Here is a 57671-nt window from a genome sequence, read left to right on the forward strand (position 1 = left end):
CAGCCCATGCGCTTCGGCCGCGTGGGTAGCGTGGGCATCACCCGCAGCCATCGCGGCCGGGGCATCGGCCCGGCGCTGATGCAGCGCGCGCACGACTGGGTGGCGCGACGCGGCGGTGTCGAAATGCGTCTGAACGTCTGGGCCTTCAACACGCACGCGCTGCACGTGTATGAAGAACTAGGCTACGACGTGCGTTCGCTGACGCTGGTCAAGCCGTTGACCGACGACGTCTGAGCATCCACTGCGGCAACGCGGACAGTGCCGGCGCGTTCATTGATGCCGCGCATTGCGCGCGGCTCGACCGTTCACTGCCGAGACGCCAACCAGGCGATGATCCGCGCCCCGACCGGAACGCGGACCACACCACTCACTTGGACAGCCGCTCCCACAGGAAGCTGTACGCCAACGCCTGCATGTGCGCCGCCTGCGCGTTGTTGGCCGCGCCACCATGACCGCCTTCGATGTTCTCGTAGTAGGTCACGTCCTTGCCGGCGTCGATCATCTTCGCCGCCATCTTCCGCGCATGGCCCGGGTGTACGCGGTCGTCGCGGGTGGAGGTCAGGAAGATCACCGGCGGATAGGTCTTCTTCGGATCAAACAGGTGGTACGGCGAGAAGGTCTGGATGAACTTCCAGTCGTCGGTGTCCGGGTTGCCGTACTCGGCCATCCACGACGCACCGGCCAGCAGGTGGCTGTAGCGCTTCATGTCCAGCAACGGTACCTGCACCACCACCGCGCCGAACAGCTGCGGGTACTGCATCAGCATGTTGCCGGCCATCAGCCCGCCGTTGCTGCCGCCCTGCACGCCCAGGTGCTTGGCCGAGGTGATCTTGCGCGCGACCAGGTCCTGCGCCACCGCCGCCATGTCCTCGTAGGCCTTGTGCCGGTTCTGCTTCAGCGCCGCCTGGTGCCAGCGCGGGCCGTACTCGCCGCCGCCGCGGATGTTGGCCAGCGCGTACACGCCGCCCTGGTCGAGCCAGGCGCGGCCCAGGCTGCCCGAGTAGAACGGGGTCATCGAGATCTCGAAGCCGCCGTAGGCGTACAGCAGGGTCGGCGCGCTGCCGTCGGCCTTGAGCTGCTTGGGCCGGACCAGGAAGTACGGCACCTTGGTGCCGTCCTTGGACACGGCGAAGTGCTGCTCGATCGCATCCTTGGACGCGTCGAAGAAGCTCGGCATCGCCTTCAGGGTCTCGATGCTCTTCGGCCCGCGCTGCACGTCGGCCAGCATCAGCGTGGTCGGGGTCAGGAAGTCGGTGGAGGTCAGCCACACCTGGTCGTTCTCGTCGGCATCGACCGCGTCGACGCTGGTGCTGCCGAAGGCCAGGTCGCCGACCGGGAACGGCGCGCGCGCCCACTCGCCCTCGCCCGGGGTCAGCACCCACAGCCGGCTCTTGACGTCGTCGAGCACGTTCAGCACCAGCCGCGACTTGGTCCAGGCGAAGGACGCCAGCGACGCGGTCTCGGTCGGCGTGAACAGCACCTGGAAGGTGCGCTTGCCGGCCATGAAGTCGTCGAACTTGGTCGCCAGCAGCGCACCGGCCGGGTAGGTCGTGCCGCCCACCGTCCACGGATCGCGCAGTTCCAGGGTCAGCCATTGGCGGTGCACGCCCTTGTTGGCCGAGTTGGGCACGTCGATCTTGGTCAGGCGGCCATCGGCGCCGCGCAGGTACATTTCGTCGTTGTAGAAGGCCAGCGTGCGGCTGACGAAATCGCGCTCGTAGCCGGGCGTGTCGTCGTGCATCGCGGCGATGTACATGTCGTCCGGCTTGCCCTCGTAGACCAGCGTGGCGCTGCTCATCGGGGTGCCGCGCTTCCACTGCTTGACGACGCGCGGGTAGCCGGAGCTGGTCAGCGAGCCGGGGCCGAAGTCGGTGTACAGGTAGACGGTATCGGCATCGATCCAGCTCAGCCCGCCCTTGGCCTCGGGACGGAAGAAGCCGTCCTTGATCCACTGCTTGCTGCTCAGGTCGAACTCGCGGGTGACGTCGGCGTCGGCGCCGCCGCGCGACAGCGCGATCAGGCAGCGGCGGTACTCCGGGCGCAGGCAGTTGGCGCCATGCCACACCCAGTTCTCGCCCTCGGCCTTGTTCAGCGCGTCCAGGTCCAGCACCGTCTCCCACTTCGGCTCGGGCTTGCGGTACTCGTCCAGGGTGGTACGGCGCCACAGGCCGCGTTCGTGCGCGCGGTCCTTCCACAGGTTGTAGTAGTACGGGCCGATCTTCTGCACGGCCGGGATCTTGGCGTCGGAATCCAGCACCTCGCGGATGCCGGCCTCGCGGGCCTTGAAGGCGGGGGTGTCGGCCAGGCGCGCCTCGGTCTTGGCGTTCTGCGCCTTGACCCAGTCCAGCGCCTTGGTGCCGGTGACGTCTTCGAGCCAGGCGTAGGGGTCTTGGGGCATCGCGGTTTCCTTGGCCGCGGCGGTGCCGGCGGCGAGCAGGCCGGCGATCAGGCAGGCGTGTGCGAGTGAGGACATGGTTCGGATCCGGGAAGGACAGCGCCGCACCGTAGCACGCAGCATCGCCGCCCTCCCCTGCCGAAGGTCAGGCCGGGTGCGCGCTCCGCAGCGCCGGCCGGCGCCGCCGCGCCTGCGCCCGCGGCCGGGCCCGCCATTGCCCCCACAGGCGGCGCAGCGGCGGCAACGGGAAGCGATGCAGGGCCCACCAGGCGCTCAGCGGCATGCCCAGCAGCCACAGCGGCCGCCAGCCCAGCCACTCGCTGTGGCCGCGCGCGGCCGGCCACACCAGGACCAGGGCGAGCCCGGCCAGGATCGCCTGGCGCAGCAGGCGGCGCAGGCCGGGGTGCGGGAGGTGGGTGCGCGGGGACGACGGGACGATCGGCATGACGGCAGCTCCTGGAAGTCGAGGCGCGCAGGGTGCCGCCGCCACATCTCAGGGGCTGCGACGCACCATTGACATGGCGCACGCGCATACTTCATCGGCGTTCGCCCTTCGCCCCGGAATTCCCTATGCGCCTGCTTTCCCTGTTCGCTTCCGTGCTGCTGCTGGGCATGGCCGTCCCGTTGCCGACGGCCCGCGCCAAGGCGCCGGACCCGGAACAGGAGCCGGCGCAGCCGCCGATCGACCTGCAGCGCTTCATGGGTCGCTGGTACGTGATCGCGCACATCCCGTACTTCGCCGAGCGCGGCCACGTCGCCAGCAGCGACGAATACACCCTCGAGGAAGACGGCAAGATCGCGGTGCGCTACGAGTACCGCAACGGCTTCGACGAGCCGGTCAAGGAGCTCAAGTCGCGCGCCACGGTCAAGGAAGGCACCGGCAACCGCCGCTGGACCACCTGGTTCTTCAGGATGGTGCCCACCAAATACCGCATCCTGGAAGTGGCGCCGGACTATTCCTGGGCGCTGATCGACTACCCAGGCCGCGACCTGGCCTGGGTGTTCGCGCGCTCGCCGAACATGAGCCACAAGCAGTACCGCGAGCTGGTGGACAAGCTGGACCACCAGTACGGGGTCAATATCGACAAGCTCAAGCGCGTGGCGCAACACCGCGACCAGGTCGGCAAGCTCGGCTTCGAAGTGCCGAACAAGCCCTGAGGCGACTCACGACCAAGGCCGGTCGCGACGCGGGCGGCGGGCTGCGCTGCGGCAAGCCGGCGTGCTTATCCGTCATTCGGGCCGCATCAAGCAGCGGTACTGCCAGCACAAGCGCCATGAACGTCATGGCGCCACGGACGGCCTGCACTGAACCATCGATCATCCGTCGCTCAGCGAAGCGCCCGGCGCGGCCCGTATGATCGGGGCGCCCTCCCCCCCACAGACAGGTGCACCGCTTGGCCAGCGTCCTCTCCGACCCTCTCGACGAAGCACCGCGCGGCTGCGCGGACGCGACCCTGCTGCGCGGCCAGGTGTTCGCGCAGAACTGCCCGTCCCGCGCCGTGCTCAGCCATGTCACCAGCCGCTGGGGCGTGCTGGTGCTGGTGGCGCTGCGCAAGGGCACCCACCGCTTCGGCGACCTGCGCCGCAGCCTGGAAGGGGTCAGCGAAAAGATGCTGTCGCAGACCCTGCAGGCGCTGGAGGCGGACGGCCTGGTGCAGCGCACCGCCTACCCGGTGGTACCGCCGCACGTGGAATACGACCTGACCCCGCTCGGCGAGGAAGCGGCCGCGCACGTGCATGCCTTGGTGGACTGGATCGAACGCAATATCGGCGTGATCCTCGGCGGCGGCGCGCCGCTGGATGCGGCATAGAGCGCCCACATCCCGGCCGCGACGGGCATTGGCGGTAACGCCCCGGTCGCGACTGAAGCCGCTCCTACAACAGACGCTGTGTCATGTGGACCAGGATGCATCCAGCCCACTGCGATGCATACCTCGGCGACGACGCATTCTGGACGCGAGGCGGATCACCCGTAGGAGCGGCTTCAGCCGCGACACGCTGGGCAAGTGACGCCCGTCGCGGCTGAAGCCGCTCCTACAGAAATCGCGTCGCCGGCAACGGCGCCTCAATCGTCGCTGTAGTTGCTCAGCGCCAGCGACAGCAGCGCCTTGGCCTGTTCGCGCAGCGAGCGCGGCTCCACGATCTCCGCATCCGAACCGTAGTGCAGCACGTCCATCAGCAGCTCGCGCGAGACGCTGTAGGGCACCTTCAGTTCGTAGCGGCCATCGGCCAGGAAGCGGCCCTGCTGCTTGGAATGCCAGTGTTCGTCGGCGACCCAGCGCGCCGCCTTGGGGCTGAACACGATGGTGGCCCAGCCCTTGGGCGCGCCGGAGAAGATGCCGTAGCTGGCGGCCAGTTGCGAATCCAGCTCGGCGTCGGCCACGTCCTGCGCCGGCTGGTCGAGCAGGCGCGCATGGTTGATGCGGTCCACCGCGAAGCTGCGCACCGCGTCGCGACCATGGTCCCAGGCGTCCAGGTACCAGTTGTCGCGGTAGTGGGTGATGCGCTGCGGCGACACCGTGCGCTTGGTCGATTCGTCGGTGGAGCGGGCGCGGTAGTCGAAGGACAGGCGCTTGCGCTCCAGCACCGCCGAGGCGACGGTGCGAAAACTGGCTTCGTCGAGCTTGCGGCCGCGGTGCGGGATCACCCGCACCCGCTCCACCGGCCAGTGGGTCGCGCCGGCCTGGGCGGCGAGCAGGCTCTCGATGCGCTGCTGCAGCGGCGCCAGCACCGAGGACAGCACCCCGCCGCCGGTCCGCGCCAACAGTTGCTGCGAGGCCAGCAGCGCGTGCAGTTCCTCCGAACTCAGCCACAGCCCCGGCAACTCGAAGCGGTCGCTCTCGCCGGATTCGTAGCGGAAGCCGGCCTCGCCGTCGCCCTCCACCGGCGCCATCAGCGCGTCGCGCAGGAAGGCCAGATCGCGGTAGACGGTGGCGCGGGAGCAGCCCAGTTCGTCCTGCAGCCGCGCCACCGTGACCGGATAGCGTGCGGACTTGAGCAGGCGGTGCAGTGCGTTGATGCGTTCGTAGCGGTCCATGGCCTCGATTATGTCTGAGTCGCGGGCGGAAAACGCCTGCCCGGCGCGGCTGCCGGCAGGGCGCCCGAACCGGCGATGAAGCCGGGGGCCGGCGCCGGCCAGGGTGTCATGTGGATCCGGTATGATGAAATCGTTTCCATTTCGTTAGCCGAAGGCTGCGTCCCCCACCCCCGGAGAAGCCATGTCCCGCTGTGCCACCCTCGTATCCGCCATCGCTTTGTTGCTGCTGAGCACGTCCCCGGCCTGGGCCGCCGACGTTGCGACCTCACCGACAGCCACAGACCCGGCCAGTTCGCCGTGGAGCGGATCGGGCGAACTGGGCTTCGCCTCCTCGCACGGCAACAGCAGCAACGAAAGCCTCAACGGCCGGCTCAAGGGCCAGTACGTGGACGGCGACTGGATCCACAGCCTGGACCTGCTGGCCCTGCACGCCAGCGCCGAGTACGTCGACACCAATCCCGACGGCACCACCACGCGCAAGCGCCAGACCACCTCCAACCGCTACACCGGCAGCGCCGGCAGCGCGCTGCAGCTCGGCGAGCACCGCCAGCTGACCGCCTCGCTGCGCTACGAGCGCGACGACTTCGCCACCTACGACCGCCTGGCCACGATCGGCATCGGCTACGGCACCCGGATCATGGACGGCGACCGCCGCAGCCTCGACGTGCAGATCGGCCCCGGCGTGCGCCGCGCCCACGATGTGGTCGAGAACCGCAACGAGACCGGCCTGATCGGCCGCGGCCTGGTCGACTTCAAGTACGGCCTGACCAGCAACACCGAACTGGGCAACACCCTGCTGGTCGAATCCGGCGCGTACAACACCTTCGCGCAGAACGACCTGGGCATCTCGGTGAGCATGAACGAGCGCCTGGCGCTGAAGGCCGGCTGGCAGGCGCGCTACAACAGCGACGTCAGCGTCGACAAGAAGAAGACCGACACCCTGGCCACGATGAACCTGGTCTACAAGTTCAAGTGAGCCGGGATTGGGGAGTGGGGCGCAGCGGCGCGACAAGCTGCCACGCTGCAGGGCTGACCCGTTGACCGCTTCTCGTAGGAGCGCTGCAGCCGCGCCCCGCCAGCACAGAATGGCGGTGGCGCGCAGAGACCAAATGTCTCACCTGTAGCAGCGGCTTCAGCCGCGACAGGCCTTCCCGGTAACGCCCGTCGCGGCTGAAGCCGCTCCCGCACTTGCACAACCGGCACTGTCGGGATCTGCACTGTGGGAGGGACTTCAGTCCCGACGACGGAGGGTATCAGTCGGCTTTCGGCTTGGCTTGTTGCGGCTGCATGACAGTTGACTCGTACGGCGGATGGCGCGGGGCGGTGGACACCCTCAGCCCGGCAGGTCCACATCCAGCAATTCGCGCGCGCCGGCGCCGAGCAGGGCCTCGGCCACGGCCTGGCCCAGGGCCTGCGGATCCTGCGCACTGCGCTGCAGGTCGGCGCGCACCAGGCGCCCGTCGGCGACACCGCCGACCAGGCCCTGCAGCAGCAGGTCGTCGCCGCGCCATTGCGCGAAGGCGGCCACCGGCACGTGGCAACTGCCATGCAGGGCACGGTTCATCGCCCGCTCGGCCTCCACGCAGGTACGGGTCGGCGCGTCGTCGAGCGCGGCGAACAGCGCCAGTGCGGCACTGGCGTCCTCGCGGCACTCCACCGCGATCGCGCCCTGCGCCGGCGCCGGCAGCCAGTCCGGCGCCTGCAGGCGCTGGGTGATGCGTCCGTCCAGGCCCAGCCGCTGCAGGCCGGCGCAGGCCAGCACGATGCCGTCGTAGCCGCCGTTGTCGAGCTTGGCCAGGCGCGTGTTGACGTTGCCGCGCAGGTCCAGCAGCTCCAGGTCCGGGCGCCGCGCGCGCAGCTGCGCCTGCCGCCGCAGCGAGGAGGTGCCGACGCGCGCGCCGAGCGGCAGCGCGTCCAGCGAGGCGTAGAGGTTGGAGATCAGCGCATCGGCCGGATCGGCGCGCGGCAGGATCGCCGGCAGCACGAACGGCGGGTCCAGCTCCATCGGCACGTCCTTGAGCGAATGCACCGCGCAATCGGCCTCGCCGCGCAGCATCGCCAGTTCCAGCTCCTTGAGGAACAGGCCCTTGCCGCCGATCGCCGCCAGCGAGCGGTCCAGGACTTCGTCGCCGCGGGTGCTCATCGGCACCAGCACTACGTCCAGATGCGGGTGCGCGCGGCGCAGGCAGGCGGCGACATGCTCGCTCTGCCACAGGGCGAGCGGACTCTTGCGGGTAGCGATGCGCAGGATCTTCATGCGCGCATTATCGCGGAAAGCCACCGCCCGCCGCTGCTGCCGCGCGATCCGGCCGGCCTCAGCGCTGGTGGATCTCCTTGCGCAGCTGCGCCACGCAGCGCCGGCTGACCTCCAGCGGCTGCTTGCCATGGCGCAGCACCGCCTGCACCTGGCCCTCGCCGAGCCGGCGCAGTTCCACCAGCTCGTGGCGCGCGACCAGGCAGTTGCGGTGGATGCGCACGAAGCGCTCGGCGAACTCCTCCTCCAGCGCGCGCAGCGACTCCTCGATCAGGTCCTCTCCGCGGGCGTGGTGCACCACCACGTACTTTTCCTCGGCCTGCAGGTAGTGGATGTCGTCGACCGGGATCAGCCGCAGGCTGCCGCGCAGGCGTGCGCACAGGTGGGTGCGCGCCTGCGGCGCCGGCGTGGCGGCCGCGCCGTTGCCGCGTCCAGCCATGAAGGTGCGGGCGCGCTGCAGGGCCGCGGCCAGGCGCTCGGCGCGCACCGGCTTCATCAGGTAGTCGATCGCCGCCGCTTCGAACGCGGACAGCGCATGCGCATCGTAGGCGGTGCAGAACACCACGGCCGGGCGCGGCTCGAACGTGGCCAGGTGACGGGCGGCCTCCAGGCCGTCGAGGCCGGGCATCGCGATGTCCAGCAGCACCAGGTCCGGCTGGGCGGCAGCGCAGGCGTGCAGCGCATCCATGCCGTTGTCGGCCTCAGCCACCACTTCCACACCGGCATGCGCGGCCAGCAGCGTGCGCAGGCGTTCGCGGGCCAGGGGTTCGTCGTCGGCGATCAATACCTTCACCCAGGTCTCCCCCGATAGGCTGGCGTGCGCTGCGGCCGATACTAGCCCCGGTTCCGGGCGCCCGCCATCGGCAGCGCACCATGCCGCCACGCGGCCGCCGTCCTCAGTTGCCGGTGATGCAGGCATCCATCCAGTCGCCCAGGTCGGCGATTTCCTCGGCGCAGACCTGATGCGCCATCGGATAGCGACGCCACTGCACCGGCATGCCCAGCGCCTGCAGCGTCTGTGCGGTGCGCTCGGCGTAGGTCTGCGGGATCACCGGGTCGCCCTGGCCATGGGCCATGAACAGCGGCTGCTGCAGGGCCGCCGGGGCGTGCCAGCGGGCGACGCTCTCCAGTTCCGGCAGATAGGTGGACAGGCCGATCAGGCCGGCCAGCGGCCGTTCGCGGCGCAGGCCGGCGGCCAGAGTGATCGCGCCGCCCTGGGAAAAGCCGGCCAGCAACAGGCGCTCGGCCGGCACGCCGCGCGCGTCCTCGCGTGCGATCAATTCCTCGACCTGGGCCACCGAGTCGGCGACGCCGGCGCTGTCGGCGCGGTTGGAGAAGTCCATGCTGACGATGTCGTACCAGGCGCGCATGCGCACGCCGTTGTTGATCGTCACCGCCCGCACCGGCGCGTGCGGAAACACGAAGCGCAGCGCCGGCCAGTGCGGCCGCACCAGCTCCGGCACCAGCGGCGCGAAGTCGTTGCCGTCGGCGCCCAGGCCGTGCAGCCACAGGACGGTCCAGCGCGGCGCTGCGCCGGTCTCGTGTTCCACTGTTTCCAGCATGTCGGTTCCCGATGGAGGAGGCCGGATAGTATGCCGGCGTCAGCCCTGGGCCTGCGCCTCGGCCTCGACACGGCGTGCGGCGGCTTCGCGGCGCAGCTCGGCGGCGCGCAGCAGCACTGCCGGCGGTTGCGACTCCTCGGGTATGGCGAGGATGCGCAGCTTGCGCAGCCACAGGCCGGCGGCGCGCGAGGAACTGATCGCCACGACCGGTACCGCCAGCGCCATGCCGATCACCACCGGCGCCATCCATGCCGCCAGCGACGGCGACACGGCATAGGCCATGCCGCCCATCAGCAGACCGAACGCGCTCAGTCCGCCGTAGCTGCGCAACAGCGCCGACCACGAAATGCGGCCGTCGTCGCGCTGCTGCGCGTCCCAGCCCGAGTCCTTGCCGGCCAGCACCTCGGACACGCCGCGCGACTGCACGTACATCACCACCGGCGCCATCAGCGCGGCCAGCAGGGTTTCCAGCAGCATGCTGACGAAGGCGCGCAGTCCGCCGCCGCAGCCGCGACGTTCGCCGGGCTTGAGCAGCATCGCGAAGTAGCCCATCACCTTGGGCGCGAGCAGCACGAACATGGTCACCGCGAACACCCAGAACACCCGCGTGGAGTCCTGCTGGTGCCAGTAGCGCGCCGGCGAGAACGGCGAGATCACCGAGGCGACAAGGTCGAAGCCGCCGTTCTGCAGCGGAATGGCGATGCCGATCAGCATCAACATGCCCCACATCGGCGCAGTGAAGTAATGGCCGATGCCGATCAGCATGTGCATGCGGCTGACCCAGTGCAGGCCGCGCGCGCGCACCACCTTGGAGTGCTGCAGGTTGCCCTGGCACCAGCGGCGGTCGCGCACCAGCAGGTCGGTCAGCGTCGGCGGGCCTTCCTCGTAGCTGCCCTGCAGGTACGGCACCATGTGCATGGCCCAGCCGCCGCGGCGCATCAACGCGGCTTCGACGAAGTCGTGGCTGAGCACGTGGCCGCAGAACGGCTTGCGCCCGGGCAGCGACGGCAGGCCGGCCTGCGCGGCGAAGGCCTCGGTGCGGATCATCGCGTTGTGGCCCCAGTAGTTGCTTTCCGAACCGTGCCACCAGGCCACACCGAACGCGATCACCGGGCCGTAGACGCGGCCGCCGAACTGCTGCATGCGCGCGAACAGGGTATTGCCGTTGACCACTTCCGGCAGGGTCTGGATCAGGCCGACGTCGGGGTTGGCCTCCATGCCGGCGGCCAGGCGCACGATGCTGTCGCCGGTCATCAGGCTGTCGGCGTCGAGGATCAGCATCTGCGGATAGGCGCCACCGAAACGACGCACCCAGTCGGCGATGTTGCCGGCCTTGCGCCCGGCGTTGCTGGCGCGGCGCCGGTAGAACAGCCGGCCTTGCCCGCCGACGCGCTCCACCAGTTCGGCGTACACCTTCTCTTCTTCCGCACCGATCGCCGGACGCGTGGTGTCGCTGAGGATGAAGAAATCGAAGCGCTCGATCTGGCCGGTGGCCTCCACCGACTCGTAGATCGCCTGCAGGCCGGCCATCAGCCGGTGCGGATCCTCGTTGTAGGTGGGCATCAGCAACGCGGTGCGGTTGCGCACCTGCGGCAGCGGCGCGTCCGGATCGATGCCGAGCTTGCGGCCCTTGCCGAACACCAGGGTGAAGAAGCCGGCCAGCGCGCTGACGAAGGACAGCGCGATCCAGGCGAACAGCGGGATGAACAGCACCATCAGGCAGGCTTCGAGCACGCTGACGCCGCCGATCAGCAGCACTTTGCCGATCAGCCAGCTGGCGTAGGCGGTCATCGCCGCAGTGGTGCCGAACACGTAGAACCGCCGCCAGCCGATCCCGACCGGGGTGCTGGGCAGGCGCTTGTTGCGCAGCTTGCCTTCCTGCAGCGACTGCAGCGGCATCGCCAGCGGCGCTTCGGGCGGCAGGACCGCGTGGCCGGCATCCAGCGGAGCGTCGACGTGCATGGCCGATGTGGGGGCGACCGTACTCATGCGACCTGCCGACTGCGTCCGGCGCCGCAGCGCCATCGGGAAGTGCCGCGGGCGGACGGCACGGCGGATGCCGCCGCGGCCACGCGCGCCTCGTTATGTTCGCCAGTTCGTACCACGTGCTCTCCTGTCGACGGGCAAAGACGCCGGTCAATGTAAACCCTAAATAGTAAGCTTTCGCGAAGGCGGCCACCGGCGCGGTGGCGGCGCTGGCCGCCGATCCGTTCAGCCACGTCTTCACTCGCACTCACCTTGGTTTCACCGCGCGCGCCGACGATGAAGCCCTGTCCGGCAATGGAGGATCGGCGCATGCGGCACCCGGCCCGGCGACGTACTGACACCCCTTGCGATCAGCCGCGCCCATCGACGGCCAAGCAGGCACCGACCCAGCCTGGGCAACCGGCGTTGCTGATCGTGGACATGATCAGCCGCTTCGATTTCCCCGGCGGCGCGCATCTGGCCGCCGCCGCGTTGCCGGTGGCCGAGCGCATCGCCCAGGTTCGTGCACGCTTCCATCGCCGCGGCTGGCCGGTGCTGTTCGCCAACGACAACTTCGCCGACTGGCGGACCGACTTCGAAGGCCTGTGGACGCTGTGCGCCGATCCGGCGCAGCGCGGCGCGCAGATCGCCGCGTGCCTGGCGCCGCGCCCGCAGGACTACTACGTGCTCAAGCCCAAGCACTCCGCCTTTCTCGGCTCGGCCCTGGCCCTGCTGCTGGCGCGGCTGCAGACCACCCACCTGCTGGTGACCGGCATCGCCACCGATGCCTGCGTGCTGGCCACTGCGATCGATGCGCGCATGCGCGACTTCCAGGTGCAGGTGCCGCCATCGTGTTGCGCGGCGCTGGATGCCGGGCGCCAGCAACGGGCGCTGCGACTGCTGCGCGAGGCCTTCGCGGTGCGTATCAGCGACCGACTGCCGGCGCGCGCAGGCGGATGACGGCGATTACTCCGCCGCCGGCACCGGGCCTGCGCCCTCGTCGTCGTCGCCGAGCGGCCGGGGCACGAACGGAAACGCCAGGGTGATGGTGGTGCCGCGACTCAGTTCCGATTCGACGTCGACGAAGCCGCCGGCCTGGCGCACCAGACCGTAGACCTGGGCCAACCCCAGCCCGGTGCCCTTGCCCTCGGGCTTGGTGGTGAAATACGCCTCGAACAGGCGCGACTTGACCTCCTCGGACATGCCTTCGCCCTGGTCAGCGACCGCCAGGGTCACGTAGCGGCCGGGCTGGCGCATCGCCGCCGCACGCGAGGGCGGCACCTCCAGCGCGCCGCAGCGGATCGTCACCGTATCGCCAGGGCGACAGGCGTCGCGCGCGTTCAGCGCCAGGTTCATCACCGCCTGCTCGACCGCATTGCGATCGGCGTAGGTCGTCGCCACCTCGTCGCATGCAATCAAGTGCAAGCGCATTTCGCCGCCCAGCGCCTGCGCCAGCAGCGGTTGCATCTGCCTCACCAATGCGTTCAGGTCCAGCCAGACCGGCTTGACCGGGTGCGCGCGGGCGAAACCGAGCAGGCGCCGGGTCATGCCCGCGCCGTGCTGCAGGGCCTCGCCGGCAATGCCGAGCAGGCGGCGCTGGTCCGGCTGCAAGCGCTGCGGATGGTCGGCGACCATGCTTACCGAGGTCATCGCGGTATGCAGCATGTTATTGAAGTCGTGCACCACGCCGGCGAGCATTTGCCCGATCGCCTCACCCTTCTGCGCCTGGGTCATCGCGCGCTCGGCCACGCGCTGCGCGGCCAGGGCGATGTCCAGTTGCCCGCGCAGCTGCGACTGCTCGGTCTGCCAGTGGCGGCCCAGCGCCGCCGCATCGGCCGGCAGCAGCGGCTGCTCTTCCGCATCGATGGGTGCCAGATCGCCCAGCGCGCGCAGCGCCTGCTCGATCTGGTACTGCTGGGTGACGTCGCGGCTGATCACCAGCACGCTCTCGACCCGCGCCGAGGCATTGGCCAGCGGACTGACCATCACGTGCCACCAGCGCCGGCGTCCATCCAGCGACGGGCGCTCGGCCCAGAATTCGCGCTGCTCGTTGCCCAGCGCCGCGGCAAAGGCGCCCTGAGTGAGCGAGCGCATGTCCTCGGGCCACAGCTCGGCCCAAGGGTGGCCGACGATGTCGGCGGGATCGGACACCCCGAGCAGGGCCAACCCGTGGGGATTGATCGAGCGCACGATGCCGTCGCGGCCGACTTCCTTGATGCAGTCGTGTGAAAGTTCGACGATCTGCCGATAGTGGGCGTGAGTGGACAAGCTGCGTCTCGCAGTGAATGTGGACGAGAATATCGGGATTGCCGGGGCGTCACCAGCGCTTCACCGACACATCGTGAAGCTGCAGTGGATTATTTATTAAAGCGATCACTGCATTATGCGCGTCACCTCCGCCTTCACCGCCATTCTTCTGGTGGAGGACGACCAAACGATTCGAGAGCTGGCTGCGGCCATGCTGGCCGCCGACGGGTACCGGGTGCTGTCGGCGGCGACCGCGCAGGAAGCGCTGGAGGTGCTGGAGCGGCACCCGGACGTGGAGTTGATCTTCAGCGACGTGCAGATGCCCCGCTGCGACGGCCTGAGCATGGTGCGCCAGTTGCGCCGCCGTGGCATCGACACCCCGGCCCTGCTGACCTCGGGCATGCATGCGCCGGAGCCGTGGATGCTGCCGGCATACACCGGCTTCCTGCCCAAGCCGTACCGCCGCGCCGACCTGCTGGCGGCATTGGATCGCCTGCAGACCGGAACCTGAGCGAGGCGATTGCCATGGTGCGTCGCCGCAGCGCTCGAACACGACGCGGGAGCGGAGTGCGGCGTCAGGCGAAGACCAGTTTTCCGTACCGTGCCGAACGGATTGCCGCCAGGCGCTCGGCAACGAAATAGGCGCCGGCATGCGCGTCACGGAAATACACCCCGTCGAATGCATGCCGGCCGAGCACCGCGCCATCATTGCCGCTGATGCGGATCTGCGGCTCCAGGACGCCATCGGGGAGTGGGCGCAGCAGCGCGTCGAGGACGAAACCGTCCAGCTCGCGGCGCATCTGCGGTTTCGAGACTGTCATGAGCACACTGCACCATAGACCGCATGAAGCTCGCACAACGGAGGTAGCCGCCACGGTCGCACGGGAAGCGCGACATGCTTGCGGCAACGGAAGCTAAACGATTCATTGGCGCATGCAGGACGGTCCAGGCCTGCGGCGCTTGACGTTCGGCGAATCCACTATGCGCTGTACTCACGATTTCGCCGTAGACAAGCGCGCGCTTCACGCCTCTTTTATCGCGCAATCCGTACTTTGCTCCTGCATTATCGCACTGCAACAATGCCGTCCCCTTTCGGCGCTGCTGTGCCTCTTCTCTGGTTTTACGTCGCGCGTCCGCCAGGACACGTGGCGGCAGTCGCTTTCCGTGTGTTCCCCGTCCTCCCCCCTTTCCAGACGGAACCGCCATGTCGCCCCCCACACCCGCCGACCTGACCGACAGACAACGCGATACCCATCCGGTGCTGCACGCGCCGCGCCGTCGCTACCGCGATGCACGCGGGCGCTTCGTGCGCAACGCCGAGGTGACCGTCAAGCTGCACCCGGCCCCGCGCCGAACCAGCCTGTTCGTCACCTCGGAGATGGCCGACTTCATCAAGGCCGGCGGCCTGGGCGACGTCGCCGCGGCCTTGCCGCGCGCGCTGCGCGGCAGCTGCGACATCCGCGTGCTGATCCCGGGTTACCCGGCGGTGCTGCGCAAGACCGGGCCGCTGGAGATCGTCGGCCGCATCGCCGCCCACGCCGGGCTGCCGGATTGCGCGTTGGGCCGCGCCGAGCGCCCCGACGGCCTGTGCATCTATGTGCTGCTGTGCCCGCAACTGTTCGAGCGGCAGGGTTCGCCCTACGTGTGCAGCGAAGGCCGCGACTGGGAAGACAACGCGCTGCGCTTCGCCACCCTGTCCCACGCCGCGGCGCAGATCGCCGGCGGCCAGGCCGGGCTGGACTGGACCCCGGAGTTGCTGCACCTCAACGACTGGCCGTGCGCCCTGGCCGCCGCCTACGTGCGCTGGTCCGGCGGCCGCACGCCGTGCCTGCTGACCATCCACAACCTCGCCTACCAGGGCCTGTTCCCGTATGCGATGGCCGGTGCCCTGGGCATCCCCGCCGACGGCCTGCAGGACCTGGAGTTCTACGGGCAGATGTCGTTCCTGCGCGCGGGCATCGTCCACGCCGACCACGTCAACACGGTCAGCGTCAGCTACGCCGCGCAGATCACCGGCCCGGCGCAGGGCTGCGGCCTGGACGCGCTGCTGGCGCGGCGCGCCGCCAACGGCCGCCTCAGCGGCATCGTCAACGGCATCGACGCCAGCTGGGATCCGCGCACCGACGCGCATCTGCCGGCCCACTTCGGTGTCGGCCAGATCCAGGGCAAGTACGAGAACGCGGCGCAGGTGCGCCAGGCGTTCGGCTTGCTCGACAGCGACGGCCCGCTGTTCGCGGTGGTCTCGCGGCTGGTGCACCAGAAAGGGCTCGACCTGATCTGCGAGGTGGCGCCGCAGATCGTCGCCGCCGGCGGCCAGATCGTCATCATCGGCGGCGGCGAGCCGCAGATCGAGCAGGCGGTGGCGGCGCTGGCGCGGCGCTATCCCGGCCATGTCGGCGCGCACATCGGCTTCGAAGAGCCGCTGGCGCGGCGCATGTTCGCCGGCTCCGACTTCCTGCTGATGCCCTCGCGCTTCGAACCCTGCGGGCTGAGCCAGATGTACGCGCAGCGCTTCGGCAGCCTGCCGATCGCCCATGCCACCGGCGGCCTGATCGACACGGTGGACGACGGCGTCACCGGCTTCCTGTTCGAGGAAGCCTCGGCCGACGGCCTGCGCCGCTGCCTGCAGCGGGTGTTCCGCACCTTCCGCCTGCCGGGCCTGCTGCAGGCGATGCGCCGCGCGGCGATGCTGCGGCCCAGCGGCTGGGAGCTGGCCGGGCGCAAGTACATGGCGCTGTACGAGCGCGCCACCGCCACGACGGCGGCCGGCAACGTCGCGACTGTGGCCAGCGCCACGGTGCCGACCACTGCGAGTGCCATGGCCGCCGCATGAGCGATCAGGAACACGCCGTGGACCCGGCCGCCGGCCGGGACCCGGCGGCGGACGCGGAGGACGACGGCGACGGCCTTGCGCTGCAGGCGCTGGCGCGTGGCGAGGCGATCGATGCCTTCGCCTGGCTTGGTCCGCATCCACAGGCCGACGGCACGGTCCGGGTACGCGTGCTGGCGCCCGGCGCCGAGGCGCTGGGCCTGCTCGACGCGCAGGGCAAGCTGATCGCGCGGATGCGTGCCCACCCGCAGGCCGACGGCCTGTTCGAGGGCGAGCTGAAGCAGCCCATGCACTACCGCCTGCGCATCGTGTGGCCGGACGCGGTGCAGGAATGCGACGACCCGTATGCCTTCGGGCCGACACTCGATCCGGCCTGGCTGCAGGACCTGGCCGCCGGCGACGGCGCTGCCCTGCGCATTGCGCTGGGCGCGCACCATGCCCGGGTGGGCGAAGTGGAGGGCGTGCGCTTCGCGGTGTGGGCGCCGCAGGCCAGGCGCGTGGCGCTGGTCGGCGACTTCAACAGCTGGGACGCGCGCCGGCATCCGCTGCGCCTGCATGCGGAATCCGGGGTCTGGGAGTTGTTCGTGCCGGGTCTGCATGGCGGCGAGCACTACCAGTACGAACTGCAGGCCGCCGACGGCAGCGTGCTGCCGCGCAAGGCCGATCCGGTGGCGCGCTGCAGCGCCCTGGCGCCGTCCACCGCCTCGGTGGTGCCCTACGCCGACAGCCATGCCTGGGGCGATGCGGCCTGGCTGGCGCAGCGCGAGGTCCAGGCCGGCAGCGCGCAACCGCTGAGCATCTACGAACTGCATGCCGGCTCCTGGCGCCACGACGGCAACGGCCAGCCGCTGCACTGGGATGCGCTGGCCGCCGAGCTGATTCCGTACGTGCGCGGACTCGGCTTCACCCACATCGAGCTGCTGCCGATCGCCGAATATCCCTTCGGCGGCTCCTGGGGCTACCAGCCGCTGGGCCTGTACGCGCCCACTGCGCGCCATGGCGACGCCGACGGCTTCGCGCGCTTCGTCGATGCCTGCCACCAGGCCGGCATCGGCGTGCTGCTGGACTGGGTCGGCGCGCACTTCCCCGACGACCCGCACGGCCTGCAGCGCTTCGACGGCAGCGCCCTGTACGAACACGCCGATCCGCGCGAAGGCGTGCATCGCGAGTGGAATACGCTGGTCTACAACTACGGCCGCCCGGAAGTGGTGGCCTACCTGATCGGCAGCGCGCTGGAGTGGATCGAGCGCTTCCATGTCGATGGCCTGCGCGTGGATGCGGTGGCGGCGATGCTGTACCGCGACTACGGCCGCAACGCCGGCGAGTGGATTCCCAACGCCCACGGCGGCCGCGAGAACCTGGAGGCGATCGCCTTCCTGCGCCGGCTCAACGACGAGATCGCGCAGCGCTTCCCCGGCGTGCGCACCATCGCCGAGGAATCCACCGCGTGGCCGGGCGCCACCGCGCCCACGCAGCAGGGCGGGCTGGGCTTCAGCCACAAATGGAACATGGGCTGGGCGCACGACACCCTGCGCTACCTGCAGCGCGATCCGCTGTACCGGCAGCACCACCACAGCGAGATGACCTTCGGCCTGGTGTACGCGTTCTCCGAGCATTTCGTGCTGCCGCTGTCGCACGACGAGGTGGCGCGCGGCAAGGGCTCGCTGCTGGCGCGCATGCCCGGCGACGCCTGGCAGCGCTTCGCCAACCTGCGCGCCTACCTGGCCTTCATGTGGGCGCATCCCGGGCGCAAGTTGCTGTTCATGGGCTGCGAGTTCGGACAGTGGCAGGACTGGGACCACGACCGGCCGCTGGACTGGGCGCAGGCGCAGCAGCCCGAACACCGCGGCGTTGCCCGGCTCGTCGCCGACCTCAATCGTCAGTTGCGCGCGTTGCCGGCGTTGTACCGCAGCGACCGCAGCAGCGAAGGCTTCGAATGGAGCATCGCCGACGACCACCACAACAGCGTGTTCGCCTTCGTCCGCCACGACCGCGACGGCGGCGCGCCGCCGCTGCTGGCGGTGAGCAATTTCACGCCGACCGTACACCACGACTACCGCGTGGGGGTGCCGCGTAGCGGACGCTGGCGCGAGATTCTCAACAGCGACAGCGGCTATTACGGCGGTTCCAACCAAGGCAACGGCGGCGTGCTGTCGACCCTGCCGCAACCGATGCACGGGCATGCGCAATCGCTGGCGCTGACCCTGCCGCCGCTGTCCACCCTTTGGCTGCAACCGGACTTTTGAACATGGCCACGACCGCTGCATCGATCGACTCCCCTGCCGCACCGCGCGCGGCGCTGCGCCCCGGCGCCTGGCCGAGCGCCAACGGCGAGGTCGCCTTCGCGCTGTGGGCGCCGGATGCCGAGCGCGTGGAGCTAGTGTTCGACGACGATCGGCGGCAGCCGCTGGAGGCGATCGGCGACGGCTACTTCGCCGCCACCCTGGCGTGCGCGCCGGGGACCCGCTACCGCTACGCCATCGACGGCGGCACGCCGGTGCCGGACCCGGCCTCGCGCTGGCAGCCGGACGGCGTGCACGGCGCCAGCGCGGTACTGGCCACCGACGGCTACGCGTGGCGCCACGGCGACTGGCGCGGCCGCCCCTGGGCCGAGACCGTGTTCTACGAACTGCACGTGGGCACCTGCGGCGGCTACGCCGGGTTGCGCGCGCAGTTGCCGACGCTGGCCGCGCTCGGCGTCACCGCGATCGAACTGATGCCGCTGGCCGAATTCCCGGGCCGCCACAACTGGGGCTACGACGGCGTGCTGCCGTACGCGCCGGCCTCGGCCTACGGCCATCCCGACGAGCTCAAGGCGCTGATCGACGAAGCCCACGGTCTGGGCCTGAGCGTGTTCCTGGACGTGGTCTACAACCACTTCGGCCCGGACGGCAACTATCTGGGCCAGTACGCCTCGACCTTCTTCCGCGAGGACGCGCCGACGCCCTGGGGCGCGGCGATCGACTTCCGCCTGGCGCCGGTGCAGCGCTACTTCATCGACAACGCGCTGATGTGGCTGCACGAGTACCGCTTCGACGGCCTGCGCCTGGATGCGGTGCACGCGATCGTGCCCAACGCCTTCCTCGACACCCTGCGCGAGGCGATCATGGCCAGCGTCGCCGACGGTCGCCATGTGCACCTGGTGCTGGAGAACGAGGCCAACCAGGCCGATGTGCTGGAACGCGGCTACAGCGCACAGTGGGACGACGACTTCCACAACAGCCTGCACGTGCTGCTGACCGACGAACACGAGGGCTACTACGCCGGCTTCGCCGATGCGCCGGCGCAGCACCTGGCGCGGGTGCTCGGCGAAGGCTTCGCCTTCCAGGGCCAGGCCGACCACCGCGGGCACGCACGCGGCGAGCCCAGCGGCCACCTGCCGCCGCACAAGTTCGTGATCTTCGCGCAGAACCACGACCAGATCGGCAACCGCGCCCGCGGCGACCGGCTGATCACCCAGGTGAGCGAACCGGCGCTGCGCGCGGCGCTGGCACTGACCGCGCTGACCCCGATGATCCCGCTGTTCTTCATGGGCGAGCCGTGGGGCAGCCGCGCCCCATTCCAGTTCTTCACCGATTTCGCGCCGCCGCTGGACGAGGCGGTGCGCGAGGGCCGACGCCGCGAGTTCGCGCACTTCGCCGCCTTCGCCGATCCGGAGCAGCGCGCCACCATCCCCGATCCCAACGCGCCGAGCACCTTCCAGGCCTCCATCGCCGACATCAGCGACGCCACCCACGGCGACGGCGCGCGCTGGCGCGACTGGTTCGCGGCGCTGCTGGCGCTGCGCCGCCAGCACCTGGTGCCGGCGCTGACCCAGGCCAGTGCGCTGGGTGCGCGGGTCCTCGGTCCGAAGGCGGTGGCCGCGGGCTGGCGCCTGGGCGACGGCGAATGGCACGTGGCCGCCAACTTCGGCGACGCACCGGTGGCGCTGGACCTGCCCGGCACCACCGTGCACGCGGAGAACGCCGGCGACGACGCCACGCAGTTGCCGCCGAACGCCTTCGTCGCGCGCTACCGATCCGGCAGCGCCGCATGAGTCCGCGCTGTCGCGACGCCATCGCGACAGCGCACCCCGCACGCTGGCCGCCTCGTTCGCTGCGCATCGCCGCGTACGCGCCGCCGGCGCGTGCGGGCGGGACCGCGGCGGATCTCCCTTCTTCCGCCCTGCTGCCCGGTTTGCCCTCCCCATGACCGACACTTCCCTGCATACCCTGGCCGACGCCGCCGGCCTGCTGGTCGACTGGATCGATGCCAGCGACACGCCGCGCACGGTCGGCGACGACACCCTGCGCCACGTGCTCGGCGCGCTGGGCCTGGACGCGCACGACGACGCGGCCTGCCGCGACAGCCTGCACCGGCTGCAGGCCGATACCGCGCTGCCCCCCCTGCTGACCGCCGACGCCGGCGCACCGGTCGACGTCGGCGCCGCCCCCGGCGCGGCATACCGACTCGACAATGAAGATGGGCAGGCGCTGCACGGCCACTGCGACGCGCAGGGCCGCCTCGTCGCGCCGGATGCGGCCGGCTACTGGACCCTGCAGCACGGCAACCGCAGCACCACCCTGGCGGTGGCGCCGCCACGCTGCTTCGGCGTCGCCGACGCGGTGGGCGCGGCGCAGCCGCGGCGCTGGGGTCTGTCGCTGCAGGTGTATTCGGCGCCGGGCGCCTACGATGCCGGCATCGGCGACGCCGACGGCACCGCCGCCTGGGCCACGCGCATCGCCGCGGCCGGCGGCGATGCCATCGCCTTGAGCCCGGTGCACGCGGCGCGGCCGATCGGCGCGCACTACAGCCCGTATTCGCCCAGCGACCGGCGCTTCCTGGATCCGCTGCAGGCGGCGCCGGCGCGCGTGCTCGGTGCCGCTGCCGCACAGCGCGCGCTGGATGCGGCCGGGCTGGCGCAGGCGTTCGCCGAGGCGCAGGCCCGCCCGCTGATCGACTGGCCGGCCTCCGCTGCCTTGAAGTGGCAGTGGCTGCGGCAGCTGCACGCCGACTTCGGCCACGCCGATGCCGCGCTGCACGCCGACCTGGCCGCGTTCGAACGCGATGGTGGCAGCGCCCTGCACGCGCACGCCGCGTTTGCCGCGCGCGACTTCGGCGATGCCGATCCGGGCCTGCACCGGTTCGCGCAGTGGCTGGCCGCGCGCAGTTGGGCCGACGTGCAGCGGCAGGCGCGCGCCGACGGCATGGACATCGGGCTGATCGCCGACCTGGCGGTAGGCTTCGACGCGCACGGCGCCGAAGCCGCGGCCTGGCCGCAGGCGGTGCTGCAGGGCCTGGAACTGGGCGCACCGCCGGACGCCTTCAACGGCGACGGCCAGGCCTGGGGCATCTGCGGCTACGCACCGACCGCGCTGCGCGCCAGCGGCTTCGCACCGTTCATCGAGTTGCTGCGCGCGGTGATGCGCGATCGCGGCGGCGTGCGTATCGACCACATCCTCGGCCTGCTGCGGCTGTGGGTGATCCCGCGCGGGGCGTCTTCGTCCACCGGCGTGTACCTGCGTTATCCGCTGCACGACCTGCTGCGCTTGCTGGCGCTGGAATCCTGGCGGCACCGCGCGATCGTGATCGGCGAGGACCTGGGCGTGGTGCCGGACGGCATCCGCGCGGAGCTGTCGCGGCGCGGGGTGATGGGCATCGACGTGCTGCTGTTCACCCGCGACCGCGATGGCGCGTTCCTGCCGCCGGCGCAATGGCGCAGCGACGCCCTCGCCACCACCACCACCCACGACCTGCCGACCCTGCGCGGCTGGCGCCGCGGCGAAGACATCGACTGGCGCCGGCGCCTGCAGCTGAGCGACGCCGCGCAGCAACACGCCGACCACCAGGCGCGCAGCGACGACGTCGCGCACATGGACGACGCGGTCGCCGCGGCGCTGCCGCCGGACCAGGCCGCCGACCCGGAACTGGGCGCGCTGCGCTTCGTCGCCGCCACGCCCTCGCCGCTGGCGCTGCTGCCGGCCGAGGACGCGCTGGGCCTGGACCAGCAACCGAACCTGCCCGGCACCGTCGACGGCCATCCGAACTGGCGCCGGCGCCTGCCGGCACCCGACGCGGCCGCAGCCGCTGCCACCCTCACCATACGCCTGGATGCCTTCGCGCAGACCCGCCAGACCACCGCCACCGCTGCGCAAGGAGCCGACGCATGCGCATGATTCCCCTGCGGGCCACCGCCCGCCTGCAGCTGCATGCCGATTTCACCCTGCTCGATGCTGCCGCGCAGGTGCCGTATTACGCCGGGCTGGGCATCAGCCATCTGTACCTGTCGCCGATCGGCACCGCCGTGCCCGGCTCCACCCACGGCTACGACGTCACCGACCCGCGCCAGGTCAATCCCGAACTCGGCGGCGAGCCGGCGCTGCTGCACCTGTCCGAGCGCGCGCGCAGCCATGGCATGGGCCTGATCCTGGACATCGTGCCCAACCACATGGCCACCCACCCGAGCAATCCGTGGTGGTGGGACGTGCTCACCCATGGCCGGCGCAGCCGCCATGCCGGCTGGTTCGACATCGACTGGCGCGCGCCCGGGCGCGAGGGCAAGCTGTGGCTGCCGGTGCTGGACCGCCCTTATGCGCAGGCGCTGAGCGAAGGCGCGCTGCAATTGCAGGTGGCCGAGGACGGCAGCGTCGTCCTACAGCACCACGACCAGCGTTTCCCGATCCGCCTGGACGGCGCCATCGCCCAGGAACCGGCCAGCGCGCGCCCGGCCTGGGCGGCGCGGCTCAATGACGCCGCGCGGCTGGGCGACGACGCCCTGCACCGGTTGATCGAACGCCAGTGCTATCGCTTGGCCTGGTGGCGGGTCGGCAACGACATGCTCAACTACCGCCGCTTCTTCGACATCACCTCGCTGGCGGCGCTACGCGTGGAGCAGAACGACGTGTTCGCAGCGGTCCACGAGCTGCCGCTGCGGCTGGTCGCCGAGGGCCATCTCGATGGCGTGCGGGTCGACCACGTCGATGGCCTGGCCGACCCCACCGGCTACGTGCAGCGGCTGCGCACGCAACTGGATCGCGCCGGCCGCCGTCGCGGCATCGCCCCGGGCGGCATCGCCCTGTACCTGGAAAAGATCCTGGCGCCGCACGAGCAACTGCGCACCGACTGGCCCTGCGACGGCACCACCGGCTACGACTTCATGGACCAGGTCGCCGCGGTGCTGCACGACCCGGCCGGCGCCGAACCGCTGACCGCGCTGTGGCGACGCTGGAGCGGACGCAGCGGCGACTTCGGCCAGGAACAGCGCGCCGCGCGCGACGAAATCCTGCAGGGTTCGCTGCAGACCGAGTTCGTGCGCACCGTGCAGGCGCTCGGCGCCGCCGCACACCTGGATCCGCTGACCCGCGAGTTCAGCCCGCAGATGCTGGCGCGCGGGCTGATGGCCTTGCTGCGGCACTTCGAGGTGTATCGCACCTACGCCGGGCCCGACGGCCTGGACGACGACGATGCGGCGCGCCTGGCCCAGGCCGCGCAGCGCGCGCGTGCCGGCGCCGAACCGCGAGTGTGCGCGGCGATCGACGCGATCGAACGCTGGAGCCGCGACGGCCGCGGCACGGGCAAGGCACAGGTGGCGCTGCGGCGGATCGTGCGCCGGCGCCTGGAACAGCTGTCGGCGCCGCTCAACGCCAAGTCGGTGGAGGACACCTCCTTCTACCGCCACGGCGTGCTGCTCTCGCGCAACGAGGTGGGCAGCGAGCCGGACGTGTTCGCGCTGACGCCGGCCGAATTCCACGCGGCCAACGCGATGCGCGCGGAGCGCTATCCGCGCGCGCTGCTGGCCACCGCCACCCATGACCACAAGCGCGGCGAAGACGTGCGCATGCGCCTGGCCGCACTGAGCACGCAGGCGCCGTGGTGGGACGCGCAGGTGGCGCGGTTCCAGGCGCTGTCGGCCGACCTGCTGCCGGCCGGCAGCGCCGCGCCGCTGCCTGGCGACCTGCTGATGCTGTGGCAGATGCTGGTGGCGGCGTGGCCGCTGGAACTGGCGGTGGACGACGCCGACGGCCTGCGCGACTACGCCGAGCGCATCGGCGCCTGGCAGCTCAAGGCCGCCCGCGAAGCCAAGCTGCGTACCCACTGGACCTGGCCGGACGAGGACTACGAGCGCAGTGCGCGCGCCCTGCTCGATGCCGCACTGCTGCAGCCGGCCGGCGCCGCGCTGCGCGAGGCGCTGGCGCAGGCCGCCGCGGCGCTGGCCCCGGCCGGCGCGCTCAACAGCCTGGTGCAGACCACCCTGCGCCTGACCCTGCCCGGCGTGCCCGACCTGTATCAGGGCAGCGAAGGCTGGGACCTGTCGCTGGTGGATCCGGACAACCGCCGCCCGGTGGACTACGCGCTGCGCCAGGCCTGGCTGGGCGACGCCACCGCCCCAGGCGCGCTGCTGCAGGACTGGCACAGCGGCCACGTCAAGGCCTGGCTGACCGCACAGCTGCTGCAACTGCGGCGCGCGCATCCGGCCCTGTTCGCGCACGGCAGCTACACGCCGCTGCAGGCGCAGGGCCCGCAGGCGCAGCACGTGCTCGGCTTCGTGCGCGAACACGAGGGCGCCTCGCTGGTGGTGGCGGTACCGCGGCTGAGCGCCGCCGCGCGGGCGTTGCGGCCGGACGCGCCGCTGCGGGCGCAGCTGGACTGGCGTAACACGGTTCTGACACTGCCCCAGGCAGAGTATCGTCCGGTGCTGGCCGACGCTGCCGTCGCGACAACCTCGGCCATTCCGGTATCGGCGCTGTTCGCCGAGTTCCCGGTGGCCGTACTGGTCGCCTCCCCCTGATTCCGCAAGAAGCCATGGACGCAGAAACACGCCAACGCCGCATCCGCCAACTCGCACACGAAATCTGGGAAGCCGAAGGGCGACCCGACGGCCGCGCCGCCCGCCACTGGGCCATGGCCGAACGCCTGGTGGACGCGGAGGCGGCCGCCGAAGCCGAGGCCGAGGCGCTGCCGCCGCAGCAACCGCGACGCAGCGCCGGCAACGGCAGCACCTCTTCGTAAGGATCCTTCATGCCCGTGCGCAAGCTCACCCGCCGTTCGCGTATCCGCGAGGGCCTGCCGTACCCCCTGGGCGCCACCTGGGATGGCCTGGGGGTGAACTTCGCCCTGTACTCGGCGCACGCCACCAAGGTGGAGCTGTGCCTGTTCGATGACCGCGGCCGCGAGATCGAACGCATCGCCCTGCCCGAGTACACCGACGAGATCTGGCACGGCTACCTGCCCGACGCGCGCCCGGGCCAGCTCTACGGCTACCGCGTGTACGGCCCGTACGCGCCCGACGCCGGCCACCGCTTCAATCCCAACAAGCTGCTGCTCGATCCCTACGCCAAGCAACTGGTCGGCGAACTGAAATGGGCGCCGGCGCTGTTCGGCTACACCATCGGCCACAGGGATGCCGACCTCAGCTTCGATCGCCGCGACAGCGCCGCCTACATGCCCAAGTGCGCGGTGATCGATCCGGCCTTCACCTGGGGCAAGGACCAGCGCCCGCAGACGCCGTGGGACAGCACGGTGATCTACGAGACCCACCTGCGCGGCACCACCATGCGCCACCCCTCGGTGCCCGAAGCCTGGCGCGGCACCTTCTCCGGGCTGAAGGTCGACGAGGTGGTCGAGCACATCAAGCGCCTGGGCATGACCGCGGTGGAGCTGCTGCCGGTGCACGCCTTCGTCGACGACGAATACCTGCTCAAGCAGGGCCTGCGCAACTACTGGGGCTACAACACCATCGGCTTCTTCGCCCCACACCCGCGCTACATGGCCACGCGCACCGTGTCCGAGTTCAAGCAGATGGTGGCGCGCCTGCACAGTGCCGGGCTGGAAGTGATCCTGGACGTGGTCTACAACCACACCGCCGAAGGCAACGAGCTGGGGCCGACGCTGTCGTTCAAGGGCATCGACAACGCCAGCTACTACCGCCTGGCCGAGGACCGCCGCTTCTACATCAACGACACCGGCACCGGTAATACCTTCGACCTGACCAATGCCGGCGCGCTGCGCATGGTCAACGACTCGCTGCGCTACTGGGTGGCGGAGATGCACGTGGACGGGTTCCGCTTCGACCTGGCCACCATCCTCGGCCGCGAACACCACGGGTTCGATCCCAAGGGCGGTTTCCTCGACGCCTGCCGCCAGGACCCGCTGCTGAGCCAGGTCAAGCTGATCGCCGAGCCGTGGGACGTCGGTCCGGGCGGCTACCAGGTCGGCGCGTTCCCGCCGGGCTGGTCGGAGTGGAACGACAAGTTCCGCGACAACGTGCGCGCGTTCTGGCGTGGCGACGAAGGCCAGCTGGCCGAACTGGCCACGCGCCTGACCGGCTCGGCCGACCTGTTCCACCACCGCGGCCGCCGCCCCACCGCCTCGGTCAACTTCGTCACCGCCCACGACGGCTTCACCCTGCACGACCTGGTCAGCTACGCGCACAAGCACAACGAGGCCAACGGCGAGCACAACCGCGACGGCTCGGACAACAACATCTCCGCCAACTACGGCGTGGAAGGCGAGACCGACGACGAAGACATCAATGCCCTGCGCCTGCGGCAGATGCGCAACATGCTGGCCACCCTGCTGCTGTCGCAGGGCACGCCGATGCTGCTGGCCGGCGACGAGTTCGGCCGCAGCAAGGGCGGCAACAACAACACCTACTGCCAGGACAACGAACTGACCTGGCTGAACTGGGAAGCCGGCCCGCGCGCGCACCAGCTCAGCGCCTTCGTCTCGCGCCTGACCCACCTGCGCGCGCACTACCCGCTGCTGCACCGCGCGCGTTTCTTCGACGGCGTCTACGACGAGGAACTGGGCATCAAGGACGTGACCTGGCTGGCCCCGGACGGCGAGGAAATGACCGAAGCCTCCTGGCACGACCCGCACGCCCGCGCGCTGATGATGCGCCTGGATGGCCGTGCCCCGTCCAGCGGCCTGCGCCAGGCCGCGTCCAACGTGACCCTGCTGATGATCGTCAACGGCGCGGTCGAGGACGTGCAATTCACCCTGCCGCTGGTGGAAGGCGAACACTGGCGCGTGCTGGTCGACACGGCCGAGCGCGACCACGAGCATGGCCTGCCCGGCGGCGCGCAGTGGCACGGCCTCGGCCGCTCGCTGACCCTGCTGGCGGCCGAGCGCGACGGCAAATCCACGGCCGCGCATCACCGCAATGCGGATGCGCCGGCGGCGTGATCTGATGGCAGCGCCCGGCGATCTGCCGGGCGCTGCGCGTCGCGGCTGAAGCCGCTTTTACAGAAGCTCGGCAAACGGCGAACGTCGCGAGCTGTCGTCCGCAGGAGCAGCTTCAGCGCCGCGACCCGACATCGATGGAACCCCGGCACCGCTTCGTCGCCCCTGCGGCCCACCGCAATCGCCCGCGCGGATAGCATCGCCGACAACAGCTTGACGGCGGCTCATTGGTGCCCGCCCCGCTCCACATACGGCCGCGCCTGCAGGATCACCACCTCGTCGCCGACCACGGCCCACTCGATGTCCTGGTCGGCGCCGCCCAGGGCCTGCTTGGTCATCGCGCCAACCTTCGCCAGCCGCGCGATGAGGGCGTCGGTCAGCACCTGGCGGGTACCGACGATCGGCACCTCGCGGACGCCGCCGGCGGCGTCGGCCACGAGTTGGGTGTCCTCGGCCGAGCGGCTCAGCACCTGCACCGCTTTGGACCAGCTCGAATACATCACCTGTTCGGCCTGGCGCTTGCCCTCGACCACACGGATGCCCAGACCGCGCTTGGCCGAAATGTAGGTGACGTGGCGGCGCGCGGCATCGAACGGGTCGCGGGTGATCATCACGCCGGAGCTGTCCGAGGGCGCGGCCAACTGCACCAGCACCGCCATGGCCACCGCGTCCTGCGGCAGGCCGGCGGCGGCGCGTGCTTCGTAGGCCTCGAAGTTGTACACCGACGCCCACACCGTCTGCACGGCCCTGGCCAAGGCGTCGGCGCGGGTGACGTTGGGCACGGTGGTGTACAGGCCGGCGCCGCTGAAGCCGGGTAGATCCTCGGAGTTGGACGAACTGCGCACGAATACGCCGGCGCCATGCAGTTGTTCGCGCCACTGCGCCTCCAGCGCGCGCACGAAGGCGGGATCGGGCACGGCGTCGGCGATCTCGCCGCGCAGCGTCGCCAGCGCGGCGCGGCGCACCTCCGCGTCGGTGGCGAAGCCGGGGCGACGCTGCAGGTCGTGCAGGCGCTGGTCGACCTGCAGGCGCTGCAGCGTCGCCTGGTAGAACGCGAACGGAATGCAGAAGCCGTCCGGCACGCGCGCGGCCGGCGGCAGTACCGCCTTCAGCGTGCCGAGATTGGCCGCCTTCGTCCCGCATGCCCGGCTGTCGCTGGCGCGCAGCGCCGCCAGCGGCTTGAGCGCGGCCACGCGCAGGTTCGGACGCGGCAGCGTGCGTGCCGCGCTGCGTGGGGCGGCAGCGGGTGCGGCCGCCGGCGGACCGGCCAGCGGTGTCACCCGGTAATCGTTGTGGGTGACATCCAGTTGCACCCAGCGGCCGTCGTACTGGCGCAACGCCGCCTGTGCATCGCGCACGTACACATTGGGAATGCCCCAGCCCTTGGCCAGCAGGTTGACGTGCGACAACAGCGTGGACGGGCGCTGCGTGACCAGGCCGGCGACCGGCGCCAACGCGATCGGCACCTCGTCCAGCACCGGGATGTCACGCGGCGACAGCGTGCGGAACTGCGCCTCCGAGCGCACGATGCGCAGCCGCCCCTCGGCGTGGCCGGTATTCAACGGCAGGAAGCGCTGCTCGCGCAGCAGCGCCTCCTGGGTGACGAACGCCAGCCCGGCGCTGCGGGCCAGTTGCTCGTGCAGCGTGGAGTTGGTCTTGAACCGCAGCGTGTCGAAGAACGACGCGCGCAAGGCGGCATCGGTCTGCTGCAGCAGCGGTGCAGTGAGCAGGTCGCCCTCCCAGAACTCGTAGGTGTAGCCCGGCAGGTCCTGCTGCCAGCTCAGGGTGCCGAACAGGAAGCGCCGCTGCGGATCGCGGTATTGCGCCTTCAGCGCCGCCTTGCCCATGCGCGGCGCCAGGCGCTGGCGCACGAACGGTTCGTGCAGCGCGAACCGCGGCGTGTTGAGGTAGTAGACGCGACCGCCCTGCTGCCGGTCGATCACGAACAGCAGATGCGGCAGCTCCAGCGCGGTGCCGGCGTTGTAGACCCGCGCCAGTTGCATGAACTGCGCGCGGCTGTCGAGGCGCGGCAGGAAATCGGGTCCGGTCGCCGGCTGCGCGGCGGCGGCGTGGCCTGGGCGTTGCTCGTAGGCAGATGGCTTGCGCGCGGTCTGCGCCAGCGTGGGTTCCGCGTGCCACAGCAGCGCAAAAAGAAAGCACCACGCCGACACGCGTGGCCAGGCAAGCGGCGGACGGGCTCGATCCATGATGCCGGTTCGGGAGGACGAAGAGCGCGGATCATACGCCAGCGCCTGCGCGTTGGCTGCGCGGCGAGGCGCTGCCGGCGGGGCCGGGCATTCGCTGTCGGCGCGGACCGTTGGTCGGATGGCGCGATGGCAAGAACGCGATGGCGCCCCATGCCGAACAGCTCCATCGGATCGTCCTTTCGGTATCGTTGGCGGACAGAACGCTGCGCAGCCGCGTGCGGCCCCGCCGCCTGCCTGCCCGCGACCTGACGCATCTCGCCCCAGCAAGGAGTCCGCATGCCGCTGTATCCCCTGTTCGCCGACCTGGCTGGACGCCGCGTGCTGGTCGTCGGCGGCGGCGAGGTGGCGATGCGCAAGATCGAGGCGCTGCTGCACGCCGGCGCCGACGTGCTGGTGTACGCACACGCGCTCAACCCCACGGTGGCGCAATGGCTGGCGCAGGGCCGGCTGCAGCGCGCCGATGGCGCCTTCGATCCGCAGTGGCTGGACGCTGCCTGGCTGGTGGTGGCGGCCACCGACGACGAGGTTTTCAATCGGCAGCTGGCCGAACAGGCCGGAGCGCGGCGCAAGTGGGTCAACGTGGTCGACGACGCCGCGCTGTCGACGTTCCAGGTGCCGGCGATCATCGACCGCGATCCGCTGCTGATCGCGATCTCCTCCAGCGGCGCGGCGCCGATGCTGGCGCGGCGCCTGCGCGAGCGCTGGGAAACCGAACTGGACCATTCCTACGCCGAACTGGCGCAACTGTTCGCACGCCACCGCGCCGCGATCCGTGCACGCCTGCCGGAGTTGGCGCAGCGCCGACGCTGGTTCGAGCAGGTGCTGGAGGGGCCGGTGCAGACGCTGCTGCAGAGCGGCCAGCGCGACGCCGCCGAGCAGGCCTTTACCGACAGCCTGCAACGCAGCGACGAGGTACCGCGGCAGGGCAGCGTGTGGCTGGTCGGCACCGGCACCGGCGACCCCGGCGCGCTGACGCTGAAGGCGCTGCGTGCGCTCAACCAGGCCGACCTATTGCTATGCGGTGCACAGGTGAGCGCGGCAGTACTGGGCATGGCACGCCGCGATGCCAGCCGCCAGCCGTTGCCGGAGGATCCGGCAGCGCACCTGGCGCTGCTGGTCGAACAGGCGCAGGCCGGGCAGCGCGTGGTCAGCCTGCTGCCGGGCGATGCGTTTCGGCAGGCGCCGCATGACGCGCTGGCGGCGCAGTTGACCGCGGCCGGCATCGCCTGCGAGGTGGTGCCCGGCGCGGCGCGTTAGTCGGCGCCATCACGCGCAGCCCCACTGGCCTGCGCCTGCACCGCAGAGACACGCAGAGCCGGCCACGACACCTCACGCAACACCAGATGCAATTGTTCGGCGAGCAACTCCATGCACACCGCCAACTCGCCCGCACGCACCGTCGGTGCGGCCTCGCGCTCCTCCGCCAAGCTGCGCGGCTGTGCCAGCCGCGCGAGGAACGTCACGAATTCGCCCAGCCGCACCAAGCGGAACTGGCTGTCCTCGGACAGGAAGTAACCCGTCCGATCGTCGCAATTGCGATGCGTCCCGGCACCCCGCTCACACCCGGATTCCGGCATTGCGCGCCCTCCTGGCTTGGGCCGCGTCTCGACCCCGCACTGTCCTTGTACCTGCAACGCAACGACTAGTCAATTATTTTTAGTGCATCATTTCGATTGGTGCAATTTTATTCTTGACATTCCCGATTAGACACATGATGATCGACACCATGACGGATCATGCAGAACAAACATCGTTGGCCGCTGCCGCCCAGATCATGCTGGGGCACCCGTTCCGCGGCACCATTCCCAGCATCCCCGGTGGCTCCGCGCGGGTCCTGCAACTGCGCGACATCCCGCCTTCTGCCGCTCCTGCCTACGACAACCTGCTCACCACGGAACTCCAGGGCCGCAAGTCGCCGGACTGGCTCCGCGACCAAGACATCGTCTTTGTCGCCCGCGGCGACAACACCTTCGCAACGCTGCTGGCCGATCCCCCGCCACGCACCGTGTGTTCGCCGCACCTGTACATCATCCGGGTCAGCCAGCCGCACACCCTCATGCCGGCCTTCCTGGCCTGGCAGCTCAACCAGACGCCGGCACAACGCTATCTGCGCCAGTCGGCCGAAGGCAGCAACCAACTGAGCATCCGCCGCAGCGTGCTCGACATGACCCCGATCCGCGTCCCTGCACTGGCCCGCCAACACGCCATCATCGCGCTGGACCGCGCCGCTCAGGCCGAGCGCCTGGCCCTGAATGCCCTGATCAAGAACCGCGACACCGAGCTGGCGATCCTCGCCGAGCGCCTCCTCTCCTAACCCTCCGGACCCCCCCATGAGCAAGACCGACATCGCCCAGGACACCATCAACGCCGCCGTCTGGGGCGCCTGCGACACCTTCCGCGGCACCGTGGACCCCAGCGTCTACAAGGACTACGTACTGACCATGCTGTTCCTGAAGTACGTCTCCGACGTCTGGCAGGACCACTACGACGGCTACAAGGCCAAGCACGGCGACAACCCGGAACTGATCGAAGAACTGCTCAAGAGCGAGCGCTTCGTGCTGCCGCATACCGCCAACTTCTACACCCTGCACGCCCAGCGCCACCGCCCCGGCAACGGCGAGCGGATCGACACTGCGCTGCACGCCATCGAAGACGCCAACCTGAGCAAGCTGCGCGACGTGTTCCAGGACATCAGCTTCAACGCCAGCAAGCTCGGCGAGGAACAGCAGAAGAACGACCTGCTGCGCCACCTGCTGGAAGACTTCGCCAAGCCGGCGCTCGACCTGCGCCCCTCGCGCATTGGCCAGTTGGACATCATCGGCAATGCCTACGAATACCTGATCAAGAACTTCGCCTCCAGCAGCGGCAAGAAGGCCGGCGAGTTCTACACCCCACCGGAAGTCTCCGCGCTGATGGCGCGGCTGATGGAGCCAAGGCAAGGCGACGAGATCTGCGACCCCACCTGCGGCTCCGGCTCGCTGCTGCTCAAGTGCGGCCGCCTGATCCGCGAGCGCACCGGCACTGGCAAGTACGCGCTCTATGGTCAGGAGGCGATCGGCAGCACCTGGGCGCTGGCCAAGATGAACATGTTTCTGCACGGCGAAGACAACCACCGCATCGAATGGGGCGATACCATTCGCAACCCCAAGCTGTTGAACGGCAATGCCCTGAAGCAATTCGACATCGTCGTCGCCAACCCGCCGTTCTCGCTGGAAAAGTGGGGGCACGACAGCGCCGATAGCGACCCGCACGACCGCTTCCGCCGCGGCGTGCCGCCGCGCACCAAGGGCGACTACGCCTTCATCCTGCACATGATCGAAGTCATGAAGCCGCGCACCGGCCGCATGGCCGTGGTGGTGCCGCACGGCGTCCTGTTCCGTGGCGCCGCCGAAAGCCGCATCCGTCAGAAGCTGATCGAAGAGAACCTGCTGGACGTGGTGATCGGCCTGCCGGAAAAGCTGTTCTACGGCACCGGCATCCCGGCTGCGATCCTGGTGTTTCGCAAGAAAAAGAAAGACAGGAACGTGCTGTTCATCGACGCCAGCCGCCACTACCAGGACGGCAAGAACCAGAACCTGCTGCGCGAAAGCGACCTGCAACGCATCCTGGACACGGTGCAGGCGCGTCAGAGCGTGGACAAGTACGCCTACCTGGCCAGCCCGGCCGAGATTGCCGGCAACGACTACAACCTCAACATCCCCCGCTACGTGGATACGTTCGAGGAAGAGGCCGAGATCGACTTGATGGCCGTGCGCCGCGAACGCGAACAGCTCAAGAGCGAACTGGCCAAGCTCGAGGAACAGATGGCCGGATATCTGAAGGAGCTGGGCTATGAGTGAAAAAAAACCGGACACCGCCGCCGATGCGATCGACGCATTGCCCAGCCACGAAGGCGCCGCGGTCCGGCGCACCTGGCATGCTGATCAATGGTGGTTCGCCGTCATCGATGTGGTCAGCGCACTGACCGACTCGGAAAGCCCGGAAAACTATCTGCGCAACCTGCGTCGCCGCGACGAAGAACTCTCCCGCAGTTGGGAAGCCCTGGTCACCCCACTGCGTGTGAGCACGGCTGGGGGCCCACAGCTACTCAATTGCACCACGCTGGAAGGCGCGTTGCGCTTCATCCAATCCATTTCCTCGCCGAAAGCCGAACCCTTCAAGCGTTGGCTGGCGCGCGTCGGCAATGAACGCATCCAGGGCCAGGAAGCGGTCGATTTCGATGCCTTGAGCGAAAACCAGCGCCGCCTGTTCCTGCGCGACCAGATCAGCCAGCACAACAAGGATCTGGCGGCGGCCGCCAAACAGGCGGGCGTGGAGACGCCGCTTGAGTACGCCGTCTTCCAGGACCACGGCTACAAGGGCTTGTATGGCGGCCTGGGCGCAAAGGACATTCACGCGCGCAAGGCGCTGAAGAAAAGCCAGAAGATCCTCGATCACATGGGCAGCACCGAACTGGCCGCCAACCTGTTCCGCGCCACGCAGGCCGAAGAAAAGCTGCGCCGCGACAACGTGCAGGGCAAGACCGCAGCCAACCGCACGCACTACGCCGTCGGCCAGACCGTGCGCAAGACCATCGAAGAACTGGGCGGAACCTTGCCGGAACACCTGCCTACCCCGCAAACCAGCATCAAGCGGCTGCAGAAGGACGCCACGCCGCCGCTGGAGCAGGACACGGACGACGATCAGGACACGCCATGAACCGCCATTTTCTCACACGGCAAATCAAGCACTTGCCGCAAGGGGGGGGTCAATGTGACCCCCCCCTTCCCAGGGTGATCCGGACAACCGCCCTGCCTAGCCTACAGCGAGACAAACCGTTATCACAGTCTTGGACCCGGGTGTCAGTCGTCAAGCACGCCTTGACAACTGACGCCGACGGCCAGAAGACCGCCGCACACCGCGTCGTGGAACGTGCCAACCCCGACCAGCCCAACATGGCACTGACCAGCTGGAAGGCCTGCCGCGTGCGCAAGACCGATGTGATCGTGGCCAAGAACTACCTGCACGCCGAGGAGATCACCCAGTTGAACCTCATCGCGGCGCTGTTCCTGGACTACGCCGAGGACCGCGCCAGCCAGCGCCAGGACCTGCGCACGGACGACTGGCGCCAGTACGTGGACCGCTTCGTCGAGTTCAACGAACGGCCGCTGTTGAAGGTTGCAGGCACGGTCAGCCACGAGCGCATGCAGCAGATCGCGCATGAGCGTTATGCGCTGTTCGATGCGAAGCGGCGCAAGGCGGAGGCGCTGGCAGCGGATGTGGAGGACATCCAGGTGCTGGAGTCGATGGAGAAGCTTGCGCATAAACGAGAGAAATGTCGATCAAATGGCCGACTGGCTAACGATGGGAAGAAATTTTGATGTTCCCTAAAGACTGGCGACACAGCACGATTGGCGAGTCCACCAAGCTGCTTTCCGGCAACACACCAAGCAAGGAGAATCCGGCCTTCTGGTCCGGCGATTTCCCTTGGGTGACTGTGAGGGACATGAAGACGCTTTGGCTGCAAGAAACGGGCTTGACCCTGACCGAATCAGGGAAAGCGGCGGCATCCATTGCACCTGCAAACTCAGTATTGGTTGTGACGCGAGGCATGGCTCTACTGAAGGACCTTCCAGTCAGCCTTGCCATGCGGGACGTCGCGTTCAACCAGGACATCAAGGCGATGGTTCCCATCGACAATCTTGATGCCCGATTCCTCGCCTACCAGCTTCAGAGCAAGAAGCATGTTGTTTTGGACATGGTCGACACTGCAGGCCATGGAACTGGAAAGCTAGACACAAGCCTTTTGAAGTCTGTTGACTTAGCACTGCCTCCGATTCGCGAACAGCGCCGCATCGCCCACATCCTCTCCACCTGGGATCAAGCCATCGCCAGTACTGAGCAGCTCCTTGCAAACGCCGGCGCGCAGCGAAAAGCACTAACGAACCAACTTTTCATCCATGGACGACATAGCAGCATGACCACACATGGATGGAAATTCGTCGACTTAGATGAAATTTTCGAACGTGTAACCCGGCGCAATTCGGTTGCGGACTCGAATGTGCTCACTATCTCCGGAACTCGCGGACTTGTCAGCCAGCGCAACTATTTCAACAAGTCTGTCGCAAGCCAAAATCTGGCAGGCTATACGCTCCTAGAACGTGGCGAATTTGCTTACAACAAGAGCTATTCAGCAGGCTATCCGATGGGAGCGATCAAACCATTGACACGGTATGACCGAGGCGCGGTGTCGAGCCTCTACATCTGCTTCCGGCTGCGCAATGAAGTCGAAGCGGATGCAGACTTCTTCCGGCACTACTTCGAAGTCGGGATGCTCAACGAAGGACTTGCGGGGATCGCCCAGGAAGGCGCACGCAATCATGGATTGCTCAATGTAGGTGTCGGCGACTTCTTTAAGCTGCGGCTACACATTCCAGATATGACCGAGCAGCGACGTATCGCGGCCATCCTCAACATGGCTGAACAAAAAGAAAAACTGATCGCAGCGCAACTGGACAAACTCCGTGATGAGAAGAAGGCCCTGATGTCCCAACTCCTCACTGGCAAGCGCCGCGTGCGCCTGACCGCCGACGAGGCCGCATCCACATGACCCACCGCGCCCCCGACACCCGCGAACAGGCCAGCGCGCAGCTGCCCGCCCTGCACCTGCTGTGCAACCTGGGCTGGCGGTACCTGAGCGCCGCCGAGTGCCTGGCGCTGCGCGGCGGCACCCGCGAGGTGCTGCTGTTGCCGCGGCTGGTGGAGGTGTTGCAGACCCGGCGCTACCAATACAAGGGCCAGGACTATCCGCTCTCGCCCGGCGCCATCGACCAGATCGTGCGCGAGCTGTCGGCGCTGCCGCTGGGCGAAGGGCTGCTGGCCGCCAACGAAACGCTGTACAAGCGGCTGGCGCTGGGCATCACCGTCACCGAGTTCATGCCCGACGGCAAGAAGCACCAGCCCACCATCGCGGTGATCGACTGGACCGACCCGGCCGCCAACCGCTGGGACATCACTGAGGAATGCGAAGTGCTGTCCGCCCAGGGCACGCACACCCGCACCTCGGACATCGTGGGCTACGTCAACGGCCTGCCGCTGCTGGTGATCGAGGCCAAGCGCGCCGATGCCGGGCATGCCGGCAGGTCGATGGTGGCCGAGGCCATCAGCCAACAACTGCGCAACCAGCGCGCGGAGGAGATTCCGCACCTGTTCGCCTATGCGCAACTGCTGCTGGCCGTCAGCCTGACCGAGGCGCGCTACGGCACCACGCTCACCCCGGCCACGTTCTGGGCGCGCTGGCGCGAGGAGCAGTTCGACGAGGCGCAGCTGAGCCGGATCAAGAACACGCCCTTGCCGGCCGCCACCGTCGAGGCGCTGCTGGCCGGCAAGCCGGACGCGCTGCGCGCCTACTGCCGGGCGCTGTGGGCGCAGCCGATGCTGCCCACCGAACAGGACCGCCTGCTGGCCGGCCTGCTCACCCCGGCGCGGCTGCTGGAATTCCTGCGCAACTTCGTGCTGTTCGACCGCAAGGCCGGCAAGCTGGTGGCGCGCTACCAGCAGTTCTTCGGCATCCGCGCGCTGCTGGCGCAGATCCGCAAACGCCGGCCCGATGGCGGCCGCGAGGGTGGCGTGCTGTGGCACACCACCGGCTCGGGCAAGAGCTTCACCATGGTATTCCTGACCAAGGCGCTGCTGCTGGACCCGGCGCTGCAGGAATGCCGGGTGCTGGTGGTCACCGATCGCACCGACCTGGAAACCCAGCTGGCGCGCAACTTCCTCAGCGGCGGCGCGTTCGGCTCGGCGGTGGCTACCCGCAAGGACGGCGAGCGCAGCAAGGCCACCACCGGCCGCGACCTGGCCCAGCGCATCGGCCAGGGCACCGAGCGCATCACCTTCTCGCTGGTGCAGAAGTTCACCACCGCCGCCAAGCTGCCCGAGTGCCGCAACCCCTCGCCCGACCTGATCGTGCTGGTGGACGAAGGCCACCGCAGCCACGGCGGCGAAACCCACGAGCGCATGCGCAAGGCGCTGCCCAATGCCGCCTACCTGGCCTTTACCGGCACCCCGCTGCTCAAGGACGAGAAGACCGCCAACAAGTTCGGCCCGATCCTGCACGCCTATTCGATGCAGCGCGCGGTGGAAGACCAGACCGTGGCGCCGCTGCTGTACGAGGAGCGTGTGCCGGAACTCGACGTCAACGAGGCCGCGGTGACCCGCTGGTTCGACAAGCTCACCGCCGGGCTGTCCGAAGCGCAGAGCAGCGACCTGAAGAAGAAGTTCGCCGGCAAGCGCGCGATCCACGGCGCCGCCAACCGCATCGAGCTGATCGCCTGGGACATCGCCGCGCATTACCACGAACACGTCAAACCACTGGGCCTGAAGGGCCAGGTGGCCACCGACAGCAAGCTGGATGCGATCCGCTACAAGCGCGCACTGGACGACACCGGCCTGGTCAGCAGCGCGGTGGTGATTTCCCCGCCCGACACACGCGAGGGCAACAGCGCGGTGGACGAGGACACCTTGCCGGAGGTGCAGAAGTGGTGGAAGCAGACCATCATAGATGCCCGCATCGCCCCGGAAGACTACGAGCGCGAGACCGTGCATGCCTTCGGCGGCGAAGGCGACCCGGAGCTGCTGATCGTGGTGGACAAGCTGCTCACCGGCTTCGACGAACCGCGCAACGGCGTGCTGTACATCGACAAGCCGCTGAAAGGCCACAACCTGATCCAGGCAGTGGCGCGGGTGAACCGCCTGCACGATGCCAAGCGCCACGGCCTGCTGGTGGACTACCGCGGCATCCTGCCGGAACTGGATACCGCCGTGCGCGCCTATCGCGACCTGGAGACTCGCACCCAGGCCGGCTTCGACCTGGCCGATCTGGACGGGCTGTATCACGCGGTCAGCACCGAGTACAAACGCCTGCCGGGACTGCATGCGCGGCTGTGGTCGTTCTTCGACGGGCTGGACAGCCACCACGATCCGGAACAATTCCGGCAACGGCTGAGCCCACGCTTCGTGCAGGGCGAGGACGGCGAGGAATACGATCAACGCCAGGCGCTGCGCGAGGATTTCTACGCAGCGCTGACCGAGTTCGGCCTGTGCCTGCAGACGGCGCTGTCCTCGCGCAGCTTTTTCGAGGACAGCGACTTTCCCGACACCCTGATCGACCGCTACAAGCAGGATCTACGCTTCTTTTCCGGCCTGCGCCTGACCGCGCGCCGCGACGCGATGGAAACCGTGGACTATGGCGTCTACGAAGAACAGATCCGCAAGCTGGTGGACAAACAGGTCATCGGCCGCGAGATCCGCGAGCCGCAAGGCGCCTACATCGTGCACGAATTGGGCAAGCACGAGGATCCCGAGACCTGGCCCGAGGACAAGACCCGAAACGAGGCCGACCTGATCCGGACACGCCTGCGCAAGACCATTGAGCAGGACCTGGCCAACGATCCCTATGCGCAGAAGGTCTTCGGCGAACTGCTGCGGCAGGCGATCGCCGAGGCCGAAGCGATGTTCGACCACCCGCTCAAGCAATATGCGCTGTTCAAGAAGTTCGAGGAGCGGCTGCAAGACGTGCAGTTGCCCGGTATTCCCGAGCGGTTGCACGCGCACCCGCATGCCCGAGCCTACTACGGCGCGATCCGGCTGGAGCTGGGCGAAGAGGCGATGGCGGCACGTCGGCCGCACGAGTCGGAGCGCCTGGTCGCCCTGTCGCTGGAGATCGATAGCGTCGTGCGCACCGCAGTCGCCGAGCATTCGCTGAACCAACAGAACATCGAGTCGCAGATCCGCCAGCAGTTGCTGCCGCGCGTGTTCGAGCTGGTGGGGCTGGAGCACGCCAAGGGCATCGTGGACCAGGTGGTGCAGATCACCCGCCTTGGGCTGCGCCCAGCATGAATCTGCCGGCCGCCACCGCGATGCAGGTGCGCTACGGCGAGCGCACGATTCTGTGCCAGATCCGACGCTCGCCTCACCGCCGCAAACGCAGTGTCGCCATCCATGTCGATACCGATGGCACGGTACACATGGATGCGCCGCAAGAGATCAGCGACGCCGACCTTCGCCAAGCCTTGCAGCGACGGGGAGGCTGGATCCACCGCCACCTGGTCGAGATCGAGGCACGCCGCCGCCTGCTGCTGCCGCGCGAGTACGTCAGTGGCGAGACGGTGCTGTACCTGGGGCGACGCTATCGGCTGAAGGTGTTGGTCGGTACGCAAGTCGAACGCACGGCGCTGCGCGGCGGCTATCTTGAGGTGACAGTGCCCGCACGATCGGCGGAGGCGGTACGCACCATACTGGAACGTTGGTTTCGCCAGCGTGCTAAGGACATCTTCCAGCAGCGCCTGGTCGCCACCGCCGAACCGCTGCGCTGGGTGACGCACCCACCCGCACTGATGGTACGCCGCATGCAAAGGCGCTGGGGAAGCTGCTCCACCAATGGTCGCATCACGCTCAACGCCAGCCTGATCCATGCCTCGCGCGAATGCATCGACTACGTCATCCTGCATGAGCTGTGTCATCTGAAAGCCCACCATCACGGCCGTGCCTTCCAGCGCCTGCTCGACGCGCACCTGCCGGACTGGAGAGCGATCAAGCAACGGCTCGACGGCATGGCCGAGCTTGTCATGCGGCGCTGATCGGCCACGTTCGGCGATCCAACTGCACACCGTGGCTATGGACCGATGGGGCACCATGCAAGCGCCAGGGGGAATCAAGCCGGCGCAGGTGCCCGTCGCGCCTCCACAGCCACCTGCCGCAGGTGCTTGCGCATGCCCACCCACAACGCCAGCGACAGCAGCGAGATGCCGCCCAGCAGCAGGAACGCGGCGCGGTAGCCGAACGCTTGGGCGATCCAGCCGCCCAGCGCCGGACTCAGCGCCGCGCCGACGCCCTGCATCGTCATCACCGCGCCCTGCCCGACGTTGACCCGGCCGGTGCCCTGCAGCAGGTGCGCCACCAGCGCCGGCACCGCCACGCTCTGCAGGCCGGCGCCGACGCCATCGAGGATCTGCACCGGGAACACGCCCCAGGTATGGATGACGCTGGCGGCGATCAGCCCGCGCAGCGGCAATGCCAGGAAGGTCAGCAACAGCACCCACCAGTGCCCGCGCACACGGATCAGGCGCATCGCCAGCAGCGAGACCAGCACCATGGTGGACTGGGCGACGATGATGGTGGTGGCGGTCAGCGCGTTCGGGTCGCCCTGGTGCGCGGCCACCACCGCCATGCCGTACAGCGGCAGCATCGCCGCATTGCCCAGGTGGAACAGCGCCAGCGCCGCGGCCAGTACCAGCAAGGGCTTGCAGGTCAGCAGCACCGACCAGCCACTGACGTGGGCGCCATTGTCGTCGTCCGCCTCGGCCATGCCGCGCGCGGCGCGGTGATCGATCGCATCGCGCGGAATCAGCAACACCGAGACGATCGCCAGCACGCCGAAGCAGCCGGTGAGCACGAACACCGCGCCGAAGCCGAATTTCCAGCCGAGCACACCGGCCAGCGCCGCGGCCACCACGTTGCCGGCGTGGCTGCCGACCTGATTACGCGCGATCTGGTGATCGAAACCGGCCTGGCGCACCAGGCCCAGGGTGATGCCGGACAGGGCCGGCCCCAGCGCGGCGGCGGCGAGTGCAGTCATCACCTGCGCGGCGATGACGCCCGGCAAGGTCGGCGACCACCACAGCAGCGCCGAGGCCAGCAGGATCATGCTGCAGCCGACCACCACGATGCTGCGCTTGCGCTTGGTCGCATCGACCAGCGCGCCGCCTGGCGTGGTGGCGAGCATGCCGACGATGCCGCCGGCGGTCATCACCGAGCCGATCGCGCCCAGCGACCAGCCCTTGGATTGCAGGAACACGCTCAGGAACGGGCCGAGCCCGTCCTGCACGTCGGCCATGGTGAAATTGAGCGCTTCCAGCGCGCGCGTACCGCGTGGGCGCTGACGCTGATCGGCGCCGCTCATGCGCGCACCGGCGAGAGCGAAGGAAGCAAGGAAGGAGGCAGGAAAGCGTGGTGCAGCGCAGGCGGGACGGGCGGCATGACGGAGTCCTGGATGAGCGAAGGCAACACAGGCGCGGCGGTGGCCAGGGGCACACCGCCGCGACGGCTCGGTACTTAGTGGGGCTTGGGCTTGGGTTTCGGCTTCGGCTTCGGCCCGTCCTTCGGCGCAGCATCATGCGCATGCCCGTGCAACGGCTTGTGATGAGGCTTGGGCGGCTTCGGTTTCGGCGCCAATGGCTGCACCGTCGCCTCGCTCGCACCCAGCGCCTGCGCATGCAGCACCTGGCCGTGCGCGGACTCCAGCAGTTCGCCCTGCGCCGCCAGCGGCTTGCCGGCGGCCAACCAACGCGCCGATTCCGGCACCGCGTGCGGCGGGAAGCGCACGATCAGCCCATCGTCCAACAGCGCACCATGCACCTGCCCGTGCGGACCGTGCAGCAGCCGCGCGATGGTGCCGGCGTGGCGTACCGCGTCCTGCGCGGGCTTGGGCTTGGCCGGCGGCTTGGGCTTGTGGGGCCCGGCATGCGGACCTTCATCGACGATGCGCTCGGCCCCGTCCGGATCGATCGCCAGCGCCACCAGCACATCGGCGCCGCGCGGCTTGAGCCCGCGCACGCCGAGGCTGGCGCCGGGATGCAGCGCCTTCAGTAGTTGCGCCGACAGGTGCGGCGGGGTGTGCACTTCGGTGCCATCGTCGAACAGCAGGCCGTCAACGTCGGCCTTGGGGTTGAGCAGGAAACGGGCGAGCGTGCCGCGGGTTTCCGGCAGGGAATCGGGATCGACCCAATGCATTTTGTTCTCCAGGAGAAAGGGGGAGCCGGCGGGGGCCGGCAGCGCCCGCCGCGAACGGCGGGCGCAGGGGTCAGGCGCGATGCGGCAGCGCCTGGATCAACGCGGTGCCGGCGGCGGCGGTGCAGCCGGCGCACCCGGTGCGCCCGGCGGCGGCGGGGCCGCCGGCGGCGCAGGCGGGGCCGGCGGCGCGAACACGGCCTGCAGCGAATTGCGGTCGCGGCCGACCTGGGTGGCTTCCACCGAACGGCCGACCTGGGTCAGCACGCCGAAGCCGTTGACGCTCAGGCGCGCGCCGGGCCGCAGCAGTTCGCTGTACTGCAGGGCGGCGTGCGGCGGCATGCGCACCACGGTGCCGTCGCTGAGCAGCACGCCGGCGGTGTCGCCGCGCGGGCCGTAGACCAGCCGCTCGATGCGGCCATCGGCCTGCAGCGGGGTCAGGGCCGGCGGTGCGGGAGGCGCCGGCGGCGGCGTCATCGGGTTCGGCGGGCGGTCGACCACCTGCTTGCCGCTGCGACGCGCGGTGATGGTGCTGGCCTGCAGCAGCGGCAGGCTGCCCAGGCGATAGCCCTGCACCGACACCGCGTCGCCACGGCGCACCGCCGCCTGCAGATCGGCCGACAGGTGCGGCGGGAAGCTCACCTGGGTGCCGTCCATCAGCCACAGGCCATCGACGTCGCCGTTGGGGTTGAGCATGAAGCGCTCGACGGTGCCGTCCACGCGCACCGGCGTGGCAGCGACGGGGGCCGCGGGCGGCGGCGGCGGTGCCGGGACGCTGCCGGGCGCCGGCGGGGCGGGAGGTGCGGGCGGCACCGGCACCTGCGCGGTGGCGGCAGCGGCGGCGGTGGCCAGCACCAGGGACAGAGCGAGTGCGCTACGACGGATCATGGATGTTCCTCCTGAGCGGCAAGGGGGCGCCGCTCGCAGAAGAGATAAAGCAGAGGCCGTGCCAACTTTTAAGCCATTGATCCTGAAGGTAATCGAGTACAAACTCGGGCTCCACGGCGTCTTCATTCCATCCACACCTGTCCGCTTTGCGGACAGGTGTGGATGGAATGGGATTGGAGAGTCGGGATTGGGGATTCGTAAAAGCGGGTGTCGCTGCCTGATGTCAGGCGCTTCTACGAATCCCCAATCCCGACTCCCCAATCCCGCGGCGCGCCAGCGCGCCGCTAAAGCCCATACTCGTCGAGCTTGCGATACAGGAGCTGACGATGGATGCCGAGGCGGCGCGCGGCCTCGGCGCGGTTGCCGTGGGCCTGGGTCAGTGCCGCCTGGATCATCTGCCGTTCCAGTTGCGCGATCGCCTGCGGCAGGGTCAGTGCATCGGTGTCCAGCGCTGTGGGCATCTCGGCCGGTGGCGACGCCAGCAACTCATCCAGGTCGTGCGCCTCGATCACCGGCGCGCGCACCAACACCTGACAGCGTTGCATGGCATTGCGCAGCTCGCGCACATTGCCCGGCCAGAGATAGGCACGCAGGCGCGCCTGCGCGTCGGCCGACAGGGTCTGCGGCGCGCTGGCACCGGCGGCGAGGAAGTGCTGGGCGAGCAGCAGGATGTCGTCGCCGCGCTCGCGCAGCGGCGGCAGTTCGATCGGCACCACGTTGAGCCGGTAGCGCAGGTCGCTGCGGAAGCGCCCGGCCTCCACCGCCTGCACCAGGTCGCGGTGGGTGGCGGCGATCACCCGCACGTCCACCTTCTGCGCGCCGCGCCCGCCCAGCGGCGACACCTCGCCTTCCTGCAGGAAGCGCAGCAGCTTGGCCTGCATCGGCAAGGGCATGTCGCCGATCTCGTCCAGGAACAGGGTGCCGCCGTCGGCGTCGCGGATCAGGCCGTTGCGGTCGCTCACCGCGCCGGAGAACGCGCCCTTGCGATAGCCGAACAGTTCGCTCTCCATCAGCTCGGCGGGGATCGCGGCGCAATTGATCGCCACGAACGGCTGCGCGGCGCGAGCGCTGGCGCGATGCAGCGCGCGCGCCGCCAGTTCCTTGCCGGTGCCGGTTTCGCCGCTGATCAGCACCGGCAGGTCGGAGGCGGCGGCCAGGCCGATACGCTTGTGCACGGTGCGCATCGCCGCGCTGTGGCCGAGCAGTGCGTCTGCCTCCTCGGCGGGCATCGCCGGCGCGGGGTCCGGCGTGTCGTCGCCGCGGCTGCGCAGCGCGCGCTCGACCACCTCGGCGATGTCGGCGCGGCCCACCGGCTTGACCAGATGATCGAAGGCGCCGAGCGTCATCGCCTCGATGGTGTTGCCGCTGGAGGCATGCGCAGTGAGCATCACCAGCGGCACGCGCATGGCCTGCGCGTCGTCCTGGCGCGCGCGCATCAGCGCGATGCCGTCCATGCCGGGCATACGGAAATCGACGAAGGCCAGATCGATGCCGCCCTCGCGCAGGCGTGCCAGGCCCTCGCGCGGGTCGGCCACGGCGATCGCCTCGTGGCCGAACGAGCGCAGCGTCGCCTGCAGGGTGCTGAGGAACGCCAGGTCGTCGTCGATGATCAGGATGCGCGCCATGGCAGCTCCAGGCTGAACTCGGTGATGCCGTCGCGATGCGCGTAGTGCGCCTCGCCGCCATGGGCGCGGGCGATCTCGCGCACCAGCGCCAGGCCCAGGCCGTTACCGTCGCTGCGGCCGCTGGCGAACGGCTCGAACAGATGCGCGGCCACCGGGGCCGGCACCGGGTCGCCGTGGTTGCGCACGCGCAGTTGCAGCACGTCGTCTTCGGTCTGCGCTTCCAGGGTCACCTCGGTGCCGGGCGCGGCGTGCTGCAGGGCATTGCGCAGCAGATTGAACAATGCGCGCGCGGCCTGTTGCGGATCGAGCATCCACTGCGCCGGCGCCGCCTGCAGGCGCAGCGCGATCGGCGGCGCCTGCCCGTCCCAGTCGGCCGGTTCCAGCAGCGCCTGCAGCCACGGCTGCAGGGCCACCGGCTGCCGGTGCAGGCGAATCGGCTGGACCATGCCGAGCAGGCTTTCCACCACCCCGTCCAGGCGCTGTATCTGCGCCAGCATCAGTTGCGCCTGGGCGTCGTCGGTGCCGTCGGCGTGCGCGGCGATCTGGTTTTCCAGCGCCAGCCGCAAGGTCGCGATCGGGTTGCGGATCTCGTGCGCCACGGTCGCGGTCATGCGCCCGAGCGCAGCCAGGCGCTCGTGCCGCGACAGTTCCTCGCCGAGCCGGCGGGTCTCGGCCAGCGCCTGCGCGCTGCGCTGCGCGTAGTCGGTGACCGCGGCGCCGAGCCGGTCCAGTTCCGGCGCACCGGTGCGCGGGATCTGCGGCACCTCGGCCGGCGTCGCCAGCGCCTGCTGGATGCCCTGCAGGCGCTGGCTCCAGCGCCGCACCACCCAGCCCAGCGCCAACGCCGAGACCACCACCAGCGCCAGGATCAGGCCCAGGCCCAACGCCAGCGGTAGGCTGGCGGCGGCATCGCTGGAGGCGACCCGGGTCATGGCCCAGGCCGCGGCCGTGCGGTCCAGCGGGCAGGCCGCGATCAGCAGGCTCTCGCGCTGGCCGTCGCGGCGGTAGTCCACCGTGTGCTGCGCCTCCACCCCGCGCTGCGCGGTGGAAATGATCACGTTGCGCTCGGCCGAGGGCACGTCGGTCTTGTGCTCGGTCCCGTCGTAGGTCGGATAGGCGTAGGCGAGGAAGCCGCGCTGGCGGTCCCAGAAGCCGCCTTCCACGCCGGCGGCATCGGCCAGCACCAGCTGCGACACCACCGCCGCCAGGCCGGTGCCGTCGCTGCCGTGGGCGGCGGCGCTGGCGCCGTTGTAGCGCTGCACCATGCGCGTGCAGACCTCGCGCAGCCCGGTCTGCGCACGTTCGCTGCGCACGCCTTCGCTATGCCGGTACAGCCCGACCAGCACCACCGCCATGCCCACGCAGGCGGCGACGATGACGATCCAGATCAGCAGCAGTTGCCGCAGCAGCGAACGGGGCATGGCCTACCTTGGGCGCGACGGAAGAGGCGGAGCGAACCGCGGCGATCGTACCCGGATCGCGATGCGGCCACGACTCACAGGGGCCAACACCACGTCGCGCGCGGTGTCAGGTGGGTACGGGCGATGCGTAGGAACCGCAGCGGACACGTGGTGCATGCGGGGTTCGGGCACCGTCCGCGCCGCGTGCGGTTGGCCGCGCTCAGCGCAGGTTGGTCTTGACCAGCTCCAGCACCTCGTCGCCGCGCCCACTCATCACCGCGCGCAGCAGGTACAGGCCCATGCCCTTGGCCTGTTCCAGCTTGACCGCCGGCGGGATCGCCAGTTCCTGGCTGGCCACGCGCACGTCCACCAGCGCCGGGCCGGGATGCGCGAACGCCTCGCGCAGCGCGGGCTCCAGTTGCGCCGACTCGTCCACGCGCAGGCCCAGGATGCCCATGGCGTTGCTCATCGCGGCGAAGTCCGGATTGCTCAGGTCGGTGCCGGTGTCCAGGTAGCCGGCCGACTTCATTTCCATCGCCACGAAGCCGAGCGAACCGTTGTTGTAGACCACCACCTTCACCGGCAGGCCGAGCTGGGCCAGGGTGATGAAGTCGCCCATCAGCATGGTGAAGCCGCCATCGCCGGACAGCGAGATCACCTGCCGGCGCGGGAACTGCGCCTGCGCGCCCAACGCCTGCGGCATCGCATTGGCCATCGAGCCGTGGTTGAACGAACCGAGCAGGCGGCGCTGACCGTTCATGGTCAGGTAGCGCGCCGCCCATACCGTCGGCGTGCCGACGTCGCAGGTGAAGATCGCATCGGCATCGGCCAGCGCATCGACCATGCGGGTGACGAACTGCGGATGCAGCGGCTCGCCTGGCGCCGACGCCACGGCCAGGTCGTCCAGGCCTTCGCGCGCCTTGCGGTAATGGGCCAGCGACTTCTCCAGGAAACCGCGGTCCTCGCGCCGCTGCAGTCGCGGCAGCAGCGCGGCGATGGTTTCGCGCACGTCGGCGGCGATGCCCAGCTGCAGCGGCGTGCGCCGCCCCAGCGCGGCCGGGTCGTTGTCCACCTGCACGATGGTGGCGTCCTTGGGATAGAACTGCCGGTACGGGAAGTCGGTGCCAAGCATCAGCAAGGTGTCGCAGTTGAGCATGGCCTGGTAGCCGGAACTGAAGCCGATCAGGCCGGTCATGCCGACGTCGAACGGGTTGTCCCACTCCACGTGCTCCTTGCCGCGCAGCGCATGCACGATCGGTGCGCCGAGCGCGTCGGCCAGCGCCACCACCTCGTCGTGCGCACCGGCGCAGCCGCTGCCGCACAGCAAGGTGGTGGCCTTGCTCGCCTGCAGCAGATCGGCCAGCTTGGCCACGTCGGCGTCGGCCGGCAGGATGCGCGGCGCGGCCAGTGCCGGCCATGTCGTCGGTGTGCCCTTGGGCATCTCCTGCAGGGCGACGTCACCGGGAATCACCACCACCGCCACGCCGCGGCGCAGGATCGCGGTGCGCATCGCTCGCTGCAGCACCTCCGGCATCTGCGCCGGATTGGTCACCAGTTCGACGTAGTGGCTGCACTCGCGGAACAGTTCCTGCGGGTGTGTCTCCTGGAAATAGTTCAGGCCGATTTCCGAGGACGGGATGTGCGCGGCGATGGCCAGCACCGGCTGATGGCTGCGGTGGCAGTCGAACAGGCCGTTGATCAGGTGCAGGTTGCCCGGACCGCAACTGCCCGCGCACACCGCCAGCTTGCCGCTGACCGCGGCTTCGGCGCCTGCGGCGAAGGCGGCCACTTCTTCGTGGCGCACGTGCATCCACTCGATGCTGTCCATCTGCCGCAGCGCATCGGTCAACCCGTTGAGGCTGTCGCCGGTGACGCCCCAGATGCGTTCGACGCCCGCGCTGTGCAGGGTTTCGGCGAGCAGGCGGGCCATGGTCTGCTTGGACATACGTGCTGAACTCCGGGTGGGGAGCCGCATGGTCGCACCGCGCGCGTTACCGACGCGTGGCGCAGACGAGATGCGTCTGCGCCTGCCGAACGCATGTTCAGCGCACGGTGCGGCTAGTCTTCGCCACGTGCAGCGGCAGCATCCTGCGCCGCATTGTCCGCATCGTCCTCGTGATAGCCACCGGGCGTGGCGCCCCTGCCATGAGCGCCGCCTGCATGCTCGCCGGTGGCGCCATAGGTACCAGCCTGGCCCAGGTTGGGCTGGCTGCGTCCGCTGCGGTCCTCGCCGTGGTCCTGCGGCGCATGTGTCTGCGGCGGAGGTATCGGCTGCGACGGCACGTCGCGGTCGCGGCCGCGCGGCACGCCGCTGTCGGCCGAGACATCGCCCTGCTCGCCGCGATACGCCGCCTGGCGTACGTCATGCGTGCCGGAGGGAGGTGAAGTGCGCTGGGCCATGACGATCTCCTGCAGAAGCGTGGGAATGCATCACGCTAGGGCGGCATGCGTTAGCCGACCCGCAAGGCATCATGAAGAGCACGCGAGCACGCGCGCCGCTGTCGACCCGCACCACCACGCCATCCGCACGCGACATGCACGCCTGCGCCACCCGTGCTGACCGACGCTGGCGGCTCCTTCCGCACTGGAGCCTTTCGATGCCAGGTCTATTCTGGAAACTGGCGCTGGCCGGCACGGCCTTCGCCGCGATCCGCGCCTATCGCCGTCAGACGCACTCCGCCTCGCCCGAAGCGGCGTCTCCCGCCCCGGCTGCGGTCGCCGACGACCTCCGCGCCACGCCGCCGCACGGCGATACCCTGCAGGCCACCGAGCGCGCGTCGACGACCGCGGCGGCGGACGATCCGGATGGCGCCGTGCCGGCCTGATTCCTGCGACGCGCAGCGGCGTGTCGCGCTCATCGCCGGCACGCCGCTTACGTCATCGGCAAGCGCATGAACGTCTGGGTCAGCCCTTGGGGCGATCGTGGGTCTCACGACCGTCGCCGTCGCGGGCATTGCGCGCGCGCAGCGCCTCGCCGGCCTTGCGCGCCAGTTCCTCGTATTGGCGGCGAATCTCTTCCAGCCGCTTCTCGTCGAGTTCTTCCAGATCCAGCAGCTCGTTGTTGGCCTTGGCGCTGACCCGGATCAGTTCGTCGAGCTTGATCTGCATCGCCGCGGTATCGGCGTTCTGGGTGTGCTGGATCAGGAACACCATCAGGAAGGTGATGATGGTGGTGCCGGTGTTGATGACCAGTTGCCAGGTGTCGTTGAAGCCGAACACCGGCCCGCTCAGGCCCCACACCAGCACGATGCCCAGCGCGATGCAGAAGGTCCAGGGCGTGCCGGCGGCATACGATGCCTTCTTGGCGACGACATTGAACAGCTTGGCAGGTTTCATCGCAGGCCCTCGCGCAACGGAAGACGCCTGCACCGCCGCCAGCGTCTGCAGGCGGCTAAGGATGATCGACCGCCTTCCGTGAGCGAGGCGTGCATGTGGCGCCAGCGCCGAACCAATGAAAAAGGCGGGGTTGCCCCCGCCTTCTTGCTGTCTTGCGTGCGGTACTCAGCCGGCCTGTTGCGTCGCCGGCTGTAGCGCGCGCACCGGGCGCGGCCGGCTCGGGAAGGCGTGGCGCACGATCCGCCACACCACCTGACCGAACTGCCGCGGCAGCGAACCGGTGTTGTAGTGCTGGCCGTAGCGCGCGCAGATCTCGCGCACCTGCACCGCCAGCGCCGCGTAGCGGTTGGCCGGCACGTCCGGGAAGAAATGGTGCTCGATCTGGTGGCTGAGGTTGCCCGACAGCACGTTCAGCAGCTTGCCGCCGGCCAGGTTGGACGAACCGCGCAGCTGCCGCAGGTACCAGTGCCCGCGCGACTCGTTCTTGATCGAGTCCTTGGGGAAGGTCTCCGCATCGGCGGTGAAGTGGCCGCAGAAGATGATCACGAACGTCCAGATGCTGCGCAGCACGTTGGCGGTCAGGTTGCCCAGCAGCACCGGCAGGAAGAACGGGCCGGCCAGTGCCGGGAACAGGATGTAGTCCTTGAAGATCTGCCGGCCCATCTTGCGCCCGACCGGCAGGAACGTGCGCTTCAGTTCGCCGCGCTTCATCTTGCCGGCCAACCAGCGGCCCAGGCGCAGGTCCTGGATCGCCACGCCCCATTCGAACAGCAGCGCGAACACCACCGCGATGAACGGCTGCGCCAGGTAGAACGGGCGCCAGCGCTGCTCGGGGAAGATACGCAGCAGGCCATAGCCGATGTCGTCGTCCATGCCGCGCACGTTGGTGTAGGTGTGGTGCTTGAAGTTGTGCGTCTTGCGCCAGTTGTCGCCGGTGGCGACGATGTCCCACTCGTAGGTGTTGCCGTTCAAGTGCGCATCGCCCATCCAGTCGTACTGGCCGTGCATCACGTTGTGGCCCAGCTCCATGTTCTCCAGGATCTTGGACAGGGTCAGCAGCACCACGCCGGCGATCCACGCCGGCACCAGCACGCTGTGCACGAACGCGCCGAGGAACAGCAGCGCGCGGCCGGCCAGGCCGGTGTAGCGCACCGCGGCGACGATGCGGCGGATGTAGCGCGCGTCGCGCGCGCCCAGGTCGGCCAGCGTGCGCGTGCGCAGCGCATCCAGTTCGTCGCCGAAGGCCTGCAGTTCGGCCGGAGTCAATGCACGGTTGCGGGGAGCCGCCATGGGGAAGTCCTCAGAGGTCCAGGGTCAGGTCGCTGCTGGCGCTGTTGACGCACAGCTTCAGCGAACCGGGTTCGGCGGCGTGCGCGCCGCTGAGCAGATCACGGGTGACGCCGGCCTGCTTGCCGCAGGCGCAGCTGTTGCAGATGCCCATGCGGCAGCCGTGCTTGGGCCGCAGGCCTTCGGCCTCCAGCGCGGTGAGCAGCGACTGGCCGCGCGGCAGTTGCAGCACGCGGCCGCTGCGCGCCAGGGTCACCGCCACAGTGCCTTCTTCGACATCGACCGGGGCCGGCGGCGCGCTGAACGCCTCGGCCTGGAAGCGTGCCACGCGGTGCTGCAGGCGTGCACGCGCGGACTGCACGAAGCCGCCCGGGCCGCAGGCCAGCACCTGCGCCTGTTCCAGGCTGCCCAGGGACTCCAGCGGCAGCGTGTCCACACGCGGCGCCGGCGTCTCACCTTCGCCGGTGATGGCCAGATGCAGGCGGAAGCGCGGATGCGCCGCGGCCAGCGCCTGCAGTTCGTCGCGGAAGCAGACCTGGTCGTGGCGCCGCGCCCAGTACAGCAGGTCGACGTCGGCCGGCATGCCGGCGTCGGCCAGTTGCCGCAGCAACGCGCGCATCGGGGTGATGCCGCTGCCGGCGGCCAGCAGCAACCAGCGGCCGTGCGGCGCGGTCGGCAGCACCATCTCGCCGTAGGCCTGGCCGAGCTCGAACACCTCGCCGAGACGCGCCGCGCCGGCCAAGTATTGGCTGACCCGGCCGCCGTCGATGGTCTTGACGGTGATCGCCAGGCGCCCGCCCGGCAAGGGCGTGGGGCTGTAGCTGCGCAGCAGCCGGCGGCCGTCGATCTCCACGCCCAGCTCCACGTGCTGGCCGGCGCGCAGGCCGCGCCAGTGGCGGTTGGGCTGCAGCACCAGGGTCACCGCGTCGCTGCTGGCCGCCTCGCGCTGTACCAGGCGCGCGCGCGGGCGCTGCCAGGTCCACAGCGGATGCAGGCGGGTGGACCAGAAATCGAACACGTCCGGCTTGACCCAGGCGCGCAGGGCGCGGGCGGCGGGGCGGGACTTGGCGGGACGGCGGGCAGCGTTCATGGGGTCCACTATACAGGCGAAGATACAGATGTCTATACACTTGTGCATTCAGCAATGGCGGTATCATCCCTCATTGCCTGGTCCGGTCTGCCCATGACGACGATCTCCCCTCCTCCGTCCGCGGACATGCCGACCGTCCGCAAAGGCGCGATCTCGCGCGAGGACCTGCTGGCGGCGGCCCTGAAGCTGATCGGGCCGCACCGCAGCGTGTCCACGCTGAGCCTGCGCGAGGTCACCCGCGAGGCCGGCATCGCCCCCAACAGCTTCTACCGTCAGTTCCGCGACATGGACGAGCTGGCGGTGGCGCTGATCGACCTGGCCGGCAGCTCGCTGCGCACCATCATCGGCCAGGCGCGCCAGCGCGCTGCCGGCACCCGCCGCAGCATCATCCTCAGTTCCGTGGAGACTTTCATGGAACAGTTGCGCGCCGACGACAAGCTGCTGCACGTCCTGTTACGCGAGGGCACGGTCGGCTCGGACGCGTTCAAGCACGCGGTGGACCGCGAGTTGAACTACTTCGAGGACGAACTGCGGGTGGACCTGATCCGCCTGGCCGCGCTGGAAGGCACGCCGCTGCACGAACCGGCGCTGGTGTCCAAGGCGATCACCCGGCTGGTGTTCGCGATGGGCGCCACCGCGATGGACCTGCCACCAGAAAAGGACCCGGAACTGATCCGGCAGATCACCGCGATGCTGCGCATGATCATCGTCGGCTCGCGCACGCTCGCCGCCGGCTGAGTTCGCGGCGCGGCGGCATCGGCTGTCGCAGACAGCCGCCAGCGTGGGCGCTCGCCCGCGTCGTGACATGCCGGCGACATGGCCTTGGCCCCGGCTTTACCTGCGCCTGCCCACCCTCGTTGGACACTCCCCAACGAGACATGCCCATGGCCGTTCCCAACTATCCGTCGCCGCCGTTCAAGGCGCAGCAGCAATCCTTCCCCGGCAAGACCCAGGCCATGGATCCGAAACCGGATCATGGCGAAGACAGCTATGTCGGCCACGGGCTGCTGCAGGGCAAGCGCACCCTGATCACCGGCGGCGACAGCGGCATCGGCGCGGCGGTGGCGATCGCCTATGCCCGCGAGGGCGCCGATGTCGCCATCGCCTACCTGCCCGACGAGCAGGATGACGCCGAACGCATTGCCAAGCTGGTCGAAGACGCCGGCGTGCGCGTGCTGCTGCATCCGTGCGACATCAGCGACCGTGCGCAGGCCGAAACCCTGATCAAGACCGTGGCCGACGCCTTCGGCGGCCTCGACGTGCTGGTCAACAACGCCGCCTACCAGCGCTATTTCCACAGCTTCGACGAGATCACCCTCGACGAATGGGAAAAGACCTTCGCCACCAACGTGCACGCGCCCTTCCACCTGGTGCGGTTGGCGCTGCCGCACATGCCCGAGGGCGGTTCGATCATCAACACCGCCTCGGTGAACTCGAAGAAGCCCACGCCCAACATCCTGCCGTACTCGGCGACCAAGGGCGCGCTGGCCAACCTCACCATCGGCCTGGCCGGCCTGCTCGCCGAGAAGAAGATCCGGGTCAATGCGGTGTTGCCGGGCCCGATCTGGACCCCGTTCATTCCCACCGGCATGGACGAGGAATCGGTGCGGACCTTCGGCGAGCAGACACCGTTCGGCCGCCCTGGCCAGCCGGTGGAGCTGGCCTCGGCCTATGTGCTGCTGGCTGCCGATACCTCGAGCTATACCTCGGGCACGCTGCTGACGATTTCGGGTGGAGCGGTGACGCTGTAGAGCCGGGATTCGGGATTCGGGATTCGGGATTCGGGAAAGCATCACGGCTGGCGGCGCTGTAGGAGCGGCTTCAGCCGCGATGGCTTTTCCCGAAAATGTCCTTCGAAGTTGCGGTTTCCCATGCGCACGCGCATCGCGACGCGCGATGCAATGCCTTTCACGGCACCGGCGGCGGGCCATTCTCAGATCCAATGCACTCTCAGGTAGGAGCGGCTTCAGCCGCGACAGGCGTTCCCGAATGTCTGTCGCGGCTGAAGCCGCTCCTACAAGCACGCCTGTGGAAACGTATTCGACACACGTGCATCGCATGCACCGCCGCCTGTGCACGTTCCCTCACGCCGCATCTCGCATGGCATTCACCCTGCGCTGCAACCGCTCTAACGGCGACGGGTCTAGCGTGGTTGCACAGGGGAAAAACACACGGACGCGCGATGCGATGCACATTGCGTCGCGCACAACATCTGGAGCGATATCCATGACCCGAAGCAACACCGAACGCTTGTTGAAGTGGCTGCAGGACGCCTATGCGATGGAGCAGGAGGCCAACACCATGCTCACTGCCACCGCCGGCCGCCTGGAGCACTACCCGCAGCTGAAGGCACGCATCGAGCAGCACGTGAACGAAACCCGCGATCAGTCCGAGCAGGTCAAGCGCTGCATCGAGATCCTCGACGGCTCGATCCCCACGATCAAGGGCACGGTGGCCAGCGTGATGGCGTCGGTGCATGCCGCCGGCAATTCGATGATGAGCGATGAAGTAGTCAAGAGCCTGGGCGTCAGCTATGCGTTTGAGCACGTGGAGATCGCCAGCTATCGCGCGCTGGTCATCGCCGCTAAGGAAGCCGGGCAGACCGAGATCGCCGACATCTGCGCCGCCATCCTCGACCAGGAAATCGCCATGGCCGAATGGCTGATCGAACACCAGGAAGCCACCGTCCTGGCTTTCCTGAAGCGCGAACGCACCGAAGGCGAGACCGCCAAGCACTGAGCAACGGCGTACGCGACACCACGCGCACGCATTCCCTCGCATCACCCATTCACTATCGACCGGAGACTCCCCATGGCCGTCAAGACCATCGACGAATTGTTCATTCACGAGCTGTCGGACATCTACAGCGCCGAGAAACAGCTGACCAAGGCATTGCCGCGCCTGGCGCGCGCCGCCACCAATCCGGCGCTACGCGCCGCGTTCGAAGCGCATCTGGAAGAAACCCAGGGCCAGATCGAACGCATCGACCAGATCGTCGAAAAAGGCAACCTGCGCCTGAAGCGGATCAAGTGCGCCGCCATGGAAGGCCTGGTGGAAGAAGGCAAGGAAGTGATCGAGTCGATCGAAGCCGGCCCGGTGCGCGATGCCGCGCTGATCGGCGGCGCGCAGAAGGTCGAGCACTACGAGATCGCCTCCTACGGCACCCTCGCCGCCATGGCCAAGCAACTGGGCATGAACGATGCGCTGACCCTGCTGCTGGAAACGCTCAACGAAGAGAAGTCCACCGACGAGAAGCTGACCCTGCTCGCCGAACAGGGCGGCAACGAAGAAGCCTCGCGCAAGCGCAAGGCGGCCTGACCGCCCTGCCGCGGCCCGCGACTGCGGGCCGCGGCGTCCCAGACGCCTATCCCCCACGCGCGGCCGCCAGTCGCGCCATTGCGTCGTCGCGACGTTCGGGCGGCACTCCAGGAGATTTTCCATGTTCATGCACAACAAACGGCTGATGTACACGGTCCGCGTGGCGCAGCCCGACCCGGCACTGGCCTCGCTGATGCTGGAGCAGTTCGGCGGCCCACAGGGCGAGCTCGCCGCAGCCATGCGCTACTTCACCCAGGCCATCGGCGAGGTCGATCCCGGCCGTAAGGACCTGTTGTACGACATTGCGACCGAGGAACTCAGCCACCTGGAAATCATCGGTTCGATCATCGCGATGCTCAACCAGGGCCCGAAGGCGGTGCTGTCCGAAGGCATGGCCGAGGCGGAGGACATGCGCAACCTCACCCTCAACAACAACACCAGCCAGACGCAGCAAATCCTCTACGGCGGCGGACCGGCCTTGGTCAATTCCAGCGGCGTGCCGTGGAGCGCGGCCTACGTCGACAGCATCGGCGAACCGACGGCCGACCTGCGCTCAAACATCGCGGCCGAAGCGCGCGCCAAGATCGTCTACGAGCGTCTGATCAACGTCACCGACGATCCCGGCATCGTCGATGCGCTGACCTTCCTGATGACCCGCGAAGTGGCGCACCAGAAGTCGTTCGAGAAGGCGCTGTACTCGATCGAGCCGAACTTCCCGCCGGGCAAGCTGCCGGGCGACCCGGCCTTTACCGACCGTTACTACGACATGTCACAAGGCGAAGGCGACATGCACGGACCTTGGAATAGCGGTAGCCAGTGGGAAGTGGTCGCCGATCGCAACCGCCAGGTGGCGGTTGACGGTGGCAGTGGCGTCCCCAGCGTGGGGTTGAGCGAACTGGAACAGAGCGCGGTGCAGGCGCTGGCCGCGCGTACGCTGTCGCAGCCGGACAGCGACCCGACCACCGGTGCCGACCTGGGCGCCGGACCGGGTGCCGGCTCGACCAAGGGCAGCGTGGCGCGCTAGCGCTCCACTGCAGGTACTATCGCAAGCACGCCGCGATGCGCAAGCATCGCGGCGTTCGTGTGTCCGGGCGATTGGCTGTGTGCTCGGCACCGTCCACCGTGGCGTCGCGTTCAATCGCCGGTCTGCCGGTGCGGCGCGTGCACCGGCTTGGATTGCGGGGAATCCTTCTGCCGCAGCCAGATGGTCAACACCACCAACGCGAACACGGCAAGGAACTCGCTTTGCCAGTTCTGCATGGATTCGAACCAGAACTGCGCGCCACTGACGTGTTCCCAGAACGACGGCGGCGGCTGGTGCTGCATCGCCTGCTCGGCCACTTCGTGACGCCAGCTGCCCAACGCATGCAGCACGAAGCTGAGCAAGAACAGGGTGCCGAAAGCCAGGGCCAGCGAACGCTCGTACAGCGCCAACCAGAGGCCGCCGGCGCGCACCGGCCAAGGCACCGGACCGGACGCGACGTTATCGTCTTCCTGCGCCGGCGACAGCGGTCGCGATTCGGCCGATCCCCACTGGCGCAGCTTCACCGTCAGTACCACGTACATGCCCATCTGCAGGAACTCGCTCTCCCAGTTCTCGAACAGTGCGCCGATGAAATGCCCGCTGTGCAGGTACTGCCACATCGGCAGCGCCGCCAGCCCCTGCTGCCGCAGTTCCTCGTTGTAGGCCTGGTGACCACTGAGTGCCTGGCCGACCATGAACAGCAGGCTCAGCGCCAACAACACGATCGACAGGCTATTGCGTTTCCAGAACATGGAATCGGTTCTCCTCCACGCGCAGCGATGCCGACGCGCCGTCGCTGCGACCATAGGCAGCGATGGGCAAAGAGCGGATGAAGAAGGTGTCGCACACGCCTCTGCTGCCAAGCGGCGCCGTTACTCGTAGGAGCGGCTTCAGCCGCGACGGGCGTTCCCGACCATGTGGGGTCGCGGCTGAAGCCGCTCCTACGAACATGCGTCCGCATCCGCCTGCGGTGGCATCTGCGGCATCGATCCATTCAACACCGTGCACTGCATCGGCGCGACCCTTTTCAAGAGCTTGCCAGGCTCAGCGAAATGCGGGATGTCCTCGCGCCTTCGCCCGCACACTTGAATGCAAGGTGGGAGGGACGTCAGGGCAAATGTAACGACGGACGCCCACTGCAGGAGCGGCTTCAGCCGCGATGGGCGTTACCTGAAATGCCAGTCGCGGCTGAAGCCGCTCCTACAAGAACGAGGCGGCCACGGCATGGCGGCACAGGCCACCACGCCGCATTGCTCAGAACTCTTCCCACTCCGCGCTGTC

50 protein-coding genes and 1 other RNA gene (2 of these 51 only partly in view) are annotated in these 57671 nt (G+C 69.0%); 27 read left to right on the top strand and 24 right to left on the bottom strand.

Annotated features, from left to right (window positions below):
* Positions 1–234 carry the final stretch of a GNAT family N-acetyltransferase gene (locus GGR64_RS11605; RefSeq protein WP_184645977.1) on the top strand. It extends 249 nt beyond the left edge of the window, so only the last 234 of its 483 coding nucleotides appear in the window; its start codon lies off the left edge, out of view; it ends in the stop codon at positions 232–234.
* A gap of 133 nt (positions 235–367) precedes the next feature.
* On the opposite strand, the gene GGR64_RS11610 is transcribed toward GGR64_RS11605, so the two are convergent.
* Positions 368–2473, bottom strand: coding sequence for a prolyl oligopeptidase family serine peptidase (locus tag GGR64_RS11610; protein WP_184645979.1), 2106 nt, complete (start codon positions 2471–2473; stop codon positions 368–370).
* Positions 2474–2540: 67 nt separating this feature from the next.
* Complete coding sequence (locus GGR64_RS11615) at positions 2541–2840, bottom strand: hypothetical protein (protein ID WP_184645980.1); 300 nt, start codon at positions 2838–2840, stop codon at positions 2541–2543.
* A gap of 167 nt (positions 2841–3007) precedes the next feature.
* Between GGR64_RS11615 and GGR64_RS11620 the strand changes: the two genes are divergently transcribed.
* Both GGR64_RS11620 and GGR64_RS11625 read left to right on the top strand, forming a co-directional pair.
* Positions 3008–3553, top strand: a complete 546-nt coding sequence (locus tag GGR64_RS11620; RefSeq protein ID WP_237475431.1) for a lipocalin family protein — start codon at positions 3008–3010, stop codon at positions 3551–3553.
* A gap of 236 nt (positions 3554–3789) precedes the next feature.
* Positions 3790–4206 (top strand): helix-turn-helix domain-containing protein, encoded by a 417-nt coding sequence (locus tag GGR64_RS11625; RefSeq protein WP_160969735.1) that lies wholly within the window; start codon positions 3790–3792, stop codon positions 4204–4206.
* A gap of 254 nt (positions 4207–4460) precedes the next feature.
* Here GGR64_RS11625 and GGR64_RS11630 read toward each other — a convergent pair whose 3' ends face one another.
* Complete coding sequence (locus GGR64_RS11630; protein ID WP_010341069.1) at positions 4461–5432, bottom strand: YafY family protein; 972 nt, start codon at positions 5430–5432, stop codon at positions 4461–4463.
* 181 nt (positions 5433–5613) lie between these two features.
* Here GGR64_RS11630 and GGR64_RS11635 point away from each other — a divergent pair, with 181 nt between their 5' ends.
* Positions 5614–6408, top strand: coding sequence for a DUF481 domain-containing protein (locus tag GGR64_RS11635; protein WP_184645982.1), 795 nt, complete (start codon positions 5614–5616; stop codon positions 6406–6408).
* A 357-nt stretch (positions 6409–6765) separates the two neighbouring features.
* Here GGR64_RS11635 and hemC read toward each other — a convergent pair whose 3' ends face one another.
* From hemC to mdoH, 4 genes are all read right to left on the bottom strand, one after another.
* Entirely contained in the window at positions 6766–7689 is a 924-nt protein-coding gene (hemC, locus tag GGR64_RS11640; protein WP_160969731.1) for a hydroxymethylbilane synthase, read from the bottom strand.
* A 58-nt stretch (positions 7690–7747) separates the two neighbouring features.
* Complete coding sequence (locus tag GGR64_RS11645) at positions 7748–8479, bottom strand: LytTR family DNA-binding domain-containing protein (RefSeq protein WP_184447224.1); 732 nt, start codon at positions 8477–8479, stop codon at positions 7748–7750.
* Between the two features lie 103 nt (positions 8480–8582).
* Positions 8583–9248: an alpha/beta hydrolase gene (locus GGR64_RS11650; protein WP_160969727.1), complete on the bottom strand. Its 666-nt coding sequence runs from the start codon at positions 9246–9248 to the stop codon at positions 8583–8585.
* A gap of 39 nt (positions 9249–9287) precedes the next feature.
* The gene (gene mdoH, locus GGR64_RS11655; RefSeq protein ID WP_184447226.1) at positions 9288–11237 is read right to left on the bottom strand and encodes a glucans biosynthesis glucosyltransferase MdoH; all 1950 of its coding nucleotides are present in this window, start codon (positions 11235–11237) and stop codon (positions 9288–9290) included.
* Positions 11238–11654: 417 nt separating this feature from the next.
* Between mdoH and GGR64_RS11660 the strand changes: the two genes are divergently transcribed.
* Complete coding sequence (locus tag GGR64_RS11660) at positions 11655–12173, top strand: isochorismatase family cysteine hydrolase (RefSeq protein WP_237475428.1); 519 nt, start codon at positions 11655–11657, stop codon at positions 12171–12173.
* A gap of 6 nt (positions 12174–12179) precedes the next feature.
* Here GGR64_RS11660 and GGR64_RS11665 read toward each other — a convergent pair whose 3' ends face one another.
* A complete protein-coding gene (locus GGR64_RS11665; protein ID WP_184645984.1) occupies positions 12180–13481 on the bottom strand; it encodes an ATP-binding protein in 1302 nt (433 codons plus the stop codon).
* A 115-nt stretch (positions 13482–13596) separates the two neighbouring features.
* On the opposite strand from GGR64_RS11665, the gene GGR64_RS11670 reads away from it, so the two are divergent.
* Positions 13597–13971 carry a response regulator gene (locus GGR64_RS11670; RefSeq protein ID WP_160969721.1) on the top strand — a complete coding sequence of 125 codons (375 nt, stop codon included), beginning with the start codon at positions 13597–13599 and terminating at the stop codon, positions 13969–13971.
* Between the two features lie 64 nt (positions 13972–14035).
* Here GGR64_RS11670 and GGR64_RS11675 read toward each other — a convergent pair whose 3' ends face one another.
* The gene (locus tag GGR64_RS11675; RefSeq protein WP_184645986.1) at positions 14036–14260 is read right to left on the bottom strand and encodes a hypothetical protein; all 225 of its coding nucleotides are present in this window, start codon (positions 14258–14260) and stop codon (positions 14036–14038) included.
* Positions 14261–14664: 404 nt separating this feature from the next.
* On the opposite strand from GGR64_RS11675, the gene glgA reads away from it, so the two are divergent.
* From glgA to glgX, 7 genes are all read left to right on the top strand, one after another.
* A complete protein-coding gene (gene glgA, locus GGR64_RS11680) occupies positions 14665–16293 on the top strand; it encodes a glycogen synthase GlgA (RefSeq protein WP_184645987.1) in 1629 nt (542 codons plus the stop codon).
* On the top strand, positions 16290–18536 hold the full coding sequence (locus tag GGR64_RS11685; protein ID WP_184645989.1) for a 1,4-alpha-glucan branching enzyme: 2247 nt from the start codon (positions 16290–16292) through the stop codon (positions 18534–18536). The genes glgA and GGR64_RS11685 overlap by 4 nt, the downstream gene beginning before the upstream one ends.
* A 2-nt stretch (positions 18537–18538) precedes the next feature.
* The gene (treZ, locus tag GGR64_RS11690; protein ID WP_184645991.1) at positions 18539–20326 is read left to right on the top strand and encodes a malto-oligosyltrehalose trehalohydrolase; all 1788 of its coding nucleotides are present in this window, start codon (positions 18539–18541) and stop codon (positions 20324–20326) included.
* A gap of 151 nt (positions 20327–20477) precedes the next feature.
* Positions 20478–22445, top strand: coding sequence for a 4-alpha-glucanotransferase (gene malQ / locus GGR64_RS11695; protein ID WP_184645993.1), 1968 nt, complete (start codon positions 20478–20480; stop codon positions 22443–22445).
* The gene (gene treY / locus GGR64_RS11700) at positions 22442–25057 is read left to right on the top strand and encodes a malto-oligosyltrehalose synthase (protein ID WP_184646328.1); all 2616 of its coding nucleotides are present in this window, start codon (positions 22442–22444) and stop codon (positions 25055–25057) included. Before malQ ends, treY begins: the two co-directional genes overlap by 4 nt.
* A gap of 14 nt (positions 25058–25071) precedes the next feature.
* The gene (locus tag GGR64_RS11705; protein WP_160969709.1) at positions 25072–25278 is read left to right on the top strand and encodes a DUF2934 domain-containing protein; all 207 of its coding nucleotides are present in this window, start codon (positions 25072–25074) and stop codon (positions 25276–25278) included.
* A 9-nt stretch (positions 25279–25287) separates the two neighbouring features.
* Positions 25288–27453 carry a glycogen debranching protein GlgX gene (gene glgX / locus GGR64_RS11710; RefSeq protein WP_184645995.1) on the top strand — a complete coding sequence of 722 codons (2166 nt, stop codon included), beginning with the start codon at positions 25288–25290 and terminating at the stop codon, positions 27451–27453.
* Positions 27454–27674: 221 nt separating this feature from the next.
* Here the strand turns inward: glgX and GGR64_RS11715 are convergent, their stop codons facing one another.
* Positions 27675–29657: a PEP/pyruvate-binding domain-containing protein gene (locus GGR64_RS11715; protein ID WP_221236190.1), complete on the bottom strand. Its 1983-nt coding sequence runs from the start codon at positions 29655–29657 to the stop codon at positions 27675–27677.
* 276 nt (positions 29658–29933) lie between these two features.
* Between GGR64_RS11715 and GGR64_RS11720 the strand changes: the two genes are divergently transcribed.
* Entirely contained in the window at positions 29934–30914 is a 981-nt protein-coding gene (locus GGR64_RS11720) for an NAD(P)-dependent oxidoreductase (protein WP_184645997.1), read from the top strand.
* On the opposite strand, the gene GGR64_RS11725 is transcribed toward GGR64_RS11720, so the two are convergent.
* On the bottom strand, positions 30911–31234 hold the full coding sequence (locus GGR64_RS11725) for a hypothetical protein (protein WP_184645999.1): 324 nt from the start codon (positions 31232–31234) through the stop codon (positions 30911–30913). The two genes, GGR64_RS11720 and GGR64_RS11725, sit on opposite strands and share 4 nt — an antisense overlap.
* Before the next feature lie 134 nt (positions 31235–31368).
* On the opposite strand from GGR64_RS11725, the gene GGR64_RS11730 reads away from it, so the two are divergent.
* From GGR64_RS11730 to GGR64_RS11760, 7 genes are all read left to right on the top strand, one after another.
* Positions 31369–31971: a restriction endonuclease subunit S gene (locus GGR64_RS11730; RefSeq protein ID WP_260302998.1), complete on the top strand. Its 603-nt coding sequence runs from the start codon at positions 31369–31371 to the stop codon at positions 31969–31971.
* Between the two features lie 16 nt (positions 31972–31987).
* Positions 31988–33496: a type I restriction-modification system subunit M gene (locus tag GGR64_RS11735; RefSeq protein WP_184646001.1), complete on the top strand. Its 1509-nt coding sequence runs from the start codon at positions 31988–31990 to the stop codon at positions 33494–33496.
* Complete coding sequence (locus GGR64_RS11740) at positions 33489–34355, top strand: BRO family protein (RefSeq protein WP_184646003.1); 867 nt, start codon at positions 33489–33491, stop codon at positions 34353–34355. The genes GGR64_RS11735 and GGR64_RS11740 overlap by 8 nt, the downstream gene beginning before the upstream one ends.
* Before the next feature lie 161 nt (positions 34356–34516).
* Entirely contained in the window at positions 34517–35017 is a 501-nt protein-coding gene (locus tag GGR64_RS11745) for a virulence RhuM family protein (protein WP_260302999.1), read from the top strand.
* Positions 35017–36246 carry a restriction endonuclease subunit S gene (locus tag GGR64_RS11750; protein WP_184646005.1) on the top strand — a complete coding sequence of 410 codons (1230 nt, stop codon included), beginning with the start codon at positions 35017–35019 and terminating at the stop codon, positions 36244–36246. The genes GGR64_RS11745 and GGR64_RS11750 overlap by 1 nt, the downstream gene beginning before the upstream one ends.
* Positions 36243–39533 (top strand): HsdR family type I site-specific deoxyribonuclease, encoded by a 3291-nt coding sequence (locus GGR64_RS11755; protein WP_184646007.1) that lies wholly within the window; start codon positions 36243–36245, stop codon positions 39531–39533. The genes GGR64_RS11750 and GGR64_RS11755 overlap by 4 nt, the downstream gene beginning before the upstream one ends.
* Complete coding sequence (locus GGR64_RS11760) at positions 39530–40273, top strand: SprT family zinc-dependent metalloprotease (RefSeq protein ID WP_260303000.1); 744 nt, start codon at positions 39530–39532, stop codon at positions 40271–40273. Before GGR64_RS11755 ends, GGR64_RS11760 begins: the two co-directional genes overlap by 4 nt.
* 74 nt (positions 40274–40347) lie before the next feature.
* Here GGR64_RS11760 and GGR64_RS11765 read toward each other — a convergent pair whose 3' ends face one another.
* From GGR64_RS11765 to GGR64_RS11800, 8 genes are all read right to left on the bottom strand, one after another.
* A complete protein-coding gene (locus tag GGR64_RS11765; protein ID WP_184646009.1) occupies positions 40348–41595 on the bottom strand; it encodes an MFS transporter in 1248 nt (415 codons plus the stop codon).
* Between the two features lie 152 nt (positions 41596–41747).
* The gene (locus GGR64_RS11770; RefSeq protein ID WP_184646011.1) at positions 41748–42425 is read right to left on the bottom strand and encodes a hypothetical protein; all 678 of its coding nucleotides are present in this window, start codon (positions 42423–42425) and stop codon (positions 41748–41750) included.
* 96 nt (positions 42426–42521) lie between these two features.
* Complete coding sequence (locus GGR64_RS11775; protein WP_184646013.1) at positions 42522–43310, bottom strand: hypothetical protein; 789 nt, start codon at positions 43308–43310, stop codon at positions 42522–42524.
* A 284-nt stretch (positions 43311–43594) separates the two neighbouring features.
* Complete coding sequence (locus GGR64_RS11780) at positions 43595–44935, bottom strand: sigma-54 dependent transcriptional regulator (RefSeq protein ID WP_184646015.1); 1341 nt, start codon at positions 44933–44935, stop codon at positions 43595–43597.
* A complete protein-coding gene (locus GGR64_RS11785) occupies positions 44920–46356 on the bottom strand; it encodes a HAMP domain-containing sensor histidine kinase (RefSeq protein WP_184646017.1) in 1437 nt (478 codons plus the stop codon). The genes GGR64_RS11780 and GGR64_RS11785 overlap by 16 nt, the downstream gene beginning before the upstream one ends.
* A gap of 81 nt (positions 46357–46437) precedes the next feature.
* Positions 46438–46512, bottom strand: a non-coding RNA gene (locus GGR64_RS11790) — sX9 sRNA.
* Positions 46513–46555: 43 nt separating this feature from the next.
* On the bottom strand, positions 46556–48265 hold the full coding sequence (gene poxB / locus GGR64_RS11795; RefSeq protein WP_184646334.1) for a ubiquinone-dependent pyruvate dehydrogenase: 1710 nt from the start codon (positions 48263–48265) through the stop codon (positions 46556–46558).
* Positions 48266–48393: 128 nt separating this feature from the next.
* Positions 48394–48735 carry a hypothetical protein gene (locus GGR64_RS11800; RefSeq protein ID WP_184646019.1) on the bottom strand — a complete coding sequence of 114 codons (342 nt, stop codon included), beginning with the start codon at positions 48733–48735 and terminating at the stop codon, positions 48394–48396.
* A gap of 197 nt (positions 48736–48932) precedes the next feature.
* Between GGR64_RS11800 and GGR64_RS11805 the strand changes: the two genes are divergently transcribed.
* Positions 48933–49160 (top strand): hypothetical protein, encoded by a 228-nt coding sequence (locus GGR64_RS11805; RefSeq protein ID WP_184646021.1) that lies wholly within the window; start codon positions 48933–48935, stop codon positions 49158–49160.
* Between the two features lie 79 nt (positions 49161–49239).
* On the opposite strand, the gene GGR64_RS11810 is transcribed toward GGR64_RS11805, so the two are convergent.
* The 3 genes from GGR64_RS11810 to GGR64_RS11820 form a co-directional block, all read right to left on the bottom strand.
* A complete protein-coding gene (locus GGR64_RS11810; RefSeq protein ID WP_160966084.1) occupies positions 49240–49671 on the bottom strand; it encodes a low affinity iron permease family protein in 432 nt (143 codons plus the stop codon).
* A gap of 165 nt (positions 49672–49836) precedes the next feature.
* Positions 49837–50961 (bottom strand): acyl-CoA desaturase, encoded by a 1125-nt coding sequence (locus GGR64_RS11815; protein WP_184646023.1) that lies wholly within the window; start codon positions 50959–50961, stop codon positions 49837–49839.
* Positions 50962–50971: 10 nt separating this feature from the next.
* Complete coding sequence (locus tag GGR64_RS11820) at positions 50972–52048, bottom strand: ferredoxin reductase (protein ID WP_184646025.1); 1077 nt, start codon at positions 52046–52048, stop codon at positions 50972–50974.
* Positions 52049–52141: 93 nt separating this feature from the next.
* On the opposite strand from GGR64_RS11820, the gene fabR reads away from it, so the two are divergent.
* The 5 genes from fabR (at position 52142) to GGR64_RS11845 (ending at position 56390) form a co-directional block, all read left to right on the top strand.
* Positions 52142–52786: an HTH-type transcriptional repressor FabR gene (gene fabR, locus GGR64_RS11825; protein ID WP_160966078.1), complete on the top strand. Its 645-nt coding sequence runs from the start codon at positions 52142–52144 to the stop codon at positions 52784–52786.
* Positions 52787–52932: 146 nt separating this feature from the next.
* Entirely contained in the window at positions 52933–53799 is an 867-nt protein-coding gene (locus tag GGR64_RS11830) for an SDR family oxidoreductase (RefSeq protein WP_184646027.1), read from the top strand.
* 475 nt (positions 53800–54274) lie between these two features.
* Positions 54275–54787 carry a ferritin-like domain-containing protein gene (locus GGR64_RS11835; protein ID WP_160966074.1) on the top strand — a complete coding sequence of 171 codons (513 nt, stop codon included), beginning with the start codon at positions 54275–54277 and terminating at the stop codon, positions 54785–54787.
* A 72-nt stretch (positions 54788–54859) separates the two neighbouring features.
* Positions 54860–55366, top strand: coding sequence for a DUF892 family protein (locus tag GGR64_RS11840; protein ID WP_184646029.1), 507 nt, complete (start codon positions 54860–54862; stop codon positions 55364–55366).
* Positions 55367–55487: 121 nt separating this feature from the next.
* A complete protein-coding gene (locus GGR64_RS11845) occupies positions 55488–56390 on the top strand; it encodes a manganese catalase family protein (RefSeq protein WP_184646031.1) in 903 nt (300 codons plus the stop codon).
* 110 nt (positions 56391–56500) lie between these two features.
* Here the strand turns inward: GGR64_RS11845 and GGR64_RS11850 are convergent, their stop codons facing one another.
* Together GGR64_RS11850 and GGR64_RS11855 are read right to left on the bottom strand one after the other, a co-directional pair.
* Positions 56501–57142 carry a DUF6766 family protein gene (locus GGR64_RS11850; protein WP_184447246.1) on the bottom strand — a complete coding sequence of 214 codons (642 nt, stop codon included), beginning with the start codon at positions 57140–57142 and terminating at the stop codon, positions 56501–56503.
* A gap of 502 nt (positions 57143–57644) precedes the next feature.
* Positions 57645–57671 carry the 3' end of a methyl-accepting chemotaxis protein gene (locus GGR64_RS11855; protein ID WP_260303012.1) on the bottom strand. Its footprint extends 2238 nt past the window's final position, so 27 of the gene's 2265 nt are visible here — the last part of the coding sequence; its start codon lies off the right edge, out of view — the gene reads right to left on this strand; its stop codon occupies positions 57645–57647.

Origin of the sequence: Xanthomonas sp. 3307 (assembly GCF_014199735.1) — a bacterium.
GTDB classification, from domain to species: Bacteria; Pseudomonadota; Gammaproteobacteria; order Xanthomonadales; family Xanthomonadaceae; genus Xanthomonas_A; species Xanthomonas_A rydalmerensis.

Coding starts and splice junctions, on each gene's coding strand:
- GGR64_RS11635 (WP_184645982.1), top strand. CDS start 5,614: ATGTCCCGCTGTGCCACCCTCGTATCCGCCATCGCTTTGTTGCTGCTG.
- GGR64_RS11755 (WP_184646007.1), top strand. CDS start 36,243: ATGACCCACCGCGCCCCCGACACCCGCGAACAGGCCAGCGCGCAGCTG.
- GGR64_RS11760 (WP_260303000.1), top strand. CDS start 39,530: ATGAATCTGCCGGCCGCCACCGCGATGCAGGTGCGCTACGGCGAGCGC.
- hemC (WP_160969731.1), bottom strand. CDS start 7,689: ATGAAGATCCTGCGCATCGCTACCCGCAAGAGTCCGCTCGCCCTGTGG.
- GGR64_RS11840 (WP_184646029.1), top strand. CDS start 54,860: ATGGCCGTCAAGACCATCGACGAATTGTTCATTCACGAGCTGTCGGAC.
- poxB (WP_184646334.1), bottom strand. CDS start 48,265: ATGGCCCGCCTGCTCGCCGAAACCCTGCACAGCGCGGGCGTCGAACGC.
- GGR64_RS11835 (WP_160966074.1), top strand. CDS start 54,275: ATGACCCGAAGCAACACCGAACGCTTGTTGAAGTGGCTGCAGGACGCC.
- GGR64_RS11805 (WP_184646021.1), top strand. CDS start 48,933: ATGCCAGGTCTATTCTGGAAACTGGCGCTGGCCGGCACGGCCTTCGCC.
- GGR64_RS11660 (WP_237475428.1), top strand. CDS start 11,655: ATGATCAGCCGCTTCGATTTCCCCGGCGGCGCGCATCTGGCCGCCGCC.
- GGR64_RS11610 (WP_184645979.1), bottom strand. CDS start 2,473: ATGTCCTCACTCGCACACGCCTGCCTGATCGCCGGCCTGCTCGCCGCC.
- malQ (WP_184645993.1), top strand. CDS start 20,478: ATGACCGACACTTCCCTGCATACCCTGGCCGACGCCGCCGGCCTGCTG.
- GGR64_RS11800 (WP_184646019.1), bottom strand. CDS start 48,735: ATGGCCCAGCGCACTTCACCTCCCTCCGGCACGCATGACGTACGCCAG.
- GGR64_RS11850 (WP_184447246.1), bottom strand. CDS start 57,142: ATGTTCTGGAAACGCAATAGCCTGTCGATCGTGTTGTTGGCGCTGAGC.
- GGR64_RS11670 (WP_160969721.1), top strand. CDS start 13,597: ATGCGCGTCACCTCCGCCTTCACCGCCATTCTTCTGGTGGAGGACGAC.
- GGR64_RS11725 (WP_184645999.1), bottom strand. CDS start 31,234: ATGCCGGAATCCGGGTGTGAGCGGGGTGCCGGGACGCATCGCAATTGC.
- mdoH (WP_184447226.1), bottom strand. CDS start 11,237: ATGAGTACGGTCGCCCCCACATCGGCCATGCACGTCGACGCTCCGCTG.
- glgA (WP_184645987.1), top strand. CDS start 14,665: ATGTCGCCCCCCACACCCGCCGACCTGACCGACAGACAACGCGATACC.
- GGR64_RS11830 (WP_184646027.1), top strand. CDS start 52,933: ATGGCCGTTCCCAACTATCCGTCGCCGCCGTTCAAGGCGCAGCAGCAA.
- GGR64_RS11810 (WP_160966084.1), bottom strand. CDS start 49,671: ATGAAACCTGCCAAGCTGTTCAATGTCGTCGCCAAGAAGGCATCGTAT.
- GGR64_RS11765 (WP_184646009.1), bottom strand. CDS start 41,595: ATGAGCGGCGCCGATCAGCGTCAGCGCCCACGCGGTACGCGCGCGCTG.
- GGR64_RS11675 (WP_184645986.1), bottom strand. CDS start 14,260: ATGCGCCGCGAGCTGGACGGTTTCGTCCTCGACGCGCTGCTGCGCCCA.
- GGR64_RS11740 (WP_184646003.1), top strand. CDS start 33,489: ATGAGTGAAAAAAAACCGGACACCGCCGCCGATGCGATCGACGCATTG.
- treY (WP_184646328.1), top strand. CDS start 22,442: ATGATTCCCCTGCGGGCCACCGCCCGCCTGCAGCTGCATGCCGATTTC.
- GGR64_RS11705 (WP_160969709.1), top strand. CDS start 25,072: ATGGACGCAGAAACACGCCAACGCCGCATCCGCCAACTCGCACACGAA.
- GGR64_RS11620 (WP_237475431.1), top strand. CDS start 3,008: ATGGCCGTCCCGTTGCCGACGGCCCGCGCCAAGGCGCCGGACCCGGAA.
- GGR64_RS11720 (WP_184645997.1), top strand. CDS start 29,934: ATGCCGCTGTATCCCCTGTTCGCCGACCTGGCTGGACGCCGCGTGCTG.
- GGR64_RS11650 (WP_160969727.1), bottom strand. CDS start 9,248: ATGCTGGAAACAGTGGAACACGAGACCGGCGCAGCGCCGCGCTGGACC.
- GGR64_RS11735 (WP_184646001.1), top strand. CDS start 31,988: ATGAGCAAGACCGACATCGCCCAGGACACCATCAACGCCGCCGTCTGG.
- GGR64_RS11615 (WP_184645980.1), bottom strand. CDS start 2,840: ATGCCGATCGTCCCGTCGTCCCCGCGCACCCACCTCCCGCACCCCGGC.
- GGR64_RS11820 (WP_184646025.1), bottom strand. CDS start 52,048: ATGAACGCTGCCCGCCGTCCCGCCAAGTCCCGCCCCGCCGCCCGCGCC.
- GGR64_RS11785 (WP_184646017.1), bottom strand. CDS start 46,356: ATGCCCCGTTCGCTGCTGCGGCAACTGCTGCTGATCTGGATCGTCATC.
- treZ (WP_184645991.1), top strand. CDS start 18,539: ATGGCCACGACCGCTGCATCGATCGACTCCCCTGCCGCACCGCGCGCG.
- GGR64_RS11845 (WP_184646031.1), top strand. CDS start 55,488: ATGTTCATGCACAACAAACGGCTGATGTACACGGTCCGCGTGGCGCAG.
- GGR64_RS11715 (WP_221236190.1), bottom strand. CDS start 29,657: ATGGATCGAGCCCGTCCGCCGCTTGCCTGGCCACGCGTGTCGGCGTGG.
- GGR64_RS11750 (WP_184646005.1), top strand. CDS start 35,017: ATGTTCCCTAAAGACTGGCGACACAGCACGATTGGCGAGTCCACCAAG.
- GGR64_RS11730 (WP_260302998.1), top strand. CDS start 31,369: ATGATGATCGACACCATGACGGATCATGCAGAACAAACATCGTTGGCC.
- glgX (WP_184645995.1), top strand. CDS start 25,288: ATGCCCGTGCGCAAGCTCACCCGCCGTTCGCGTATCCGCGAGGGCCTG.
- fabR (WP_160966078.1), top strand. CDS start 52,142: ATGACGACGATCTCCCCTCCTCCGTCCGCGGACATGCCGACCGTCCGC.
- GGR64_RS11780 (WP_184646015.1), bottom strand. CDS start 44,935: ATGGCGCGCATCCTGATCATCGACGACGACCTGGCGTTCCTCAGCACC.
- GGR64_RS11770 (WP_184646011.1), bottom strand. CDS start 42,425: ATGCATTGGGTCGATCCCGATTCCCTGCCGGAAACCCGCGGCACGCTC.
- GGR64_RS11775 (WP_184646013.1), bottom strand. CDS start 43,310: ATGATCCGTCGTAGCGCACTCGCTCTGTCCCTGGTGCTGGCCACCGCC.
- GGR64_RS11630 (WP_010341069.1), bottom strand. CDS start 5,432: ATGGACCGCTACGAACGCATCAACGCACTGCACCGCCTGCTCAAGTCC.
- GGR64_RS11815 (WP_184646023.1), bottom strand. CDS start 50,961: ATGGCGGCTCCCCGCAACCGTGCATTGACTCCGGCCGAACTGCAGGCC.
- GGR64_RS11685 (WP_184645989.1), top strand. CDS start 16,290: ATGAGCGATCAGGAACACGCCGTGGACCCGGCCGCCGGCCGGGACCCG.